This window comes from Rhodococcus sp. T2V (assembly GCF_029269925.1).
Taxonomy (GTDB): domain Bacteria; phylum Actinomycetota; class Actinomycetes; order Mycobacteriales; family Mycobacteriaceae; genus Rhodococcus_F; species Rhodococcus_F koreensis.
Genome location: NZ_JARJBD010000028.1, coordinates 57,672 through 113,833, shown reverse-complemented (window position 1 = coordinate 113,833; position 56,162 = coordinate 57,672). Strand labels below are relative to the sequence as shown.

Annotated in this window: 50 protein-coding genes and 4 pseudogenes (1 of these 54 only partly in view); 19 read left to right on the top strand and 35 right to left on the bottom strand. The window is 65.5% G+C overall.

What is annotated here, in order from left to right; translation table 11 throughout:
• Window positions 1–307 (bottom strand): annotated as a pseudogene (locus P3H15_RS23675) (pyruvate dehydrogenase); the annotation flags it as partial.
• 221 nt (window positions 308–528) lie between these two features.
• Here P3H15_RS23675 and P3H15_RS23670 point away from each other — a divergent pair.
• Window positions 529–1,611 carry a M48 family metallopeptidase gene (locus P3H15_RS23670; RefSeq protein ID WP_276139459.1) on the top strand — a complete coding sequence of 361 codons (1,083 nt, stop codon included), beginning with the start codon at window positions 529–531 and terminating at the stop codon, window positions 1,609–1,611.
• Between the two features lie 3 nt (window positions 1,612–1,614).
• On the opposite strand, the pseudogene P3H15_RS23665 reads toward P3H15_RS23670, so the two are convergent.
• Window positions 1,615–3,988, bottom strand: a pseudogene (locus tag P3H15_RS23665) (arylsulfatase).
• A gap of 266 nt (window positions 3,989–4,254) precedes the next feature.
• On the opposite strand from P3H15_RS23665, the gene P3H15_RS23660 reads away from it, so the two are divergent.
• Window positions 4,255–5,400, top strand: coding sequence for an aromatic acid exporter family protein (locus P3H15_RS23660; RefSeq protein WP_276139458.1), 1,146 nt, complete (start codon window positions 4,255–4,257; stop codon window positions 5,398–5,400).
• A 10-nt stretch (window positions 5,401–5,410) separates the two neighbouring features.
• Here P3H15_RS23660 and P3H15_RS23655 read toward each other — a convergent pair whose 3' ends face one another.
• A complete protein-coding gene (locus P3H15_RS23655; RefSeq protein WP_276139457.1) occupies window positions 5,411–5,806 on the bottom strand; it encodes a VOC family protein in 396 nt (131 codons plus the stop codon).
• 38 nt (window positions 5,807–5,844) lie between these two features.
• Here P3H15_RS23655 and P3H15_RS23650 point away from each other — a divergent pair, with 38 nt between their 5' ends.
• Complete coding sequence (locus tag P3H15_RS23650; protein WP_276139456.1) at window positions 5,845–6,684, top strand: nucleotidyltransferase domain-containing protein; 840 nt, start codon at window positions 5,845–5,847, stop codon at window positions 6,682–6,684.
• A 12-nt stretch (window positions 6,685–6,696) separates the two neighbouring features.
• Here P3H15_RS23650 and P3H15_RS23645 read toward each other — a convergent pair whose 3' ends face one another.
• The 5 genes from P3H15_RS23645 to pdhA all read right to left on the bottom strand — a co-directional run bounded on the left by P3H15_RS23645 (window position 6,697) and on the right by pdhA (window position 11,996).
• On the bottom strand, window positions 6,697–7,131 hold the full coding sequence (locus tag P3H15_RS23645) for a VOC family protein (protein WP_276139455.1): 435 nt from the start codon (window positions 7,129–7,131) through the stop codon (window positions 6,697–6,699).
• Between the two features lie 94 nt (window positions 7,132–7,225).
• Entirely contained in the window at window positions 7,226–8,599 is a 1,374-nt protein-coding gene (gene lpdA, locus P3H15_RS23640) for a dihydrolipoyl dehydrogenase (protein WP_276139454.1), read from the bottom strand.
• Window positions 8,599–9,855, bottom strand: coding sequence for a dihydrolipoamide acetyltransferase family protein (locus tag P3H15_RS23635; protein ID WP_276139453.1), 1,257 nt, complete (start codon window positions 9,853–9,855; stop codon window positions 8,599–8,601). The genes lpdA and P3H15_RS23635 overlap by 1 nt, the downstream gene beginning before the upstream one ends.
• Window positions 9,852–10,856, bottom strand: a complete 1,005-nt coding sequence (locus P3H15_RS23630; RefSeq protein ID WP_276139452.1) for an alpha-ketoacid dehydrogenase subunit beta — start codon at window positions 10,854–10,856, stop codon at window positions 9,852–9,854. Before P3H15_RS23630 ends, P3H15_RS23635 begins: the two co-directional genes overlap by 4 nt.
• Window positions 10,857–10,859: 3 nt before the next feature.
• A complete protein-coding gene (gene pdhA / locus P3H15_RS23625) occupies window positions 10,860–11,996 on the bottom strand; it encodes a pyruvate dehydrogenase (acetyl-transferring) E1 component subunit alpha (protein ID WP_276139451.1) in 1,137 nt (378 codons plus the stop codon).
• Window positions 11,997–12,131: 135 nt separating this feature from the next.
• Here pdhA and P3H15_RS23620 point away from each other — a divergent pair, with 135 nt between their 5' ends.
• Window positions 12,132–12,608, top strand: coding sequence for an Lrp/AsnC family transcriptional regulator (locus P3H15_RS23620; protein WP_087556093.1), 477 nt, complete (start codon window positions 12,132–12,134; stop codon window positions 12,606–12,608).
• 21 nt (window positions 12,609–12,629) lie between these two features.
• Window positions 12,630–13,298, top strand: a complete 669-nt coding sequence (locus P3H15_RS23615) for an AIM24 family protein (protein ID WP_276139450.1) — start codon at window positions 12,630–12,632, stop codon at window positions 13,296–13,298.
• 21 nt (window positions 13,299–13,319) lie between these two features.
• On the opposite strand, the gene P3H15_RS23610 is transcribed toward P3H15_RS23615, so the two are convergent.
• The 6 genes from P3H15_RS23610 to P3H15_RS23585 all read right to left on the bottom strand — a co-directional run bounded on the left by P3H15_RS23610 (window position 13,320) and on the right by P3H15_RS23585 (window position 19,578).
• Complete coding sequence (locus P3H15_RS23610; protein ID WP_276139449.1) at window positions 13,320–14,768, bottom strand: PepSY domain-containing protein; 1,449 nt, start codon at window positions 14,766–14,768, stop codon at window positions 13,320–13,322.
• A 218-nt stretch (window positions 14,769–14,986) separates the two neighbouring features.
• On the bottom strand, window positions 14,987–15,517 hold the full coding sequence (locus tag P3H15_RS23605; protein WP_276139448.1) for a hypothetical protein: 531 nt from the start codon (window positions 15,515–15,517) through the stop codon (window positions 14,987–14,989).
• Between the two features lie 55 nt (window positions 15,518–15,572).
• Entirely contained in the window at window positions 15,573–16,586 is a 1,014-nt protein-coding gene (locus P3H15_RS23600; RefSeq protein ID WP_276139447.1) for a hemolysin family protein, read from the bottom strand.
• Complete coding sequence (locus tag P3H15_RS23595; protein WP_276139446.1) at window positions 16,579–17,946, bottom strand: hemolysin family protein; 1,368 nt, start codon at window positions 17,944–17,946, stop codon at window positions 16,579–16,581. The genes P3H15_RS23600 and P3H15_RS23595 overlap by 8 nt, the downstream gene beginning before the upstream one ends.
• A gap of 167 nt (window positions 17,947–18,113) precedes the next feature.
• Window positions 18,114–19,088: a histone-like nucleoid-structuring protein Lsr2 gene (locus P3H15_RS23590; RefSeq protein ID WP_276139445.1), complete on the bottom strand. Its 975-nt coding sequence runs from the start codon at window positions 19,086–19,088 to the stop codon at window positions 18,114–18,116.
• Between the two features lie 49 nt (window positions 19,089–19,137).
• Window positions 19,138–19,578, bottom strand: a complete 441-nt coding sequence (locus tag P3H15_RS23585) for an Lrp/AsnC family transcriptional regulator (RefSeq protein ID WP_276139444.1) — start codon at window positions 19,576–19,578, stop codon at window positions 19,138–19,140.
• A 77-nt stretch (window positions 19,579–19,655) separates the two neighbouring features.
• On the opposite strand from P3H15_RS23585, the gene P3H15_RS23580 reads away from it, so the two are divergent.
• From P3H15_RS23580 to P3H15_RS23545, 8 genes and pseudogenes are all read left to right on the top strand, one after another.
• On the top strand, window positions 19,656–20,399 hold the full coding sequence (locus P3H15_RS23580; RefSeq protein ID WP_276139443.1) for an AzlC family ABC transporter permease: 744 nt from the start codon (window positions 19,656–19,658) through the stop codon (window positions 20,397–20,399).
• Entirely contained in the window at window positions 20,392–20,721 is a 330-nt protein-coding gene (locus tag P3H15_RS23575; RefSeq protein WP_276139442.1) for a branched-chain amino acid transporter permease, read from the top strand. Before P3H15_RS23580 ends, P3H15_RS23575 begins: the two co-directional genes overlap by 8 nt.
• 88 nt (window positions 20,722–20,809) lie before the next feature.
• Window positions 20,810–21,055 carry a hypothetical protein gene (locus P3H15_RS23570; protein ID WP_095861655.1) on the top strand — a complete coding sequence of 82 codons (246 nt, stop codon included), beginning with the start codon at window positions 20,810–20,812 and terminating at the stop codon, window positions 21,053–21,055.
• A 229-nt stretch (window positions 21,056–21,284) separates the two neighbouring features.
• Complete coding sequence (locus P3H15_RS23565; protein ID WP_276139441.1) at window positions 21,285–21,578, top strand: putative quinol monooxygenase; 294 nt, start codon at window positions 21,285–21,287, stop codon at window positions 21,576–21,578.
• 40 nt (window positions 21,579–21,618) lie between these two features.
• Window positions 21,619–21,887, top strand: a pseudogene (locus tag P3H15_RS23560) (NAD(P)/FAD-dependent oxidoreductase); the annotation flags it as partial.
• Between the two features lie 448 nt (window positions 21,888–22,335).
• Window positions 22,336–23,181 (top strand): DUF4097 family beta strand repeat-containing protein, encoded by an 846-nt coding sequence (locus tag P3H15_RS23555; RefSeq protein WP_276139440.1) that lies wholly within the window; start codon window positions 22,336–22,338, stop codon window positions 23,179–23,181.
• Between the two features lie 74 nt (window positions 23,182–23,255).
• The gene (locus tag P3H15_RS23550; RefSeq protein WP_276139439.1) at window positions 23,256–24,485 is read left to right on the top strand and encodes a cytochrome P450; all 1,230 of its coding nucleotides are present in this window, start codon (window positions 23,256–23,258) and stop codon (window positions 24,483–24,485) included.
• Window positions 24,486–24,523: 38 nt separating this feature from the next.
• A pseudogene (locus tag P3H15_RS23545) lies at window positions 24,524–25,144 on the top strand (class I SAM-dependent methyltransferase); the annotation flags it as partial.
• 225 nt (window positions 25,145–25,369) lie between these two features.
• On the opposite strand, the gene P3H15_RS23540 reads toward P3H15_RS23545, so the two are convergent.
• Window positions 25,370–27,700 carry a LuxR C-terminal-related transcriptional regulator gene (locus P3H15_RS23540; protein WP_346348799.1) on the bottom strand — a complete coding sequence of 777 codons (2,331 nt, stop codon included), beginning with the start codon at window positions 27,698–27,700 and terminating at the stop codon, window positions 25,370–25,372.
• An 844-nt stretch (window positions 27,701–28,544) separates the two neighbouring features.
• Between P3H15_RS23540 and P3H15_RS23530 the strand changes: the two genes are divergently transcribed.
• Window positions 28,545–29,360 (top strand): FadR/GntR family transcriptional regulator, encoded by an 816-nt coding sequence (locus P3H15_RS23530; RefSeq protein ID WP_276139438.1) that lies wholly within the window; start codon window positions 28,545–28,547, stop codon window positions 29,358–29,360.
• Window positions 29,361–29,508: 148 nt separating this feature from the next.
• Here the strand turns inward: P3H15_RS23530 and P3H15_RS23525 are convergent, their stop codons facing one another.
• From P3H15_RS23525 to P3H15_RS23505, 5 genes are all read right to left on the bottom strand, one after another.
• Window positions 29,509–31,002: an MDR family MFS transporter gene (locus P3H15_RS23525; RefSeq protein WP_276139437.1), complete on the bottom strand. Its 1,494-nt coding sequence runs from the start codon at window positions 31,000–31,002 to the stop codon at window positions 29,509–29,511.
• 308 nt (window positions 31,003–31,310) lie between these two features.
• Complete coding sequence (locus tag P3H15_RS23520; protein WP_276139436.1) at window positions 31,311–34,820, bottom strand: serine/threonine-protein kinase; 3,510 nt, start codon at window positions 34,818–34,820, stop codon at window positions 31,311–31,313.
• Window positions 34,821–35,208: 388 nt separating this feature from the next.
• Complete coding sequence (locus tag P3H15_RS23515; RefSeq protein WP_276139435.1) at window positions 35,209–36,009, bottom strand: SDR family NAD(P)-dependent oxidoreductase; 801 nt, start codon at window positions 36,007–36,009, stop codon at window positions 35,209–35,211.
• 127 nt (window positions 36,010–36,136) lie between these two features.
• Window positions 36,137–36,970: an oxidoreductase gene (locus P3H15_RS23510; protein WP_276139434.1), complete on the bottom strand. Its 834-nt coding sequence runs from the start codon at window positions 36,968–36,970 to the stop codon at window positions 36,137–36,139.
• Between the two features lie 360 nt (window positions 36,971–37,330).
• Window positions 37,331–38,131 carry an SDR family NAD(P)-dependent oxidoreductase gene (locus P3H15_RS23505; RefSeq protein ID WP_276139433.1) on the bottom strand — a complete coding sequence of 267 codons (801 nt, stop codon included), beginning with the start codon at window positions 38,129–38,131 and terminating at the stop codon, window positions 37,331–37,333.
• Window positions 38,132–38,239: 108 nt separating this feature from the next.
• Between P3H15_RS23505 and P3H15_RS23500 the strand changes: the two genes are divergently transcribed.
• The 3 genes from P3H15_RS23500 to P3H15_RS23490 all read left to right on the top strand — a co-directional run bounded on the left by P3H15_RS23500 (window position 38,240) and on the right by P3H15_RS23490 (window position 41,027).
• Complete coding sequence (locus P3H15_RS23500; RefSeq protein WP_276139432.1) at window positions 38,240–38,851, top strand: TetR/AcrR family transcriptional regulator; 612 nt, start codon at window positions 38,240–38,242, stop codon at window positions 38,849–38,851.
• Window positions 38,852–39,006: 155 nt separating this feature from the next.
• Window positions 39,007–39,624 carry a MarR family transcriptional regulator gene (locus P3H15_RS23495; protein WP_346348798.1) on the top strand — a complete coding sequence of 206 codons (618 nt, stop codon included), beginning with the start codon at window positions 39,007–39,009 and terminating at the stop codon, window positions 39,622–39,624.
• Between the two features lie 32 nt (window positions 39,625–39,656).
• On the top strand, window positions 39,657–41,027 hold the full coding sequence (locus P3H15_RS23490) for an MFS transporter (RefSeq protein WP_276139431.1): 1,371 nt from the start codon (window positions 39,657–39,659) through the stop codon (window positions 41,025–41,027).
• A gap of 63 nt (window positions 41,028–41,090) precedes the next feature.
• Here P3H15_RS23490 and P3H15_RS23485 read toward each other — a convergent pair whose 3' ends face one another.
• The 6 genes from P3H15_RS23485 to P3H15_RS23460 form a co-directional block, all read right to left on the bottom strand.
• Window positions 41,091–42,023 (bottom strand): SDR family NAD(P)-dependent oxidoreductase, encoded by a 933-nt coding sequence (locus P3H15_RS23485; RefSeq protein ID WP_276139430.1) that lies wholly within the window; start codon window positions 42,021–42,023, stop codon window positions 41,091–41,093.
• A gap of 13 nt (window positions 42,024–42,036) precedes the next feature.
• Window positions 42,037–43,086: a TIGR03619 family F420-dependent LLM class oxidoreductase gene (locus P3H15_RS23480; RefSeq protein ID WP_276139429.1), complete on the bottom strand. Its 1,050-nt coding sequence runs from the start codon at window positions 43,084–43,086 to the stop codon at window positions 42,037–42,039.
• Complete coding sequence (locus tag P3H15_RS23475) at window positions 43,086–43,838, bottom strand: 3,4-dihydroxy-2-butanone-4-phosphate synthase (RefSeq protein ID WP_276139428.1); 753 nt, start codon at window positions 43,836–43,838, stop codon at window positions 43,086–43,088. The genes P3H15_RS23480 and P3H15_RS23475 overlap by 1 nt, the downstream gene beginning before the upstream one ends.
• Window positions 43,835–44,347 (bottom strand): flavin reductase family protein, encoded by a 513-nt coding sequence (locus tag P3H15_RS23470; protein WP_276139427.1) that lies wholly within the window; start codon window positions 44,345–44,347, stop codon window positions 43,835–43,837. The genes P3H15_RS23475 and P3H15_RS23470 overlap by 4 nt, the downstream gene beginning before the upstream one ends.
• A 32-nt stretch (window positions 44,348–44,379) precedes the next feature.
• On the bottom strand, window positions 44,380–45,510 hold the full coding sequence (locus tag P3H15_RS23465) for an LLM class flavin-dependent oxidoreductase (RefSeq protein ID WP_276139426.1): 1,131 nt from the start codon (window positions 45,508–45,510) through the stop codon (window positions 44,380–44,382).
• 206 nt (window positions 45,511–45,716) lie between these two features.
• Window positions 45,717–46,670, bottom strand: a complete 954-nt coding sequence (locus P3H15_RS23460) for a PDR/VanB family oxidoreductase (protein ID WP_276139425.1) — start codon at window positions 46,668–46,670, stop codon at window positions 45,717–45,719.
• Window positions 46,671–47,050: 380 nt separating this feature from the next.
• On the opposite strand from P3H15_RS23460, the gene P3H15_RS23455 reads away from it, so the two are divergent.
• Complete coding sequence (locus P3H15_RS23455) at window positions 47,051–47,863, top strand: FadR/GntR family transcriptional regulator (RefSeq protein ID WP_276139424.1); 813 nt, start codon at window positions 47,051–47,053, stop codon at window positions 47,861–47,863.
• Window positions 47,853–49,148 carry an MFS transporter gene (locus tag P3H15_RS23450; RefSeq protein ID WP_276139423.1) on the top strand — a complete coding sequence of 432 codons (1,296 nt, stop codon included), beginning with the start codon at window positions 47,853–47,855 and terminating at the stop codon, window positions 49,146–49,148. The genes P3H15_RS23455 and P3H15_RS23450 overlap by 11 nt, the downstream gene beginning before the upstream one ends.
• A 65-nt stretch (window positions 49,149–49,213) precedes the next feature.
• Here P3H15_RS23450 and P3H15_RS23445 read toward each other — a convergent pair whose 3' ends face one another.
• The 9 genes from P3H15_RS23445 to P3H15_RS23405 form a co-directional block, all read right to left on the bottom strand.
• Complete coding sequence (locus tag P3H15_RS23445) at window positions 49,214–50,359, bottom strand: helix-turn-helix domain-containing protein (RefSeq protein ID WP_276139422.1); 1,146 nt, start codon at window positions 50,357–50,359, stop codon at window positions 49,214–49,216.
• A gap of 191 nt (window positions 50,360–50,550) precedes the next feature.
• Window positions 50,551–50,829: a hypothetical protein gene (locus P3H15_RS23440; protein WP_276139421.1), complete on the bottom strand. Its 279-nt coding sequence runs from the start codon at window positions 50,827–50,829 to the stop codon at window positions 50,551–50,553.
• Between the two features lie 106 nt (window positions 50,830–50,935).
• Window positions 50,936–51,964, bottom strand: coding sequence for an amidohydrolase family protein (locus P3H15_RS23435; RefSeq protein WP_095861635.1), 1,029 nt, complete (start codon window positions 51,962–51,964; stop codon window positions 50,936–50,938).
• On the bottom strand, window positions 51,961–52,965 hold the full coding sequence (locus tag P3H15_RS23430) for a Gfo/Idh/MocA family protein (RefSeq protein ID WP_276139420.1): 1,005 nt from the start codon (window positions 52,963–52,965) through the stop codon (window positions 51,961–51,963). The genes P3H15_RS23435 and P3H15_RS23430 overlap by 4 nt, the downstream gene beginning before the upstream one ends.
• A gap of 5 nt (window positions 52,966–52,970) precedes the next feature.
• Complete coding sequence (locus P3H15_RS23425) at window positions 52,971–53,573, bottom strand: RraA family protein (protein ID WP_276139419.1); 603 nt, start codon at window positions 53,571–53,573, stop codon at window positions 52,971–52,973.
• Window positions 53,570–54,265 carry an RraA family protein gene (locus P3H15_RS23420; RefSeq protein ID WP_276139418.1) on the bottom strand — a complete coding sequence of 232 codons (696 nt, stop codon included), beginning with the start codon at window positions 54,263–54,265 and terminating at the stop codon, window positions 53,570–53,572. The genes P3H15_RS23425 and P3H15_RS23420 overlap by 4 nt, the downstream gene beginning before the upstream one ends.
• Window positions 54,255–54,929, bottom strand: a complete 675-nt coding sequence (locus P3H15_RS23415) for an RraA family protein (protein ID WP_276139417.1) — start codon at window positions 54,927–54,929, stop codon at window positions 54,255–54,257. Before P3H15_RS23415 ends, P3H15_RS23420 begins: the two co-directional genes overlap by 11 nt.
• Window positions 54,911–55,882: a hypothetical protein gene (locus tag P3H15_RS23410; protein ID WP_276139416.1), complete on the bottom strand. Its 972-nt coding sequence runs from the start codon at window positions 55,880–55,882 to the stop codon at window positions 54,911–54,913. The genes P3H15_RS23415 and P3H15_RS23410 overlap by 19 nt, the downstream gene beginning before the upstream one ends.
• Window positions 55,883–55,917: 35 nt before the next feature.
• Window positions 55,918–56,162 carry the end of a class II aldolase/adducin family protein gene (locus P3H15_RS23405; protein WP_276139415.1) on the bottom strand. The gene runs 523 nt beyond the window's last position, so only the last 245 of its 768 coding nucleotides appear in the window; the start codon falls outside the window, past its right edge — the gene reads right to left on this strand; its stop codon occupies window positions 55,918–55,920.

Here is a 56,162-nt window from a genome sequence, read left to right as displayed (position 1 = left end):
CCATCGACGCACACGACGCCTGATGCCCACCCACCTTCAACCCCGTCGGATTCGGCCGAACCCGGTTGGCGTGATGGATCATCGACGTCGCCAACCACAACACCCGATGCTCGATCTCCACGAGTGCTTCCGGAGTGATCAAGCGCGGGGCGAGTTGGTTCGTGTGGGCATCGATCGTGCGGGCGTCGTTCATTGTGTCGTCCTTGCCTGTGAGTTCCGGGCACCGAATCCGATCCTCCTCGGCCCAGTTCGTGAGCGAGGCGGATCGGCGGTGACGGGCAGGCGGACCTGTGGGAACCGGCCTCACCGCATCTTCGAGGTCTCGTGTGCAGATCTCTCACAACAGTCGACCATCGGAACGCACTTTGAGCAATACCAGTGACCAAACTCGAGCATTCTGCGCATTCACGGAGCGAACGCCGCAGTCGACGGTTGCCAAAATGCCCAGCACGACCGCCACCGCTACCGCCCGGCGCTACCCTGACCGGAAGGGCTGTTCACAGCGCACACCACTCAGGGGGATCGATTTTGACCACCACACCAGACCGCGTTCGCACGGCGTTCCCGGACATCAGTTCGCGTGCGTGGGAGCACCCCGCGGACCGGGCGGCGCTCGTCACCCTGCGCACGCTGAAGGGGTTCGACACCGTCTTTCGGACCATCTCGGGTCTGCTGCAGGAGCGTCAGCACCGGCTGATGTACCTGGCCACATCGGTGCGCGTCGACGAACGGCAGTTCAGCGATCTCCACGACCTCCGCAGCGATTGCGTGCGGATCCTGGGTGCCGACGAGACCCCTGAGCTGTTCGTGCTGCAGACCCCGGTGGTGAATGCCTTCACCATCGGCATGGACCGGCCGTTCATCGTGGTCACCACCGGGTTGCTCGACGTGATGAACTACGAAGAGCAGCGGTTCGTCATCGGTCACGAACTCGGGCACGCGCTGTCCGGGCACGCGGTGTATCGCACGATCCTCATGCACCTGATGCGGCTGGCCGGGACCATCGGCTGGATGCCCATTGGCGGGTGGGCGCTGCGCGCGATCATCGCCGCGCTCATGGAATGGCAGCGTAAGTCCGAACTGTCCGGCGACCGTGCCGGATTGCTGTGCGGGCAGGACGTCCACACCGCCCTCCACGTGCAACTGAAGCTGGCCGGCGGTTCCCGGGTGAGTGAGATCGACACCGACGCCTTCCTGGCCCAGGCCGCGGAGTACGACGCGAGCGGGGACCTCCGCGACGGCGTCCTCAAGCTCCTCAACATCGAACTGCTCGCCCACCCGTTCTCGGTGTTGCGGGCCGCCGAGTTGAAGAAATGGGTCGACAGCGGCGCCTACGCGGCAATCCTGCGCGGGGAGTACCCGCGCCGGCACGAGGACGACGACGCCAAGATCAGCGAAGAGTTCCGCAAGGCCGCGAAAACGTACAAGCAGAATTTCGACGCCTCCAACGACCCGCTGATCCGCATGCTCCGCGAGATCGGCAGCGGACTGGGCACCACCGTCGACGCCGTCGGCACTGGTGTCGGCGACGTCGCGGCGGACATCAAGGAACGCTTCACCCACTGGCGCCGGAACTCCGACGGCAAGAGGGATTCCGACGGCGACAGCTGACCGTCAGTCGGCCATCGCCTCCGCCAGCTCCTCGACCTCCTGGATGACCGGTTCGGGTACCCGCACCGGTCCGGGGGTGTAGGTGACCGACCGCAGTCGGCCGGTGAACCGGAACGTCCCGCGCCGTTCCCGCAGATCCCACACCACCGGTCCACGGGCGTCGACGCCCACCGAGATCCCGGTCCACGGAGCCATGCCCACGAGCTGGAACTGGTCGTCGAGGGTGGCGACGTCGGTGGTGACGCCGGCCGCGTCGGTGAGCGCGACGGTGAAGTTCCACCGGACGGATTCGGTGGCCTCGGCCCGCACCTGCACAGCCACCACACCCTCACCCAGGGGCGCCGACGTGTGCGCGACGCGGCCGTAACTGTTGACCGCGAACACGATTCGACCGCCCTCGACGTAGAGCACGTAACCGCCGTGCGGATCGCCGTGCGCAACGAGCACTCCCTCCTCGCCTGCGGCGATCTCGTGGGTGGCGACGTCGATGGTGAAGTCGCGGTACTGGATCAGCACGCTGGACCGGTAGCGTTCCAGCGTGGGCGTGCCCGCGAGGATCTTCACCGGTTCCGCGAGCCGGCGCTCGTCGGGCCGGCGCTGCACGGCCTTGCGGTCGTTGAGGATCGGGAACACGGTGTTGTGCCAGGCCGCGCGATCCCACGCCTCGGCGAGTTCCTGCACCTTCTCGGGGAAGAGGTGGGCGACGTCCGCGGTCTCGGCGGGGTCGGATTCGACGTCGAACAGTTGCCACTGCGGATCGTCGACCCGGGTCGGATCCGTGTGCAGCGACAGCAGTTTCCAGCCGTCCCGATAGAACCCGCGGTGACCGCCGAACTCGGCGTACTGCTCCGTGTGCGGAGTGGGCTGCGTGGCGTCCCGCAGGACGTCGGCGATGCTGACGCCGTCCCGCTCCTGCGCGGGAAGCCCGTTCCGATGGGTCGGCGTCTCGAGTCCGGCGAGGTCCAGGAGGGTCGGGGTGATGTCGGTGACGTAGGAGTAGTGCTTGCGCAGCCCGGTGTCGCCCTCGTCGCGCCGGAGCCCGGCGGGCCAGGACAGCAGGAACGGCACCCCGAACACCGCCGGCGAACGTCTGCCCCTTGTAGAACCGGAACGGCGTGTTGGATGCCTGACCCCAGCCGCGCGGGTAGTGGACGCCGATCTTCTCCGAGCCGATCAGTTCCTCGTCGTGCGGGACGTCGCGCACCCAGTCGGACGGCACCGGTCCGTGCACGAATTGACTGAAGTACGAACGGGTTCCCGCCGCACCACCCTCGGCGGTGCCGCCGTTGTCGGAGGTGAACACGATGATGGTGTTGTCGGTTTCGCCGAGTTCGTCGAGGGTGTCGAGGACCCGGCCCACGCTCTGGTCGATGCTGTCGACCATGGCGGCGTAGACCTCCTGGTACCGGGCGAACCGCAACTGCTCCGCTTCGGTGAGCTCGTCCCACGGCGGGGCGTCGTAGCCGGGTTCGGTGTTTCGCTCGGCGATCGGCGTTCCGGGAGGGAAGAAGCCGGCCTCGATCTGCGCGTCGAACCGGTTGCGTCGCAGGGTGTCCCAGCCCTCGGTGTAGCGGCCGCGGTACTTCGCGAGGTCTTCGGGCTTGGCCTGGTGCGGCCCGTGCATGGCGATGTGCGAGAAGTACAGGAAGAACGGCTTGTCGGCGTCGTGGGCGCGCAGGCTCTTGATGCGGGCGACGGCCTTGTCGGTGATGTCGTCGGTGACGTAGTAGTCCGGCGGGTACTCCTCGACGTCGACCACCGAATTGTCGGCGATCAACTCGTTCGGATAGTAGAAGGAATTCAGCCCTTCGAGGGAGCCGTAGTAGCTGTCGAATCCGCGCTGCAGCGGCCAGGAGTCGCGGGTGCGCCCCGGTGCGAGGTTGGTGTCGCGCGCGAGATGCCACTTCCCCACCGCGTGGGTGGCGTACCCGTTCGCGCGGAGGATCTCGGCGAGGCTGAGCGCGTCGTCGGCCAGTTCCATCCGCAGCCCGGGGAAGCCGGGATCGAAGTTCGCGACGCTGCCGTATCCGGCGCGGTGCGGGTTCAGCCCGGTGAGCAGCGCAGCGCGGGCCGGTGAGCAGACCGAGGTGGTGTGATAGTTGGACAGCCGGTAGCCACTGTCGGCAAGCCGGTCGAGGTTGGGGGTGTCGATCTCGGAACCGAACGGCCCGATATCGGAGTAGCCCATGTCGTCGATGAGGATCACCACGATGTTCGGCGCTCCGGCCGGGGCCTTCGTCTCCGGCTTCCACCACGGCGTCGACTCCGCGCTCGTCCGCCCGATGTGTCCGCCGAATCCGTCGTACCCTCGCGCGCCCGACGGGATCTGCTGCCGACCGTCGACACCGCTGGTTCCGTTACTTCCCACTTCGGGCACGCGCGCAATCCCTTCACTCACGGAGAAAGGATTTCCCCGCACATGTGGGGGAATCGTACGGATGCTCACGACCTCGGCGAGTGGTTTGAATCACGAAGATTCCAAACCACGTTCACCAGCTGTGACCTGCATCGCCCGAAACCGGTGGCAGAACGTGATCTGCGCAATGAAAGGGGCCACTTTTACACGCGCGTAAGAATTTCAGGACAGGATTTGCGGTGAACGTGCTCCTGCCCGCGTGTGATCGTCCAGAAAGCTGTACCACTGTGCTCCAGCTCATCTCGATACTCGGCCTTCTCCGACGTGCCGGCTCCACCGCATGGCCGTCGCTGCGCACCGCGTTGCTTCGCTTCGCGGGGTACCTGGTGCCGATTGCGCAGACGGCGGTCACCGCCGGGGCGGCGTGGTGGGTGTCGGTCGAGGTGGCCGGTCACGAGCAGCCGTTGCTGGCCCCGCTGGCAGCGGTCGTGTGCCTTTCCGTCGCGCGCGGCGCCCGCAGTCGCCGCGCCGGTGAACTCATCGCCGGTGTCACCATCGGAACGATCGTGTCGGACGTCGTCGTGCGGTACATCGGCAACGGCCCGTGGCAGATCTGCCTCGTGGTGGCGGTGGCCATGTCTCTGGCGGTGCTGCTCGACGGTGGCTCGGTGATCGTGCTGCAGTCGGGTTCGTCGGCGGCGTTGGTCGCGGCGATGGCGTCTGCGACCGCCGCGCACCCGTTCGACCGGGTCGTCGATGCGTTGATCGGGGGCGCACTGAGTCTGGTGGCGTTGTCCGTGTTGCCCACCGACCCCGTCCGGCGGACGCGCCGGTGCGCCGCCGCGGTGCTGGACAGCGTGTCCGCTGCCCTCCGGCAGACGTCGAAGGGACTTGCCGCCGGGGATGTCTCCGCACTGGAGGACGCTCTCGCACTTGCCCGTTCGACGCAATCGACCATCGACAGCATGCGCGTCGAACTCCGCTCCGGATCCGAGGTGGCACGGATTTCACCGATTCACTGGCGGGGACGTCGGCGTATCGGCCGGCTCGCGTCGATCGCGGACCCGATCGACAATGCCGCACGCAACACCCGGGTTCTGGTGCGGCGGGCCCTGATCGCCACGTACGACGGCGAGCGGGTGGACCCGCAGTTGGCGGACGCCGTCGCCGAACTGGCGCACCTCGCCGATCGGATGCGGCTGATGATTCTCGCGACTCCCGCGACGAAGCCCAACGAAATCCAGCTCAGCGACGAACTCGAACGGTTCGCGCGCTCACTGCCGCAGCAGGAAATCTCGGCCGGGTTCTCCTCAGCGGTCGTGTCCGCGCAGGTGCGATCGATCGTCATCGACTTCTTCGAGGTGTGCGGCATCCCGCGCGCCGTCTGCCGTCCGATGCTGCCCCGCCCCGCCCAGTACGCGGGAGCCGCGTAGCCGGTCGACCTCAGGACAGCTCGAGCCGGCACTCCTCCGGCGCGCGGGAGTTGTCGATGACGCAGAACCGGTTTCCCTCGGTGTCCGCCAGCACGACGAAGTCCGAGTCCTCCGGGTAGCGATCCCACGGCACCCGCTGCGCGCCGAGACCGACGAGTCGTTCGATCTCGGCGGCCTGATCTCCGCCGTCGCGGGCGTGCAGGTCGAGGTGCAGCCGTGGCTCGGGTTCCGCGTCGTGTTCACTCTGCTGGATCGCGAGCACCGGTCGGCCGTCGGGCAGCGTCAGGTTGGTGAAGCTGTTGTCGCCGACCGGCGGGAGCGCGGTCAGTCCAAGTGCCTCGGTCCAGAACCTGACTGCGCGGTCTATGTCGCGTGCCCCGATCACGGTCGTTCCCAAGATGAGCATGATCCGAACTTATCCGCTGCGCCGGGTAGCGGTGGACGATGTGGGGTGTGGAATTTCAGGATGCGGTGTTGCGGCCCCTCGCCGAGCGGTTGTGCCGCATCGACGGCGTCGTCGGAGTCACCCTCGGCGGCAGCCGCGCCCGCGGCACGCACACGGCGGAGTCCGACTACGACCTGGGCGTCTACTACCGCGGGGCGCTCGACACCGACGGGCTGACCGCGCTCGCGCGGGAGTGGGCGGGCGCCGGGGCGTCGGCGACCCGCACCGGGGAATGGGGTCCGTGGGTCGACGGCGGGGCGTGGCTGTCGTACGACGGCCGGGCGGTGGACTGGCTGTACCGCGACCTCGACCGGGTGGCCGCGGTCTGGCGGGACGCGCAACAGGGGGTGTACGGGTTCCACGCTCAGACCGGTCACCCGTTCGGATTCGCGGACTTCGCGTACGTGGGCGAACTCGCGTCGGCGGTGATCCTCGCCGATCCATCCCGACAGCTCGGCGAGTTCCGCACCGACATGCTGCACTATCCGGACGCACTGCGTGACACGTTGGTACGGCGCGGGCTGTGGGAGGCGGAGTTCGTCACTGTGCTGGCCCGCAAGGCAATCCCGCGCGCCGACACGGCGTACGTGGCGGGGTGCCTGTTTCGCGCGGTGTGCCTGTGCGCCCACGCCCTGCACGCGCACGCCCGGCGCTGGCTCATCAGCGAGAAGGGCGCGATTGCCGCCGCCGGCGCCCTGCCGAACGCACCGGCCGACTTCAGCCTTCGCGCTCACGCCGTCCTCGGCCGGCTCGGCACGACACCCGACGAGTTGACCGCCGCTCTCACGCTGGCCGAACGGCTCGTCGCGGACACTCGCGACGCCTGCCCGCTCACCTGAGCATGCGCATCCTCAGCCCTCCTCCCCGAACCGCCCGCGGGCCTCGACCGGAATCAGCGGCTTCTCCGCCCGTGCCCTGATCTGCTGGACCGCCCACGTGTTGCCGTCGGGATCGGCAAAACCGAAGAACGTTCCCCCGTCACGCTCGTCGAACACGGTGATCTCACTGACCTCGACACCCCGGTCGAGCAGTTCCTGCCGGGCCGCAGTCGCGTCGGCGACCACCAGTTGCAATCCCCGCATCGACCCCGGTGCCATCTCCGTGTGCGACGGGAGGTCGCCGATCACGATCGAACACCCCGAACCGGGAGGCGTCAGCTGCACGACGTGCATGTGCTCGTTGGTGGTGTCGTGATCGAGGTGGAAACCGAGTTTGTCGCGGTAGAACGCGACGGACCGATCGATGTCACCGACGGGCAGAACGACCACTTCGAGAGTCCAGTCCATGATGCGAATTCCTCCGGATAGTTGGGCAGCAAGATTGCTCCGCATCAGATACTGGCACCGTTCCGCATCGCGTGGTGGCGCAACGACGCAGAACTCAGCCGTGCGTGTGCAGCGGTTTCCCCGACAGCGCGAGCATCGCTTCGCCCAGCGCCTCGTTCTGCGTGGGGTGCGCGTGGACGAACGGCGCGACGTCGGCGGGCAGGGCCTCCCAGGCGACGGTCAGCTGGGCCTCGCCGATCAGCTCGCCGACGCGGTCGCCGACCATGTGCACACCCACCACCGGGCCGGTGTCTCCGGCCCGTACGACCTTGATCCCGCCGGACGTTCGCAGGATCTGGCTCTTGCCGTTGCCGGCGAGGTCGTACACCACGGACGTCGCGTCGCCGTGCCGTTCACGGGCGGCGTCCTCGGTGAGGCCGACGGACGCGACCTCCGGATGCGAGTACGTCACCCGCGGAACGAGATCCTCGGCCACCGGAACCGGATCGAGGCCGGCGATCTCCTCGGCGACGAAGATTCCCTGCTGGAAACCGCGGTGCGCCAGCTGAAGTCCGGCCACGATGTCCCCGACGGCATACACGCCGTCGACGGAGGTACGCAGCCGGTCGTCGGTGACGACGAACCCGCGGTCGAGGGTGATGCCGTGTTCGGCGAATCCGCAGTCGCCGGTGCGCGGTCCCCGCCCCACCGCCACCAGCAGGATGTCCGCCTCGAGGGTGTCGCCGTCCGCGAGTTCCACGAGGACGCCGTCGGCGGTCTCCTTCGCCGCGGCGACCGTGACGCCGGTGCGGGTGGCGATCCCGCGTTTGCGGAACGCGCGTTCGAGTTGCTTCGAGCACCACGGATCCTCCGCCGCGACCAGGCGCGGCAACGCCTCGACGATGGTCACGTCCGCACCGAACGATGCCCAGACACTGGCGAACTCGACACCGATCACGCCACCCCCGAGAACGATGGCCTTCTCCGGGACGAACCCGAGGTTCAGGGCCGTGTCGCTGGTGACGATGCGCTCACCGAGCTCGATGGACGGAACGGTCCGGGTGTAGGAGCCGGTGGCGAGCACCACGGACGTTCCCGTGTAGCGGGTGCCGGCCACCTCGATCGTCCTGTCTCCGACATACTGTCCGTGACCGGTCACGACGGTGATCTTGTGGTGGGCGACCAGGCCTCGGAGCCCCTTGTGCAACCGATCGATCGTGCCGTTCTTGTACCGGTGCACCGCGTCGATGTCGATGCCGTCGAACGTCGTTCGCACGCCGAACTCCGCACCGGTCCGCGCGGCATCGGCGATCTCGGCGGAGTGCAGCAGCGCCTTGGTCGGGATGCAACCCCGGTGCAGGCAGGTTCCGCCGATCTCGTCCGCCTCGATCAGCGTGACCGACAGCCCGAGTTGCGCAGCCCGGAAGGCGCAGGCGTAGCCGCCGGAACCACCACCGAGGATCAGGACGTCACTGTGTGCATCAGCCATCAGAGCCTCCCCAGCACGGTGATCGGGTTCTCGATGAAGTCGGCGAACGATCTGAGGAATCCGCCGGCGACGCCGCCGTCGCACACCCGGTGATCGAAACTCAGCGACACCTGCATCACCTTCCGGACGGCCAACTGCCCGTCCACGACCCACGGTTTGTCGAGGATACGACCGATGCCGAGGATCGCGGCCTCGGGATGATTGATGATCGGGGTCGAACCGTCCACACCGAACACGCCGTAGTTGTTGAGGGTGAACGTGCCCCCGGTCAGCCGCGACGGCTGGAGCGTCCCCGCACGGGCCAGCGCCGTGGTGTCCCGCAGTTGCCGGGCGAGGTCGACGGTCGTGAGCGAATCGGCCCGCTCGATCACCGGGACGACCAGCCCGCGTGGGGTTTGCGCCGCAATACCCAGGTGCACATGGCCGTAGCGGACGATCTCGCCCCGTTCGGTGTCGACCGCCGAGTTCAGTTCCGGGTACCGCGCGAGCGCCGCGAGCGCCAGGCGCGCGAGCAGGGCCATCAGACCGACCTTGTCGTCTTCGGGCAGTGCGGCGTTGATCGTGCGGCGGGCCTGCACGAGTTCGGTGGCGTCCACATCCACCCACGTCGTCGCGTCCGGAATTTCGCGGCGGCTCGTGGACAGTTTGTCGGCGACCGCTTTGCGCAGGCCCTTGATCGGAATCCGCTGCACGTCGGCCGTCTCGGGAGTGGTGGCGAGTGCCCGCTCGACGTCGGCGCGGTTGATCACACCACCGGGACCACTGCCCGGCAGCCGCGACAAGTCGAGGTCGTTCTGCCGCGCGAGGTTACGGACGACCGGTGAGATGACCCGCGTCGCAAAAGCCTTGGGGGCCTGCGTGACTTCGCGGTTCGCGGCGACACGACGCCGGCGCCGACCGGTGTCCTCACTGGTGCCGTACCCGATCAGGACGTTGCCGGAGCCGAGCCCCCGGGTCGCTCCGCAGGCTCCGCCCCCGGCCCGCTCTTCCTCGCGGTACTGCTCGTGCGCGGCGGGGGTCCCGCTGACAGTGATCAGCGGCGTGCCCACCTTCAACGTCGAGCCTTCGTCGCCGTGCAGGGAGATCACCGTGCCCTCGAAGGGAATCGGCACCTCGACCGCGGCCTTGGCGGTCTCGACCTCGACGACCACCTGGTCGATGGTGACGGTGTCGCCGACCCGGACTCGCCATTCGGCGATGTCGGCCTCGGTGAGTCCCTCGCCGAGGTCAGGGAGCAGAAAGACCTGGCCGCTCATGCTGTCACCGCCCACCGGGTGTCGGCGGAATCGTTCCACTGCAACCGGTCGACGCTGTCGAGGACGCGGTCGACGTTCGGCAGGTGCAGGCGTTCGAGTTTCGGCGCCGGGTACGGGATGTCGAATCCGCTGACCCGCAGCACCGGGGCATGCAGATGATGGAAGCAGCGTTCCTGGACGCGGGCGGCGATCTCGGCGCCGACACCGGCGAAACCCTGCGCCTCCTGAATGACGATGCACCGGCCGGTCTTCCGGACCGACGCCATGACCGTCTCGTCGTCGAACGGCACGATCGACCGCAGGTCGATCACCTCGAGGTCGTGACCCTCCGCCGCGGCGGCCTCGGCGGAGTCGAGCGCGACGGTCACCGACGGACCGTAGGCGACGAGGGTTGCGTCCCGTCCGGCGCGCAGGACGGCTGCCTGCCCGATCGGCGCACCCACCGTCAGGTCGACGTCGGCGCGGGAGAAGTACAGCCGTTTCGGCTCGAGGAAGATCACCGGATCCGGGTCGTCGATCGCCGCCCGCAGGAGGGTGTAGGCGTCCTCGACGGTGGACGGGGCCACCACCTTCAGCCCCGGGGTGTGGGCGTAGTAGCCCTCGCTGGAATCGCAGTGGTGCTCGACGCCGCCGATGCCGCCGGCGAACGGGATCCGGATGACGATCGGCACCGACAGCGCGCCCTTGGTGCGGTTCCGGATCTTCGCGACGTGGGAGACGATCTGCTCGAACGCCGGGTACGCGAACGCGTCGAACTGCATCTCGACGACGGGCTTGAACCCGGCCATGGCCATACCGATGGCGAATCCGATGATTCCGGATTCGGCGAGCGGGGTGTCGAAGCAGCGGTCGTCGCCGAAGTCGCGGGTCAGTCCGTCGGTGACCCGGAAGACGCCACCGAGCGTGCCGACGTCCTCACCGAAGACGACGACGTTCTCGTCCGCGGCGAGCGCGTCGCGCAGTGCGGTGTTCAGGGCCTGAGCCATGGTGAGGGTGGGCATGATTCAGTGCTCCTCGGATTCGGCGGCCAGTTCGGCCTGCACCTGGGCCTGCTGTTCGCGCAACTGTGGGGTGGGTTCGGCGAAGACGTGCCGGAACAGATCGAGCGGGTCGCGGGGACGGTCGACGTTCATCCCGGCGCGCAGGGCCGCGGCGGCGGTGTCGGCCTCGGCGGTCAGGGCGTCGACGGCCGCGTCGTCGAGCAGGTTCTGGCCGCGCAGGTACTTCTCGAGCCGGGTCAGCGGGTCGCGTCCGAGCCACTGCTCCACCTCGGACGAATCGCGGTAGCGGGTGGCGTCGTCGGCGTTGGTGTGCGCGTCGATCCGGTAGGTGTGGGCCTCGACGATCACCGGTCCGTTGCCGGCCCGGACGAAGTTCGCTGCCTCGTCCATCACGGCGAGCATGGCGACCGCGTCGTTGCCGTCGACCTGCTCGCTGCCGATTCCGTAGCCGACGCCCTTGTGCGCCAACGTCGGTGCCGCGCTCTGCCGGGCGAGCGGCACACTGATCGCGAATCCGTTGTTCTGCACCAGGAACACCACCGGGGCCTGGAACACGGCGGCGAAGTTGAGGGCCTCGTGGAAGTCGCCCTCGCTGGTCGCGCCGTCTCCGCAGAATGCCAGCGCGATCGTGTTTCGGCCCCTGCGGTGTTCGCCGTACGCCACTCCGGTGGCGTGCAGCAACTGGGTGGCCAGCGGGGTGCACTGGGGGGCACTGCGATGGCGGGCCGGGTCGTAGCCGCAGTGCCAGTCGCCGGCGAGCATGCTGAGGATCTCGACCGGGTCGATGCCGCGGGCGGCGAGCGCCACCGAGTCGCGGTAGGTGGGGAACATCCAGTCGGTCGGCCGCAGGCTCATCGCCGCCGCGATCTGGCAGGCCTCCTGACCACGCGAGGACGGATACACCGCGAGCCGGCCCTGCTTGGTCAGGGCCGTCGCCTGCTGATCGAAGCGCCTGCCCAGCACCATGTTCCGGTGCATCTCCACCAGACGGTCGTCGCCCGGCCTCGGGTACCGGGCCTCGCTCTCGGTGAGCGCGCCCGCCGAATCCAGATACTGCACCGCACTGTCGGCGGGAAGGAACTTCCGATACGGCCTCGCCAGGGGCGACTCTACGAGCGTCACGTCTACCTCCAGATGCATTGTGTTCGTCAATGCTCGCAACTCAACGACCTATCGACAACGACTGGGCGGAATCAGAGACAAATGGCTTAGAATCGGCCTGTCGGGGGCAGAATGTCTCACCGGAGTGTGAGCGACCGCAGCAGGGATGGACAGATGGCCGAGGGCACAGCGGACACGTACGAACTCGACGCGATCGACCGACGCATCATCAAGGAACTCGTCGCCGACAGCCGCATCTCGATGCGAGCGCTGGCGGAGAAGGCGCACATCTCCCGCGCCCACGCGTACGTCCGCATCGAACGGTTGCAGGAAGCCGGGATCATCGAGGGTTTCACCACCCGCATCTCGCACTCCAAGGCGGGGCTGGGCTCCTCCGCGTTCATCGCCCTGTCGATCAGGCAGGACTCGTGGCGGGGAATCTCCACCCAACTGCGGACACTGCCGTTCGTCGAGCACTTCTCACTACTGGGCGGCGATTTCGACGTTCTCGTCCTCGTCCGCGCACCGGACAACAGCGCACTGCGTCACGTCGTCCTCGAACGGTTGCAGAGCCTCGAAGGTGTGCAGGCGACCAAGACGTGGCTGATCTTCGAGGAAGCCAGCGGGCCCGGACCGGAGTGGGTTCGTTGACGCGGCGGATACGATCGCAGCATGCGCAGCGACCTGATGAAGAACGCGGAACGCAATGGAGAACCGGGCACCTTCGTGCTCCAGAATCCCCGAATGCTCAAGGTGGACTTGACCGGAACCGGCGGCCACTTCTTCGCCCGGCAGGGAGCGATGGTCGCGTACCAGGGTGACGTCGACTTCTCGTACGAGGGCAGCGGCGGCGTCGGGAAGTTCTTCAAGAAGGCGCTCACCGGTGAGGGCATGTCGCTGATGAAGGTGTCCGGCAGCGGTGACGTGTTCCTCGCCCGCGACGCCGACGAGATCTTCCTGCTCGAACTCGAGGACGAGTCGGTGACCGTCAACGGTTCCAACGTCCTCGCGTTCGACAGTTCGCTGAGCTGGGACATCCACCGCGTCGAGGGCGCGTCGATGCTCAGCGGAGGACTGTTCAACACTACGTTCACCGGGCGCGGCGTTCTCGCCGTCACCGTGTACGGCACCCCCGTCGTCCTGAACGTCGACACCCCCACCTACGTCGACATGCAGAGCGCGGTGCTGTGGTCGACCGGCCTGCACTCGACCATCCGGAAGACGGCGAAGATGGCCGCCGCGATCGGCCGCGGATCCGGTGAGGCGTACCAGCTGTGCCTCACCGGAAACGGCGTCGTCGTCGTGCAGGCGTCGGAGGGGCACCCGGTTCCCAAGGCGTGACCGCGCGGGTGCCCCTCTCGATCACCCGGCCCGGGTACGGCCGAGGGCGCCGACCGCGACGTCGACGAACAGGAACGCGACGAGGCTCAGTCCCAGCAGCGGAACGAACCAGCCGACGAGGACGACGCAGGCGACTCCGGCCACGGCTGCGACCGGGTGGATGCGACGCCACGTGCCGCGCGCCGGCGGCCTGCCCACCGCCCTGGCGGTGCCACGGGTGGGCCTGCGCCGCCACCAGAGGACGTAGCCGCGGACGATCACGGCGAGCAACGCCACCGCGAGAGCGGCCAGGATCAGCTGGTTGAGCAGACCGAACAGCAAGCCCATGTGCAGGGCGATACCCCAGGACGTCAGCTTCGCGGCGAGCGGCCAGTCGGCGAATCGCGACACGTCCGTCACCGTGCCCGTGGCCCCGTCGACGGCGATCGAATCGGTCGAGAACTGCCACGGTTCCCGGGTCTGGGTGACCGTGAACGCGGTGCCCGCGGCCGCGGGAACGGTCGCCTCGACGGCACCGGTGACACCGCTGCGGCGGGCCACGTCGAGGACGGTGTCGAGTTCGCCCACATTCGTATCGAGGATCCCCGGATCCGACGCCGGGGTGTGCCCCGCCCCATGCCCGTCGTGACCGCCCGATGCAGCGCCGCCGGAGTTCGGCGCCGAGTCCAGTTTCTTGTCGATCTTGGGGGTGGTCCAGCTCAGGGCGGAGCGGAGTTCGCCGACGTTCTCGCCCGCGTACCGCGACCAGGTCAGACCGGTGGCCGAGAGGAACACCAGACCGACCGCGATCCAGATCCCGACCACTCCGTGCCAGCTCAGGGTGCGATTGCGTCCGCGACTCGACCGGTCGAGCGTCCACAGCCGGGCGGCGTCCGCGTTCCGGGCCCGGGTCGTGCGGTACCGCTGCACCCACAGGTACACGCCGCCGAGCGCGATGACCCACAGCCACGACGCGGCGAGCTCACTGTAGATACGTCCGGGCTCCCCGAGGTGCAGGTGCCGGTGCAACTGCGAAATCCAGGTCCGCATCGGTAGCGCCCCACTGCTGCCGTACACCGCCAGTTCGCCCTTCGACTGCGCGGTGGCGGGATCGACGAAGACCGCGAGTCGTTCGGATTCGCCCAGCCCGGGGTCGGTGAACATCACCTGCGTCGTGTCGCCCGGTTCGGTCGCCGGGCGCACCGCCACGACGGCGAGGTCCGGGCGGACCTGCTGCGCGGCCCGCACCTGTTCGGACATCGGCAGGTCGGGGCCGGTCGAGTCGACATGCAGGTAGTCGCGGTAGACCAGCTGCTCGACGGACGGCGCGAGGGCGTAGAGGCCGCCGCTGACGGCGGCGATGATCAGGAACGGTGCCACCAGAATCCCCGCGTAGAAGTGCAGGCGCAAGATCAGTGGCCGGAGACTGCGCGGCGGTGAGGTCGGGGCGGGCGCGACGGGTTTGTCGCGTTCGAGTTCGGGAATGGACATGACGGTCTCGATTCGAGTTCGGGTGAGTCGGGCAGCCCGCGCCGTCGAGGCCGCGCACGTCGGGGTGCGCCGGGCAACTCGAGGTCGGGGATGTTCCGACTCGGGAAGGGATCGGCACCGGGACTCGCCGGGAGTCTTCTGGTGCCGTGTGAGAACACGCCCGACCGGCGAGCGACACGTCTTTTCCGTGTGCGCCGGGAGGGCGGTGAGAGGTTCGACTAGACGAGTGCGGGTGGCCCGCGGGTACCGGCGCCCGCGGCGACCAGCAGCCACAACGACAGCTTCGCGCGGTAGACCGGGGTCGCCGACCAGGTGCCGGTATCGACCTGCAACGGGGCCAGGACGGCGAGAACGATGCGCGACAGCGCCGCCAGGGCCCGCAGACAGGCACGTTCCGCCGATCGGACCAGCACCGCGGCCACCGCAATGGCGGCGAGGTGCGCGGCGATCATCGGAGTGGACAGTCCCAGGCCGTGCGCATGATCGGCCGCCAACGCCAGCGTGGTGTGGCCGATCAGCTGGCCCGCTGCGAGCACCGACAGCACGAACAACCACTCGCGGCTGGCCACGCGGATGGCTGCGACCGACGCGCCGACCGCGGCGCACGCCGCCAGAAGCAGCACCACCGCGCCATCGCTTGGGGGCATTCCGCCGCCGGCGATACCGTGCGCGGCGATGCTGACCGCGCCGGACACTGAACCCACGACGGAGCCGCGCACCCGCGCGACCACATCCAACCGTGAATTCACCCCGCGAGGGTACCGCTCCCGCGATCCCGGCACCGGCCGCGGTATGCGAAACGGGTCAGGCGGACGCCCCCGCCGCCGGACGCAGACGCGCGAGGACGTCCGTCAACGTGACGACACCGATCAGGTGCCCGTCGTCGGTGACGATCGCGAGATGGCTGCGGGTCTCGCGCATCGTGTGCAACGCCTCGTACACGGCGGCGTCCGCGTCGAGGGTCAGCACGGGGCGCATCAGGTCGGCGGCCGTCACCGTGGTGCCTGCCCGCAGGCTGTCCCGCGCGTGCACCACGCCCGTGATCCCGTCGTCGTCGCGCACGAGTAGCCGGAGGTGGCCGCTTCGATCCGCGGCCGCCTTGATCGCCGCCGCGGTCGCGTCCGGGGCGACGCTGCTCGGGGAGGTGTTCGGCCGCACCATGTCCCGCACGGTGAGCGATTGGAGTTCCAAGGCACTGGTCAGCTGGCCGTGGTACCGCTCGTCGAGCGTGCCGACGGTCGCGGAGTGCTCGACGAGGTGACGCAGCGCGTCGGGATCCTGACCCGCCCCGACTTGGTCGACCGGTTCCACGCCGAACAGTCGCAGGCACCGGTTCGCCATCCGGTTCAGCACCAGCAGCAGCGGGCGGGTGGCCCACATGAACCCGCGCATCGGGATCGCCAGCAGGGTCGCCGATTTCTCCGGGTGCGCGATCGCCCACGACTTCGGTGCCATCTCGCCGACGACGAGGTGCAGGAACGTGACGATGATCAGGGCGAGGACGAATCCGAGGACGTCCGCCAGCCACAGCGGGGCACCCCACCCCTCGAACGCCGGGGTGAGCCAGTGATGCACGGCCGGCTTCGTGACGGCACCGAGTGCGAGGGTGCACACGGTGATGCCCAGCTGGGATCCGGCCAGCAACACCGACAGCTCGGATGCGCTGCGCAGGGCGGCCCGCGCCGCCCGACTGGTGGGGGCGGCGTCCTCGAGCCGGTGGCGGCGGGCGGCGATCAGTGCGAACTCGATCGCCACGAAGAACGCGCTGGCCGAAATCAACCCGACGGTGACCACCAGGACGACCCAGGGATTACTCATCGGTCGTGTCACTTTCCAGGATGCGGAGCCTCACGAACAGCGAGGACGGAACGTGCTTGTCGACCGCCCGCACCTCGGCGTCGAGGCTTCGGACGGGTGGGTCGGCGTCGGCGATCAGGTCGGCCGGATCCGGGTTCAATCGGATCGCGACGACATCCCCGACGGCGGGGAGACCACCGAACTCCGCGATGACGGCGCCGGCGAGCGTCTCGAAGTCACCGGACGGGAGGTCGTGTCCGAGAACGCGCTCCACCTCGTCGATGTGCAGGTCGCCGGGCATCGTCCAGCCCTCGGACTCGGAGCCCGTCACCGAGGCGTCGCCGTCGGGATCGTGTTCGTCGGCGATCTCACCGACGAGTTCCTCCGCGAGATCCTCGATCGTGATGACGCCGGCGAAACCGCCGTACTCGTCGACGACGAGGGCCATCTCGTCCCGGGCGGCCGTCAACTGTTCCAGCACGTCGGGCAGCGGCAGCGACGTCGGCACGACGACGGCCGCGCGCGCCCGGGACGCGGCCACCCCGTCGGGTTGTTCGCCGAGCAGGTCGTGGAGGTGGATGACGCCGCGCAGGTCGTCGGAGGAGGTCCCGACGACGGGATAGCGGGTGTGTCCGGCGCCCATCTTCCCGAGCACGCTGCCCAGGGGTTCGTCGGACCGGACGGTGTCGACGTGGGCGCGGGGAATCATGGCATGCCCGGCGGTGCGGGTGGGGAAGTCCAGGATCCGGTCGAGCAGGGTCGACAATTCCCGCGGCAGCTCACCGGCGTCGCGGGACTCGGCGACGATGTGCTCGAGGTCCCGCGCGGTCGCCGAGTGCTCGACGTCGTGGACCGGCTCGATCCGCAGCGCGCGCAGCAGCAGGTTCGACGACTGGTCGAACAACCAGATCAACCAGCCGAAAAGTTTCAGGTAGACGGTGGTCGACAACGCGAGCCATCGCGCCACCGGCTCGGGACGGGCGATCGCCAGGTTCTTCGGGAACAGTTCACCGAACAGCATCTGGACGAAGGTGGAGAACACGACGGCGAGGACGGCACCGACACCGACCCCGACCGCGGTCGGGATGCCGACGCCGCCGAGGAGTTCGCCGAGACCGCGCCCGATCAGGGGTTCGGCGACGTAACCGACGAGCAGACCGGTGACCGTGATGCCCAACTGGGCGCCGGAAAGCATGAACGAGGTGCGGCGCGTGACGGCCAGTGCGCGTGCGGCGCCCGTGTCTCCCGCCTCCGCCCTGGCCTTGAGCCGCGAGCGGTCGACCGACATGTACGCGAATTCCTGCGCGACGAAATAGCCGGTCACGGCGGTGATCAGTAATACGACGACGACGCCGAAGCCGATGCTCAGGACGGTCACCACGGTGTCACCCGCGTCCTGCGTCCGGGACTGCGGTGATCACTCTGGGGCGGGCTGGGTCTTCGGGGGCGCGAAGCGCTGGTCATGGCTCTCTCTGTAATCGGAGTACGAGCCACCCATAGTAAAGGACTCTTTACCTTTTCGGACGGTGGGTGCGCAGGGTCACGCTTTCACTGCGGATGAGCCGCCGAGAACGCGCGCATCACCGCTGCCGGGATCCGTCCCTTCTCCGACACCTCGATCCCCTGAGCCCGAGCCCAGTCGCGGACGACCGCGGGGCGCTGCACGTCGACTTTCGCGGGCGCCACGGGCGGCGCCGTCGCGAACGTCGTTTCGAGATCGCTGGTCGCCCGAGCCGATTCCCACTCGTGCAGGCAGGCGCCCAGCCAGCGATAGGTCCACTCCTGGCCCAGTTGCCGCGTCTCGCAGAACGTCACCGGCAGCGCCGGAAACCGGGCCTGCAATTCGGCCAGCGCCTCGGCGACCCTGGCGCCGCTGACGTGTTCGAGTTTGAACAACCGGCTGTACCGGTCCTCGACCACCACGGCGGCCCGAGGCAGTGCGCTCAACTCGGCCGCCGCGTATGTCATCCGCCCGGACAGCAGGCTCGCCGCAAGATCCTCGAGCGTCTTGCGTTCCACCACCGCCACGATCTCGTCGCCGACCTCGACCGCGTAGTCTCCCGCGGACAGCCGTCGGCGAACCGTGGTCGCCTGCTGCTTCCCGAACGTGTACGGATACTTTTCGGCAGTGTCGACGACGATGTCGAGCACCCGGCCGTGGGCCCGCGCCGTCGGCACCGTGACCGCGGGCCGCGCCTGCTTCGCGGTGCGCGGCGACTGCCAGAAGATCATCTCCCGGCCCCGCGCACGGGTCATCACCAACTGGGAGCGGTTCTCCCGGGCACGGGTGAGCACCAGGTCGATCGCGGGGCCTCGCCGGGTGCACGAACGAACCTCGAGCCGCTCCAGGATCTCGGCGTCGGCGGGCCACCCGTCGGCCCGGTGGCAGTAGACCTTGGATTCGCGGGGCCAGGGCTGCTTCGCCTTGACGACGATGCCGCCCGGTCCCAGCGGCACCCGCACCAGATAGGGAAGCGTCGAGCCGGCTTCCGGATTCCGCGCGATCAGCAGGTCGTCGGGCATATCGCCAGAATAGGGGACCAGACGCGAGGCACACCCGATTCGCGGCCGGTCAGTCGGCGCTCTTGATGGTTTTCATCGTGATCAGCGACGTCACCCGCGACACCGCCGGGAGTCCGCTGAGCTTCGTGGCCATGAAGTTCTCGTACGTCGCGAGGTCGCGGACCGCGACCCGGATGAAATAGTCGGGGATCCCGAACAGCCTCCGGCATTCGATCACCTCGTCGAAGGCGGCGACCCGGGACTCGAACTGCTCGATGGTCGCCTGGTCGTTCACGCCGATCTCGGCGGTGACGATCACCTGGAATCCCCGATCCAGCGCCTCCTGGCTGACGATGGCGCGGTAGCCGGTGATGACGCCGTCCGCCTCGAGTTTCTTGACCCTGCGCAGACACGGGGAGGGAGTCAGACCCACGAGATCCGCCAATTCGGTGTTGGTCAGACTGGAGTCGTTGCGCAGGTGGTCGAGAATTGCGAGATCGATGTCATCCATCGCACTATTATTGCGCACAGGGCCGATTACGGGCATTCTCTCGCAATCGTGCACCTGGATCCTTGCTATAGATTTGCGTGGTGATCGATCCAGCCCCCTTCTCCGCGACCGCAGTCGTCGACCCCGACCACCGGCACACTCCCGAATGGCGTCGAGCCCTGCAGGCGTCCCTCCCCGTCGGGATCGGACTGGTTCCGCTGGGGATCGCACTCGGAGTGCTCGTGGTCCAGCAGGGACTCAACCCCTGGTGGGCGATGGTCTTCACCTCGCTGATCTACGCCGGTTCCCTCGAATTCATCGCGGTCGGCATGGTCGCCACCCTGACGCCCCTCCCGTACATCGCGCTGACCGCGCTGCTGGTGAACTTCCGGCACGTGTTCTACGCCTTGAGCTTTCCCCTCGACAGGGTCACGGGCCGGCTCGCCCGGTTCTACAGCATGTTCGCACTGACCGACGAGGCGTACGCCATGTCGGTCACCGGCGACCGGAGGTCGACGACCGGTCGGGTCATGGTGTACTCGCAGCTGTACCTCCACGCGTACTGGATCGGCGGGGCGATCCTCGGAGCGACTGCAGCGCAGTGGATCCCGGAGAACATCGTCGGACTCGACTTCGCGCTGACCGCACTGTTCGTCGTGCTGTCCATCGAGGCGATCCGGGCCCAGAGCGGTTTCGCGGTTCCCACGATCGCCTGTGTGTGCGCTCTGACCGCGCGACTCGTCGACGCAGAACACATGCTGCCGATCGCGATGGGCGTATTCGTGAGCCTGCTCGTCGTCCGATACTTCGTCACGCGCAGAAAGGTGCCTGCCGATGCCTGACCCCGGTTACATCCTCGCGGCCGTCGCGATCATGGCGGTGGTCACGTTCGCCCTGCGGGCGGTCCCGTTCGCGATCGTCATGCCGTTGCGGTCGTCCGCGCTCGTCGGCTACCTGGGTGTTTACATGCCCGCCGGGATCATGCTGATCCTGGTGGCGTACTCGCTGAAGAACGTCTCCGTCACCGCGCCGTCGCACGGGATCCCCGAACTGATCGCGGTGGGGGTCACGGCCGCGGTACACCTGTGGCGCAAGAACGCGGTGCTCTCGATCGTCGTCGGGACCGGGCTGTACGTCGTCCTGATGAACTGGGCATTCGCCTGAGCCCGGCCCGCCTCACGTTCTACGATGCAACCACACGGGTAGGCAGGAACCACAAGACAGTCGGCCGTTTCTCGGGAAGGACGCACTGATGAGTGAACAAGAAGTTGGTTCGGTGACGGGTCTACGGGACAAGGACTACAACCTGATCTGGTTCGTCGAAGCGTCACTGAGCAACGCGCTGCGTCTCGAGGGCTACATCTCCGACGCCGACATGGACGGCGACGCCGAGTTGGCCGACTTCTTCCGCCGCGCCCAGGCCGTGAGCCGGAAGGGCGGCGATCTGGGCAAGGCGATGCTCGCCGCCCGTCTCGGGAAGGACAAGAAGGAACAGTAAGGTCCCCGCAAACGAAAACCGCCGGCACCCGAAGGTGCCGGCGGCTTCTGCGACGGTGCCGTCATATCGCCTCTCGGCAAGTGGTCGCTCTCGGCGACGAATTTAATGTGGTACCCGGGGTATGTCCGACACCGTCGACGGGTTCAACAGTACCGTCCTCGGAGATATTCCGCGATATCCGCGCCACCGGAATCACCCCGACTCCGGTACCCGAACCGGGAGCGAACTTATGGTCATCGTCGCCGGACACATCACCGTCGAACCGGAGCAGCGCGAGTCCTACCTCGCAGGCTGCGTGAGCGTCGTCGAACAGGCGCGCAGCGCGGCCGGCTGCCTCGACTTCGCCATCTCGGCCGACCTGATCGACCCCGGCCGCATCAACATCTTCGAGCGCTGGGAGTCGCAGGCGGCGGTCGACGCCTTCCGCAGCGGCGGCCCCAGCGACGAGCAGGGCGCGGCGATGCTCACGGCGTCGGTCGCCGAGTACGACGTCGCCGACGAGCGGGCGTTGTTCGGCGAATGATCGCGCATGATCGCGATCCGGCAGTCGTCGCGGCGTAGACCTGGCACGACGGCAGGGTGACCGATTCCGATCGGTCCTCGTCCTCGGCTCGGGGTTCGCCGGTTTGTGGCCGCGCTGGGAGCCGCACGGCGGCTCGACGAACTCGGCGCAGCCGGCACCGTCGATGTCACGGTGATCAGCGCGAAGCCCTTCCACGACATCCCGGTCCGCAACTACGAGGCGGACCTCAGCGCGTGCCGCATCCCGCTGAGCGACCTGCTCGACCCCGTCGGCGTCGGGCACATCGCCGCCGAGGTGACGGCGATCGACACCGCAGCGCGCACCGTCACCGCCTCGGGCGACGGGGCACGCAGCGGTACGACCGCCCAGCGCGTCTATCCCCCGTTGAACCGCGACCGCGACGCGCTCCTGGCCGCCGCCGCGCCGACGCTACAGGCACGACCCGATCCCAGACAGTGACCGTCCGGGTCTTCCGAGAAGTGTCGCCGCAGTCATCGCCGATCGACGCGGCAGATTCCTGACCATCAGTTTTCCGTCGACAGCCACTTCATGGTGCCGCAATACGCCCGTTGTGAGCCAAACAGGGCTTGTATTGGTGCCACCTTGGTGCCATAGTGATGCCATGCACTTGATCTCGTACGTGCGACATCGCGACCGCACCACCGGCTGAGCCGATCGAGGATGCGGCCCTGCATCCCGCTACACCACGTCCCCGACCTGCGGGACGTGCCACCTACCCACGACGAAGGGGACAACCATGCCCAATTTCGCTACACCCGAACCGATTTCCGTCACGCTCGGCCTCGGCGTCGGCAATGTGTGGATCACCGCGAGCGACCGGACCGACACCGTCGTCGACGTGCATCCGAGCGACGACTCCGACGAGTCGGACGTCCAGGCCGCTCAGCAGGTCCGCATCGACTACGCGGACGGCGTTCTTCAGGTCACGGGACCGAAGGCGCGCGCCCTCGACTTCTCTCGCAAGACCCGGTCGGTGAACGTGTCGATCGAATTACCCAGCGGTTCACGGGTATCCGGTTCGGTGCAGGTGGGAAACCTCAGCGGCACGGGCCGGCTCGGGGAGTGCACGTTCAAGACCTCCGCCGGGAACGTCCGACTCGAGCGCACCGGTTCCCTGCGCGTGAACACCGCGGCCGGTGACGTCACCGCGGACGGCGTCGCGGGCAACGCCGAGATCCGCACCGGCTCCGGGAAGGTACGCATCGGCGAAACCGCGGGCACCGTGGTCGTGAAGAACTCCAACGGCGACACCACGATCGCCGCGGTCACCGGGGACGTCCGGGTGCGCTCGGCGAACGGCGCCATCTCCGTCGACCGGGCCGGCGCGAGTGTCGAGGCGAAGACGGCCAACGGCAGCATTCGCATCGCCGAGGTCGCCCACGGCTCGGTCGAGGTCGGGACCGCGATGGGCGACCTGGAGATCGGCATCGCCGAAGGCACCGCCGCACGGCTGGACGTGAAGTCCAAGTTCGGGCGGGTACACAACGCGCTGGACGACATCACCCGGCCCGCGGCGTCCGACAAGACGGCCGAGGTGCGTGCGCACACCGCGTTCGGCGGCATCACGATCCGCCGGTCCTGATCCATTTCCGACCCCGGAGAACAGGAGAACCCATGACCGTCAGGCACACTCACCCGGCACGAGAAGGACATCCGATGAGCCGAACCGTTCCCGTCCCCCACGGCCTCCCCATGGATCGCGATGCAGGGCCGTTCGACCCGCCCAGCGCAATCACCCGGTTGCGCGACGCTCGACCCGTCAGTCCCCTGATCTTCCCCGACGGTCACGAGGGCTGGCTCGTCACCGGCTACGACGCGGCCCGCCGGCTTCTGGCCGACACCCGGTTCAGCTCGCGCCCGGACATCGGCATTCTGCACGTGCCGTACGAGACGCCCGGCATGCCCGCCGCCACCGAGCCGTCCCCTCAGGTCCCGGGGCTGTTCATCGCGATGGACCCGCCGGACCACACCCGGTTGCGGCGCAAGCTCACCGGGGCCTTCACCGTGCGACGCATGAAGCAGCTCGAGGAGCACATCGTCGACGTCGTGGAGCGGCACCTGGACGAGATGGCGCGCCTGGCCCCGCCGGTCGACCTGGTCAAGGAGTTCGCACTGCCGGTGCCTTCGTTGGTGATCTGCGAACTGCTCGGCGTCCCCTACGCGGACCGGGAGACTTTCCAGGTCAACACGGCCAAGTTCCTGGTCAAGGACCAGGCGCTCGACGAGAAGATGGCCGCGTACGGCGCGCTGACCACATACCTGGCCGAGCTGGTCGCGCTCAAACGTGCCACACCCGGCGAGGACATCCTGTCCGACCTGGCCCGCGACGACGACCTCACCGTCGAGGAGCTGATCGGCGTCGCGTTCCTGCTGCTGCTCGCGGGCCACGAGACGACCGCCAACATGCTGGCACTGGGCGCCTTCGCGTTCCTGGAGCACCCCGAGCAGATGGCCGAACTCCGTGCCGACCCGGACCTGATGCCCGATGCCGTCGAGGAACTCATGCGCTACCTGGCCGTCGCCGACATCTTCTACCGCTACGCCACGGAGGACATCGAACTCGGCGGCGAAACTATCGGCAAGGGATCGACCGTCGTCGTCTCCCTGCTGGCCGCCAACCGCGACCCCCAGCGTTTCGACAACCCCGACACCCTCGACATCCACCGCAAGGCCCGCGGTCACCTGGCCTTCGGCCACGGCATCCACCTGTGCCTGGGCCAGCAACTGGCCCGCCTCGAGATGCGCGCCGGCTTCGAGGGACTGCTGCGCCGCTTCCCGAATCTCGAACTCGCCGTCCCGGCGGGCGAGGTGAAGCTCAAGTCCGACATGAACATCTATGGCGTGCACGAACTTCCGGTGTGCCTTCGGCCCGTGAGTACTTATTAACGTCGGGCGGTTAATAAGTACTCACGGGCGGTCACGCACCGGGACGCGCCCTCGACGTCGGCTGCGGTGACGGCGCCGACGTGCTCTGGCTCGCCCGCCAGGGATGGGCCGTCACCGCGCTGGACGTTTCGCGCATCGCCCTCGACCGGGCCCGGGCCCACGCGGACAGGGAAGATGTGGACATCACCTGGGTGCTGAGCGGATTGCTCGATGCCGAGTTACCCGCCGGTGGTTTCGACCTGGTCTCAGCCCAGTACCCGGCCCTGCGCAGAGCCGCCGACCGTGCCGCCGAACGCGCGCTGATCTCCGCCGTCGCGCCGGGCGGCACCCTGCTGGTCGTGCACCACGACATCCGCAACGCAGCCGCGGCACGCGAACACGGCTTCGAACCCGATGAGTGGGTCGCACCCGGTGACGTGGCAGCGCTACTCGATGACAGCTGGCACACCGACGTCAACGCGGTGCGGGAACGCTCGATCAGCGGCGGCGCGGGAGCACACCACACCCACGACGTGATCCTGCGCGCCCACCGGCTACCGCCCCACCGCAGCCCTTCCATCAGGGATCGGACAGCCAGCGGGCGCTCACACAATCGCACCCGCTACTGGGACCACCGACAGGCGCGGTGGCCAAAGAATCACACCAACCAGCCCCGAGACCAAAGGCCGCGGCCCACACCACGTCCTCCTGCTCCACCGCGGTCAGTTTCTGATCCGGCACCCGCAGACTCCGCGCGCGCAGGCCATCGTCAAGTCGTCGCTGAATGCGGGACCTGGTGCGCAGGTTCGACGTCAGTGGTGCGGTACGGAGGCCTGAGGCGAACGCGTACGACTCCCGACCTGTCTCGTTGCTACGCGTGACGCTGCGAGAACGCCCGGGAAGAACTAGAAGTTCTGTTCGTCATGTGTTTGCTCGACCATCCACGCCGCGATCTGTGCCCTGGAGGTGAATCCGAGTTTTGCAAGGACATGCTCGACATGCCCTTGTGCTGTGCGTTGGGATATCACGAGTTTCGTGGCGATTGCTCTGTTTGTGAGTCCCTGTGCGACGAGAGTGGCTACTTCCAGCTCCCGTTTGGTCAGAGTCGTCGAATCTGAGGTTGAAGCTGGCGACGCTGTCGGGAACTGCTCGTCGAGCGCATATGCAAGGGCTTCCTCGTAGCCGAAAGCCTCCCCTTGCGCGTAGGCCGATTGGAATGCCCGGTCACCGAGCGCTCGACGTATGCGGCGTTCGCACTCCTCGTGGTAAAGGAGAAGATTCGGAACGATGGCGGTGCGGCCGCCGACCTTCTTCCCGAGGGACTCGGCGCTTCCCAACAGAATGGCGGCGCGTTGTGCCCTTTGATCACCCGCAGCGATCCAAGCCAGCGCTTCCAAGCACCATGCAGAGGTAAGTGGGTCATCCACGACTCGCGTGAGTTGCAGGCCTTGTTCGAGCAGTGTGGTGGCGCGAACAGGGTCACCTTGCTGCGCAACCAGCATTCCAAGGATCCACAGTGCATATGACCGGTACACAGATTCGCCGCGAGGCTCGGCGAGTGAAAGCACCTCCTCGTGACAGGCGACCGCTCGTTCAATGTCCCCGTTCAGTCCGCAGGCCAGTCCGAGTCCGAGCAGATCGCCAATCACTCTGTGAACATTGCCGCCCTTGCGGAAGAAGTTGACAGCGGACTCGAAACAGGCGACGGCATGAGTGAGGTCCCCAGCGTACAGCGACAGGCGCCCTTCGTCGGAGGTGACGAGCGCACCCATCTCGTCACCGCCGATCTTGGTTGCGACGACGCGCGCCTCTTCGATGCGAGCCGCAGCTGCGCGGAGGTCCCCCTGCACTCCGGCTAACATGCTGTCGGCGCAGAGCGCTTTGACTCGTCCGGCACTTGGTTGGCCGCCCTGACTGGCGAGGGCGAGGTCAAGCCAATGTCTTCCCTCACCCAAAGGACTACGCAAACGCCAGAACGGATAGAGGGCAGCGGCGATCTCCACGCCAGACTCCGACTCAATAGGATCTGTCATTGAAAATTCAAGTGCCTCACGAAGATTCGTCTGTTCTCGCTGCAATCGCGTTATCTGCTCCACTTGCGACGGGCTTATCCATTCCACCTCCGCCCGCAGCGCCATCTTTTTGTACCAGTCGCGGTGGCGACGTCTAAGCTGCGAATCCTCCCCCGCCTCCTGCAACTTCTCACGTCCGTACTCGCGCAACGTCTCTAGAAGCCGGTACCGCACGACCTTGCCGGGCTCCTCACGGATGAGAATTGATTTGTCGACGAGCGAAACTACGTGATCGAGAAATTGTTCGGAATTCAATTCGTCTGCGCAGATTTCCTCCGCCGCATCGAGTTCGAAGCCTCCTGCAAACACTGACAATCGGGCCCACAGTTGTCGTTCACGAGTGGTGCACAGTTCGAAGCTCCAGTCCATGGAAAGGCGTAGAGTCTGCTGACGGCCTGGCGCAACCCTGCTGCCACCTGTTAGCAATTTGAATCGGTCCGTGAGACGCTGCAAGATCTGTGTTACCGACATCGCTCTGAGCCGCGCAGCCGCCAGCTCGATGGGTAGCGGGAGGCCTTCCAAGCGGGAGCATATTTGGGCGACCGCCATCTGGTTTTCCTCAGTTAGCTCGAAACCCGGGAGTGCGGCTGCAGCCCGCTCAGCGAAGAGGGTCACGGATTCGTATCGCGGAAGACTTCGTAAGGAAACTGAACGGTACCGATCCGGTACCGCCAGCGGGGGAACTCTCATTGTGGATTCGCCGCCGATACCGAGCGGTTCCCGGCTCGTGGCCAGGATACGCAGATCCGAACAGGATGTGAGCAGTGTTTCGACGGACTTCGCGACCTCGTCAACGAGGTGCTCACAATTGTCCAGGACTAACAGAAGTTGTCGGTCCCTGAGATACTCGACCAGCATTGTCAACGTCGGGCGAAATGATTGTTCTCTGAGTCCTAGACCGGTAGCGATGGTGTCCGGTACGAGAACGGGGTCTCGCAGGTCGCCGAGTCCTACCAGCCAGACTCCGTCACGGAATGCGCGCTTCGCCTCCGCCGCAACCCGCAAAGCCAACCTTGTTTTTCCGACTCCTCCAACTCCTGTCAGTGTCAACAGGCGAGAGGAGGACAGCAACCGTCTTGCCTCTGCTACTTCATGGCGACGACCGACGAAACTAGTCAGTTCTAGGGGCAAGTTTCCTATATTGCTCCGAACGCCGGCTGCCATCCCATCGTCACTCTCGTCGAGATTATTCACACAACGGTACCCGTTGGCGCCGTCACCTGGCATGGGTTGTCGGACTGTGCCCGCCGGAATTACAGTCCCTGATTGACTCGGCTGGAAATCTCCGTCCTGCGCATCGGATTGTCCCCACCGGTGCCGGTTGGATCTCGTGTGAGTCGGCCCGCATGCATCATTGGTCGGTAATGCGCGACCTCGTGTGGCGCGTCGACCACGTTCGTCCTGGGATTCGCTCTGAATCTAGGACCATCCCAAACCGTCCTTGCGCCGGCGCGTAGCGGGCGTACATGCTTGTTTCCCTCCGGGGTGGTACGGCTCAGCCGCCTTGACGAAGACATCCAGATCATGGGTCAGCCCTGAAACAACAGCAGCGCGAAATTGCCGGCAAGCACGCCAGGTCGACGAAATTGCCGTTCGCCCACTTTCGTTGCTGGAAAGCAATACTCCGTCGCGGATCGCCGGTAGTGGAGTAGGTGGCTGCCGATCATGAGGACTCGCTTTCAAAGTCGGTCGATCCTGGGCGATGACTGCCAGACCATGGATAAAGTTCGACGCGATCGTTCGTACGGCCAACTACGACGTCGTGATCAGCACCACCGCGAAGGCCCTAGTGGAGCTGTGCCGCATCCGTCAGGGAGCGTCTCCACCCCGTAGGTTGCGACCTCCCCGCAACCTGCCTGAAGGTACCCGCACGCTCCGCGGTTCGTAGGGGGCGATGGATGGGGACAGCACCCTGGACCGCTACCGAACACACGAGGGGCCTGCGGTACCATTAATACTATGATTGGACAGGCAGGTGGCATCGTTGTGCACGCCCGGAGGCGACGCCATGCCCGCTAACGCCGACGATTCACGGGCCACGCCTGTCCGTAAAGCTGTCCACGAAGACCGAGCCCCTCGTCGGCGAACCAAGAGCCGACGATCCCACAAGGCTGCCGTTGAAATCGCCCAGCTCATCGTCGATGACATTACCGATGATCGACTGGCGCCGGGAACACGGTTGCAGAGCGAACGAGACATGGTCGCCCGCTTCGAGGTAGGCCGCGGAACGCTACGTGAGTCGCTGCGATTCCTGGAGATGAGCGGGGTTCTGACAATGAAAGCTGGGCCCCAAGGCGGCCCCTTTGTTGCGGATCCTGATGCCCACGATCTCGCCGGCTCCCTCGGACTGTTCCTGCAGCTTCGAGCCGTGCCCTTCAGCCAGATCATCGCAGCCCGCGAGATTCTCGAGCCGGAGCTGGCAGGGCGGGCCGCCGTAGGCGCGTCTGAGGAAATCCGAGAGCTCATCGCGGACTCCATAGCTGGGATGGAAGCCTTCCTCGACAACGACGAGAACTTTCGCGCGGAAAACGACCGGTTCCACGCTGCGATCGCTACCGCAGCGGGGAATGATCTCTTCACCCTCCTTATCGTGTCGCTTCACCAGATCACCGATGGCATGCCGTTGGGTGTCAGCTACTCGATCGAGAATCGCGCCGCCGTGCTCAAGGCACACGTCACTATCGCTGACGCGATCCGGGCTGGCGACCCAGAAGGCGCCCGGTGGGCGATGCGCCGGCACATGCGCGAGTTTCATGAGTTCGTAAAACGGCGGTACCCGGAGGCCTACGAGCGGCCCGTGAAGTGGCGTGACGTTGCGCAGTAGAACGCGGGCCTCGTTGCCGCATCGCGAACTGGCGTGATCCGTGTGTTCGCGTGAATTCTCGGTGTTGTAGACGAACGACGAGGGCCAAATTGACGCCTGAGCTGCTGCATCCTCGCGAGACTGCGGTCGATCGCAGGCAAGCCGCGGACTACCCCTTCCGCGAATACGGCCTCGCGCGGTTTCGTTTCACCTCCGCGCGGCGGGGTACCGCGCTGCGTCTCGTCGCGAGGAAGAGGGTGAGAACGAAACCGAGGACAAGCAGCGGGACGGTCGCGAGGAAGGTGCCGGCGACGGTGTCCGAGAACGCTTCCAGCACTGGAATCTTCACCGCGGGCGATAGAGATGCGATGGTGTCGGTCTTGGTGGGATCGAACTCGGCCGGCAGGGCCGAATGGTTCAGCGCAGTGGTCAGTCGCGGGTTGAATGCGTGGTTGAACGCGGCCCCGAACGCTGCGACACCGAAAGCTGCTCCCATCGAGCGAGAGTATGTGACCATGGCGCTGGCCGCGCCCAGGTCGGCGGGGTCGACGGCGTTTTGGACGGCAGCCATGATGACCATCGGCACCATTCCGATGCCGATACCGACCACAGCGAAGTAGAGGCCTAGTACCCAAGCGCTGGTGTGGGCGCTGAGGGTGGCCAGCAGAAGCAGTCCGACAATGTTCAGTGCCATGCCCGCAACGAGGCAGAGTTGCCACTTACCGGTACGTCCGGTCCATCGGCCGGCGAGCGCTTGGCTGATGACGAGGCCGAGGACAAGCGGGAGCATATGTACGCCCGAGAGTGTTGCGGAAACGCCGTGCACTACCTGCAGATAGGTGGGCAGGTAGACCAGCACACAAAACATCGCGAAATTGGCGATGAAGCCGACGAGTGCGGCAATGGATACCGTTATGGTCGTCAACATGGGCAGCGGCAATACCGGTTCGGGTGCCCGGCGTTCGGCCGGAAGGAGGACGAGGAGCAAGACCACGGCCGCCGCCGCAAGGGCAATGGTGCGGGGGGAGATCCAGCCCCACTGATCACCAAAGGAGACGATCAGCACGAGGCAGACCGACAGGGCCGCGAGAATCGTCGCTCCGAGGTAGTCGATGGGACCAGTCCGGCGCTTGGCGCCCGCGGGTAGGTTCCGCGAAGCGAGTAGCAAACCGACCAGGCCGATGGGGAGGTTGATCAAAAAGGCCCAGCGCCAGGAGAGTTGGTCGGTGAATACGCCTCCCAATACAGGACCGAGAATGCTGGCTACGCCGTAGACGCCACCGAACATACCTTGGTATCGGCTCCGGTCCTCCGGACCGGCCACATCCCCCACCAGTGCAAACGTGAGGACCAGCATTCCGCCGCCGCCCAAGCCCTGTAGGGAGCGTGCCGCTACGAGCTGAATCATGTCCTGGGCCAGTCCGCACAATCCGGATGCGACGAGGAACATGGCCATGGCAACCAGATAAAGGCGTCTGCGGCCGAACATGTCGCCGAGCTTTCCCCACAGCGGTGTCGATGCCGTTGTCGCGAGGAGGTAGGAGGCGCTGACCCAGGCGATGCACGCGAACCCGCCCACGTCGGAGGCGATCGCAGGCAGCGCGGTTGAGACGATCGTCTGATCGAGGGCTGCAAGCAAAACGGCCATTATCAGCGCGCTCAAGGCAAGACCTGCCGATGGCACTGTTCCGGCGTGCTTGGCAGAGTTCTGTGCGGGTTCCGTGGACGGAGTAGGCATGACTACCTCGGATCTGCAATGGAGGGCTCAGGGGCAGTTGTCTGACCAAGTCCGCCCCCGGAGCGGCGCAGGCGTCCCCCAAACGTTTCTAACTAACTGGTTGTTTGTCAGATTAGCATCTTTTCAACCAACCGGTTAGTTATTAAATGTGATCGTTCGCACACAGCCCGTCCACGATCACCAACCGACCACGGAGAAATGCTGGAGCCTCGGACACACCGTGTTGGCGTGGATCAACGCGGGTCTTGCGTTCGCTCCGTCGAGCCGGAAGCCTGGTTGCGTTCCGGTGCGGGATGTTCGGAGCTGACCGAGACGTCATCGAGGAAGGTGGACGGCACCGGTTCCCAATTGCTCTGCCAGTGGCCGTTTTCGACGTCTTGTCTCAGCTCACGGACGAGTGGGGGGACGTGTGGTCCACCGTCGAGCAGGTACTGCCTCAGGCCGATGCGGGCACATTTCGCCATGACTCCTGTGAGGAGGTGTTTGGCTTGCTCGGTGCGTCCGGCAGCGGCGAAGGCCTCCACGAGGAGTCGCTGCGCGTCAAGTGCAGCGCGTGGCCGGCCTCGCCCCTCGAGCGTCTGCACCCATTGGCCGGCCCACTCGCAGGCGAGTGCGACCGTCTGCGGTGTCGCGTTGGGCTCGAAAAGGAGGAGCTGGATCGCGGTTGCTTCCTCGAGCTGGACGGTGGTTTCGTCGAGGCTGTCGACGGGAGTTCGGCGATGGGAATAGGGCGTAGCTACGATGCCGTCGAGTCGTTCTCCGGTCATTGGATGGAGGAGGATTCGTTCGTAGTCCATCCGCGCCTGTAGTCGTGGGAGTCCTCGGGTGATGGCGATGCGTGTGCCTTCGTCGAGGTACCGTTTCGCGGATTCGTTGTCGTTGCGCAAGGCCTTGATCCGTGCCCCGGTGGCATAGCGGGCCAGCATGAAATCCACGACCCCGCCTTGGTCACGGATTTCGTTGCTCTCATAAAGCAGCTGTTCCGCTTCGGTGATGTGACCTTGTTCGTAGAGCAGTTCGGCGAGGAGCGCGCTGGCAAGTCGCGCAGCACGGGATTGGGTTCCGCCCAGGGTGGCACCCAAACGGAGCGCTTCGCGAAACTCGGCCTCTGCTTCGGCGAGGGCGAGTCTTTCACGGTGCGCGAGACCAGCGAAGCAATGCCCGAACATCACGCTGAAGGGGCCCGTAGTGCGATCGTGGTACGGACGCGCCCAGACTTGACGATCGATCGCGGTGTCGAATCGGAACTGATGGATGTCGACAAAAGTCGCGATGTCGGCGGCGGCGGAGACGACCCATGGCGGCAGCCTCCCTGGATCCCTCAGGCATCGGGACATCAGGTCGTCGACGCCGCCTATGCGATCCGATTCGATCGCGATGTGTCCTTGGACGACGTCAGCTTCTGAGCGCAATTCGGCGGTGTCGTGGTCGGTGCCCTGGTTCGTCTCGAGCAACCGGTAGACGCGGGCGAGTGCTGCGCGTGCACGGTGCGGCTGGACCATGGTGCACTCGGCCCACGCGGTGGTCAGTTGCAGTCGGGGACTGTGCTCGACCAACCCTGGGGGCAGTTTGGCGATCAACGCCAAAAAGCTCGCCATCTGGGCGTGTTCGAGCATGGACATGCCGTCGCGTTCGAGCAGGCGGACGGCTGTGGTTTGTTTTCCGGCCGCCAATGCATGATCAACCGCCTCACTGAGTAGCCCCCGGGTGCCGAACCATTCGGCGGCGATTTCATGCAGGGTGACGACGCGTTCGGGTTGATCTCTTTCGAGCCTTTTCTGGAGAAATTCCGCGAACATGTGATGGTATCGGAACCACTGTCCTTCATCGTCGAGCCTGTGCAGGAAAAGGTCTCGTTCCTCGATGTCTTCGAGTATGGCTTGGCCTCGGTGGGATCGGGTCAGGACGGATGCCAGTGAGCCGCTGATCCGCTCGGTGACCGAGGTCGCCATCAGGTAGTCGAGCGTCTGCGGTTCGAGGGTGTCGAGCACGTTGTCCGCGAGGAACTCTCCGATGGAGTGATGCCGGCCGGACAGGTGTCCGATCAGCTCGCCGGGATCGGTGGTCTTGCGCAGCGAGAGCAAGGCCAATTGGAGTGCGGCCGCCCACCCTTCGGTGTTCGCCGATAGTTCGGTGATCGCCGTATCAGGGAGTTTCAAGCCTGATTCGGCGAGAAAGGCTCTCGATTCGTCAGGGCTGAAACGCAATTGGCTGGCATCTATCTCGGTCAATTCATCGAGCACACGCATACGGCTGAGTGGAAGCCCCATCTGGGTTCGGGTGGTCACGATGATCTGCAGGTGGTGGCAACCGTTGTCGATCAGGAAGGCCAGGGCGGCGACGGTGTCCGGGTTCGTGACTCTGTGCCAATCATCGATGACCAGGGCGATAGCCCCTTCAGCCTGGTGAATCTCGTTGATCAAGGATGTGAGAATGTAATGTTCCGCCTGGTCGCCGTGCTCTTCCAGGGTTAAACCCATCTCCCGGGCGAGGGCCGGCCGCACTCGCCGTATTGCCTCGATGAGATGAGACAGGAACCACACCACATTGTTGTCATCGCGGTTGACGGTCAGCCATGCGACAGCCACGCCGTCGTCGGCCAGATTCTCGCTCCATTGGGAGGCGAGAGTGCTCTTGCCGAATCCTGTGGGTGCATGAATGACGGTCAGTCGCCGCGGTTGGCCGGCGCGCAGGGTGTCGATGAGTCGGGTGCGTGGGACCAACTCGTGAGGAGTGTTGGGCGGGCGGAACCGGGTTGCCGGGGTAGGTGGAGTCAGCTGGGCGACGCGCGCTGCCCGGTCGCCGTGTTCGGCAGGTATCTCTTCGGGTGTGCGGAGATGAGTCGGCAGAGCCATTTCGTCGACGGGGAGGTGGTGGTGGGCCTGGATTTCCCGTAGTTCGTTTCCGAAGGTCGATGCCGTCGGGGGGCGTTGATCAGGATCGCCCGCCATCGCGTGTTCGATGGCACTGCTTACGTCGTCGGGTATCCCTCCCCCGCGCAGGTCGGGTACGGGTTGGGTGGTGATTCGCAGGAATTGGGCGACGAGTTGTTCGCCGCTACGCCGTTCGAAAGCAGCATGGCCGGTGATGGCGCAGAAGAGGGTCGCGCCGAGGCTGTACAGATCCGAGACCGGGGAGGGTGGTTGCCCGTGCAGCACCTCGGGGGCGGTGAAGGCTGGCGACCCGGTGATGGTGCCGGCCGCGGTCTGGAATCCACCGCTGATCCGCGCGATGCCGAAATCGGTCAGCTGTGGTTCGTTGTAGTCGGTGAGCAGAACATTCCCTGGTTTGACGTCACGGTGCAGTACACCGAGGCGGTGTGCCGTTTCGAGCGCCCCGGCGAGCTTGACACCCAGGCGCAGCGCCTGGGCCCATCCGAGGGGGCCGCCGCGGCGGATTCGGGTGTCCAAGGAGCCGAGCGCCCGGTACTGCATGACCAGATAGGGGCGATCACTCGCTGTCGTCCCGACCTCGTGGATATCGACGATGTGAGGGTGACCGGACAGTTGGCCCATGGCGAGCTGTTCACGGACGAACCGTTCGCGATCCGCGACGCAGAAGTCAGCGGTCAGTACCTTGACGGCGACGGTGCGGTTGAGGGCCGACTGCTGGCAGCGGTACACGATGCCGAATCCCCCGCGCCCGATTTCCGTGGCGTCGGTGAGTCCGACCGCAGCAAGTTCAGCGACGATGCCAGGGATCGGGTCACGCTGTGTCGTCGCCAGTGGTTCTGAGCCAGCCATCGTCGTCCTCGGCGCGAACGTGAACCGTGCACATCCGTGTAGCCATGTCGTCACCTCTCGCCAGTTTTCTCAGCATAGTTCCGATAAGTTCCGGTTCCGATGGGTCCGCGCTGTGATGCCATCGCCGCCGGCCGAGAAAGATCAGACCCCACGGCGGGGTTGAGCCGTACGAGTCTCGCTTTACCCGCACGGCGCGTCGCCTACGGCAAACACTCACCCGGCCTCGACAGCGCTGGTGTCAGCGGCCTGGAATGCGCGAGTTTCGTTGCGGCCGTGGTTTGCACTGCTGTTCTCTCGGCGGCGAGGGGGCCACGGTGCTTCCCCCTGGCCGCGACTCGACCCGGTGATGAGCAGGCCTACCCGTCAGACCGTTGATTCGTCCGGGTCCCTAGAAGGCACCCTTGATGAGGCCACCGTCGACGCGGATCGTGGCGCCGCTGACGTACTCTGCGTAGTCGCTGCAGAGGTAGGCCACTGCACCGGCGATCTCGTCGGGGTAACCAAAACGACCCCGATCGTTGGGGATGAGCGAGTTGACCGCGTTGGGTTCGATTTCTTCCCACGTCTGCCCCCAGCCGCGAGCAGGCGCAATGCTGGTCACCAATTCCTGTGTTGCCTCCACCAGGATCGCGCCGGGCGAGACGATGTTCGACGTGACCCTGGTGTCCTCGAGTTCGCGTGCGAGTGAGACCGCCAGGTTGTGTCGTGCTGCGAGCGTCGCGTTGTACTGCGGGTGCGTGTTCATCGGCTGCAGGGCAAGACCACCGCCAATCGTGATGACGCGTCCCCAGTTCTGTTCACGCATCTTCGGCACGAGACGCTGGATCATCCGCACACCGGAAATCACATTGGTGTTGTAGGTGAACGCCCACTCGTCCGGTGTCGCGTCCGCCCACGACAGGTGTCGGTAGAAGCCTGCATTGTTGACCAGGATATCGATCGGACCGCCGGCGAGAGCCGTCTGTGCGACCGCGTCCGCACCAGGGTCGGTGGCGAGGTCCCCGAGCGCTACCACGGCAGCGCCGCCGGCGTCACGAATTGTGTCGGCGACCCTATTGCTGCGGGCCTCGTCACGGCCGTGAACGATGACGGTGGCGCCCTCTGCCGCCAGAAGCTTGGCGGTCGCCTCTCCTAAGCCGGCGCTCGAGCCGGTGACCAGGGCGCGCTTTCCGGTGAGATTCAGTTCCATGTTTCCTCCTGTTGAGTGGGTCGTAATCGGTGCGCCGACCAGGGAGATTGCGCTCAGGGTGTGGTCCTCGGAGTTTCGGTGCTCGTCGCCGGAGATGGGTGCAATGATGCACAAGTAGGGGTGACGGCTACGGACCAGTGGGAAAGTCTGCTGCCCGGCTCAATGCTGCCCACTTGTCGGCCTCTGCGGCGCGTTCGACGGACGATTTGTGTGCCATCTCGACGGCGCCGGCTCCGAGCAACAGCCTTCTCGGGGGATCGTCGGATTCGACAACATCGATGATCACTTTCGCTGCTCGTGCTGGATCGCCGGGTTGGGTTCCATCGTTCTCGCGTCGGTAACTGTTGACCGCGCCAACGGTGTGCTCGTAATCGGCTCCGACAGAGGGTAATTGCATCGACGACCCCTGCCAGTCGGTGCGAAACGCTCCTGGTTCGACGATGAGCACCTTGACACCGAATGGCTGCACTTCGTTGGCCAGTACCTCGGAGAATCCTTCCACGGCAAACTTCGCCGATTGGTACGCGCCCAGACCGGGAGTTCCACCAACACGTCCGCCGACGGAGGAGAACTGCACGAAGAAACCTCCGCGTTGCTTCCGTAGGACCGGAAGGGCTGCGCGGGTCACATTGACCACACCGAAGAAGTTGGTTTCGAGCTGGTTCCGAAAATCCGTGTCATCCATCTCCTCTATCGGAGCACTGTTGGCGTATCCCGCGTTGTTGACCACCACATCGAGCGCGCCGAACTCGACGACAGCGAATTGGACGGCAGCGCGCGCCGCCGTGGCGTCGGTGACGTCGAGCTGGAAGATCCGCCCACGGTCGTTGTCACCGACAAAGGTCAGATCGGCCGGGCGGCGCGCTGTTGCGACTAGGTTGTCCCCTCGATCGAGGACAGCCTTTGCGAGGTCGCGGCCGAATCCGCGTGAAGCTCCGGTGATAAGCCAAGTCTTCGCCATCGTTCTCTCCTCCACCTATAGCAACTGACTAGTTGGTTATGCCTTTCCATCACACACCCGCCTACCAGGCGGGCCACTCCCGACTGCCCGTCGACCCTCGCCGACAGCTGGTCGGCAGAGAAAACCGGCGCGACTGCCGGGCCGCAGAACGAGAGGTGGATACGGTCCGATGTCCGGGAAAGAAGTGTTCGACCGGACATCGGACCGGGATCGTGATCGCCCGCCGCGGGAACGCGACAGGGCGGAGCGGGAAGCACTCGCCTGCGCCCGGTTGAAACCCGAGTGCCGATATGGAGACTCGGACAGGAACACCGTGTCTTTCCGATTGGCGTACATGACGCGCCCGCACAACACGACGAATCAGAACGCCGATCGGATCGTGCCACCGTCGACGCGGATCGTGGCACCGCTGATGTATTCGGCGTAGTCGCTGCAGAGGTAGGCGACCGCCGCGGCAATCTCGTCGGGGCGACCGAAGCGGCCGACGTCGTTCGGCACCCATTCGCTCGCCGCGGCGCGTTCGATCTCGTCCCATGATCCGCCCCATCCGTGTGCGGGTGCGATGCTGGTGACGAGCTCCTGCACCGTGTCCACAAGGATGGCCCCGGGTGCCACTGTGTTTGAGGTGACTCCCGTGCCCTCAAGGTCGCGCGCCAGAGATACGGCCAGGTTGTGCCGGGCTGCGAGGGTGGCGTTGTAGTGGGGTTGCACGGCCATCGGCTGGAGGCCGAGACCACCGCCGATCTGGACCACCCGACCCCACCCCCGTTCACGCATGCCGGGAACGAGCCTCTGGATCATTCGGACCCCCGATATCACGTTGACGTTGTAGGTCTGCGCCCAGATCGCCGCGGCGGCCTCCGCCCAGCCGACCTGGTCATAGGCACCGGCGTTATTGACAAGGATGTCGATCGGTCCGTCGGCGAGAGCGGCGGCGGCGACCGCGTCAGCTCCGTCGTCGGTAGCAAGATCTCCGACCGCGACACTCGCCACGCCGTCAGCGGAGCGAATTTCCTCCGCAACCGCCTGCGCGCGAAATTCGTTGCGTCCGTGCACCACGACGCTAGCGCCTTCGGCGGCGAGCAACTTCGCGGTGGCCTCTCCCAGACCCGTACTTGATCCGGTGACCAAAGCGCGTTTACCAGTGAGTTTCAGTTCCATTTTCGATGGTCTTCCTTGAGGCAGCGCCTGAACGGCCCGATATCTACAACCGTATACTTAGCCGAACCGAATGTCTACATCCGTATACTTCAGCGGTAGACTGCTCGTATGAGCCACGACGGGGCGGACCTCGCCCGGAGCAGCACCCCACCCAAGCGAGTACGCAACGCCGCCGCTACCCGGGAGGCGATTCTGCGCTCGGCGGTTATCGCTTTCACGCGGCACGGATACGACGGCGTGGGCGTGCGTGAGATCGCGCAGTCGGCCGGAGTCACTGCGATGTTGGTCAACCGTTATTTCGGCTCGAAGGAACAGCTCTTCACCGAGGCGGTCGATACCGCTTTCGCCCCACGAACAGTGTTGTCGGACAACCCAGCAACGCTTGCCGGTGATGTAGCCGCACGCCTGGTCGAGCGCACGGCACCAGAATCCGAACATCTCGACCCCTTTCTGCTGATGCTTCGCTCCGCCTCGAACCCCCGGGCGGCAGAGATCGTGCGGGCAGGGGTGGAAAGGCACGCCGGACGGTACTTGAGCGAATTACTCGAGGGTCCGGATGCGGACGAACGCGCGATGCTGGCTCATTCGGTCATTGCGGGGTTCTGGCTCATGCGAAAGATGCTGGGCAGCACCGCACTCGTTACCGCCGATCCGGACGAACTAACCCGCCGACTCGAAGCGCTGCTGGTGATCGCCCTCTCCCCTTCCAGCGAGAAGTGACCAGATCGTCGTTCAACCACCGCCGACGTCCACTCGAGATTGGCCGGCCGAGGCATCCCCTTCTCACCGGACATCTTCGCGTCAGCAATTCGCGGGCCCACGATGTCGACGCATCGGGCCCGTCACACCAGTAGCTTCCCAGCGGCAGCAGTGTCATGTCCAAATTTCGTTGCACCACAGCCTATTCGGTCGATCTTGGATCCGTGCAGCCTCGGGACGAACTGGACCGATGTGATAAATCTGTCTCTAAATCTGTTCAGATTAACTGTATAGTTTTGCTTATGACATCCGGTTCGGGCCACTCGTCGGCGGCCGTTGATCTCGATCTAGCCATCCAGCGACTACGCGGTCGCATTCGGTCAGAGTCGGGGCTCGACAAATCTCCGTGGAGTCGGAGCCAGCTATCTGCCCTGGACCGGATTGTGCACGGCCCGCCGAGTACCGCGAGTGATCTCGCCGCGGCGGAGTCGATGCGTCCACAATCGATGGCCGCGGTACTGGGCCCGATGGAGCAGGAGGGCCTCGTGGTCCGGCACCGGGACCCCGAGGACGGCCGCCGCATGCTGATCGCCGCTACCAAAACGGGCCGCGAAGTGCTGCAGTCGGTACTCGAACTGCGCAATGCGTGGTTGACCGCCGCCGTTGATCATGTGTTACGTCCGGAAGAGTACGACGCACTTCCGGTGCTGGTCGATATCCTCAACCGGCTCGCCGACTGTGAAGTCCCACCGGTCGCTCGCCGCGCCGGCCGCTCCAGGGTAGCCCTCCTGTGAGCCCGGCCGTCCATACCCAGCGGCGCACACCCATGCAGGCTGAGACGCCGAGTTGGCGTCTGATCACTCCGTTGCTGTTGGGCTCGGCGTTGAACCCGATCAACAGTTCGGTCATCGCGACCACCCTCGTGGCGGTGGGACACGCTTTCGGCGTCGGGTCGGCTGCTACGGCGAGTTTGGTTGCGGCGCTCTACCTTGCGAGCGCAATCGGCCAACCCGCCATGGGCAAACTCGCCGAAGTGTTCGGACCGCGACGAGTGTTTCTCGGCGGGCTCGTACTCGTGGCGCTGGGCGGGCTGCTCGGTACGGTCGCAGTGAATATGCCGATGCTCGTTGCCGCCCGCGTGGTGCTCGGAGTCGGGACCTCCGCCGGATACCCCACGGCGATGATGATCATCCGGGCCTGGTCGCAGGAACGACCCGCCGGCCGGACAGGAGGCGCCCTCGGGGCCCTGGCTATCGCAGGTCAGGTGACCGCGGCGGTGGGACTGCCGCTGGGAGGACTTCTTATTGCCATCGGCGGCTGGCGGGTGACGTATCTGATGAACCTGCCGTTGGCGATCATCGGGTTGATCTTGGCCCTCGTGTGGGTTCCGCGGGATCCGAGAACGGGGAGGGCGCGATGGTCGTCGGTCGTTCGGGATCTCGATCCGGGCGGGTTGATCCTGTTCGCCGGAACGATCGCCAGCTTGCTGTACGTACTGGGCAACCTCGAGCACCCGAACTGGGTTGTCGCCAGCTTGTGTGGTGTATTGCTCATCTGCTTCGTCCTGTGGGAACTGTGGGTAGGCAAGCCATTCATCGACGTCCGGTTGATCGCACGTAACCGCGCCCTGACCGGTACATACGTTCGGGTGGCGGTGACGTTCTTGTTGAACTACACGATCTTGTTCGGACTGACCCAGTGGCTTGTGGAAAGCCGGGCGCTTTCGGCGGGACAGACCGGACTCGTGATGCTGCCGATGTCGGTGATCGCGATCGTGATCTCGATGCCATTCGCCCGGCGGAACCTGATCAGGTCGTCACTCGTAGTGACGGCGGTCGCGGCGATCGTGGGTACGACGAGTCTACTGGCCTTCACTGCGAATACACCGATGTGGGTACTGGTCGTCGTTCCCACGATCTTCGGCATCATGTCTGGACTGGGCATGATCGGCAATCAGGCCGCACTGTACCGTCAGGCCCCGGCCGAGAATGTCGGAGTGGCCGCCGGCCTGATGCGCACATTCATGTATCTCGGTGCGATCTTGTCGTCCGGTTTGATCAGTGTCTCGTTCGGTGACAACGCCACCGATGCGGGATTGCATTCGATTGTCGTCGCCCTGATCGCACTCGCACTCGTGCTTGCGGTGCTCACCGCGACGGGCCTACGTCGTCTAGGCAGCTTCTCCCCTCCGAGCTAGCTGACCAAATCCGATGGGCGGTACCGCGTTTGCGGTACCGCCCATCAGGGTTGTTTCAGGCGATCACTGAATGTGCGGAGCCTTCGAGCCGGCAGACAGGACGCTGCGGGGCAGCAGGTCCACGAGGTCGTCATACGGCCACGGGCCCGTGTTCTCGTCACGGAAGATCGTCCGTGTCTCGACCGGATGGGTGTACAGACCGACCTTGCCGCCGCCGGTACGGAAAACGCAGCCGGTGACCTCCGACGCGGCCTCGGATGCGAGGTAGAGGACGATGGGAGTGGTCAGTTCCGGATCGGTGCGCGCCTCTTTCGCTTTGGCTCGCTTGGCGCTCATCACTCCCTGCTGGATGAGGGCGGCGTCCCGCTCGCTCGCATCCTGTGTCATACGAGTGGCCGCGAACGGTGCGATGGCGTTGACTGTGATCTTGTCGTGCTGAAGTTCCCAGGCCAGGTCGTAGGTGAGGCTGGTGACACCGCCCTTGGAGGCGGCGTAATGTGCGTTTCCCAGCGGTGCCGCCCACTGGTTCGACGTGGTGTTGATGATGCGCCCGTACCCGGATCGTCGCAGGACGGGAATAGCATGGCGGCAGATGGCGAACGTGCCCTTGAGGTTGACCGCGATGGTCGCGTCGAAGTCCTCTTCGGTGATGTCTTCGATCATCTGTTGCCGAACGATGCCGGCGTTGTTCACCACGATGTCGAGCCTGCCGAACTGATCAACCGCGGTATCGACCACCCGGCCCGCACCGGCCCAGTCGGCGACCGATTCGTAACTGGCGACCGCCTCGCCACCGGTGCTGCGGATCGTGTCAACCACTTCATCGGCGGGTCCGTGTGTGGACCCGACGCCGTCACTGTCTACGCCGACGTCATTGACGACTACTTTGGCCCCCGCCGCTGCCAGAGCCAGTGCTTCACTTCTCCCGACGCCGCGGCCCGCGCCGGTCACGATTGCCACTCGTCCGACGAGCGGTCCGTCTGTACTCACAATCATCCTGCTTTCGTTGTTACGGTGCCGGTACTCCGGCTGGGTGGTCGATGAATTCGGCGGCGAACCACGCCATCGCGTCTTCGAGCGCTTCGAGGCTCCGGCTGGGAAGATCGATGAGGAACTCGGTGGCGCCGGCCTCGCGCCAGCGCGCCATCTGTTCGATGCACTTCTCGGTGGCTTCACGACCGGGTTCGACGCTCGGGGCTGACGGTTGTCCTCGGGGCGCGCGGCCTCCGAGCGGAGCCAAGGGAACGATGATTCGGAATCCCAGTGGCAACTGTTCTTCGCGCGCAGCAGCTAGTCGCGCCACCGTCGCGGTGACCTGGTCGGGTGTGAGGGCCCACGGTGTCCAGGCATCGCCGAAGCGCACCGCACGGCGCAGACCGACGAGGCGATCGCCGCCGATCCATACGGGCGGGCGGGGTCTCTGCACGGGTCTGGGAAGACACACCAGGTCATCGATGTCGACGAATTGGCTGTGTTGGGTCGTGGGGTCGCCATCCCACAACGCGAGGACTGCTCTGAGATAGTCATCGGCGATGTCACCACGATGCTCGAACGGGACGCGAGCGGCGTGGGATTCGTACTCTCGCCGACCTACCCCGAAGCCCGCGATGATCCTGCCGCGGGAGAGGACGTCGAGTGTCGCGAAGGCCTTGGCGGTGATCAGTGGGCTACGTAGGGGAATCTGGTAGACGTGCGTGGCGAATCGGATGCGGCTGGTCAGCGCTGCGAGGTAGCCAGCGGTGCTGATCGGATCGAAGAAGCGTGGACTCCCGTAAAGGGCCGACTCCGCGGCGGCGATGGCGGCATGGTCCCCCACTGTCACGTAGCTGTAGCCCAGCGATTCGGCCTTGGTCACTATTCTGGCCAGGTCTTCGGGGTGCGCCGTATTTTCCCATGGCTGGAGGTTGATTGGCTGCACGATCGGTGTGAAGAAGCCGAAGCTCGCGGTCAGGGCTTCGCCCAGCCGAGCAGGGTAGGACCGGTCGCCAGGCCGAGATGCTGTTCCCCCGAGGTCGCCAGCGGTCATGCCGCGGGTGGGATCGGTGCTGGGGCTCGACATCACGAGAGGATCGGCACCACGGCCGCGATGTGGGAGGACTGCATGTGGCTGCTTGAAGGACTGCCTCCGATGGCTTGTGCCGGGTCCTCGCCGACATGGTGTTTGTTCATCCTGTTACGTCCATTCCTCGCTTGCGCGTGTTGCGGGGCAGTATTCGATATCCACACCGCCGGGACACCTACCGAGCGCGCAAACACCTCGGCTTCGTCTGCAGCCATGATCGTGGTCGGATCCTGCACGGACACGATCTCGCTGTAGACAGAGGCGGCGGTCAGCCCCGCCGCCTCCACGAGTGCGAGAGCTTGACGGGCGACCTTCGCCTCACCGTCGCCGTCCCGCGGTCCCGCTACCACCGGCAGCAGGTGACCCGGTCGTGTGAAATCGTCGGGCTGCGCGTTCGCGTCCGCGATCAGACGTGCGGTGCAGGCTCGATCGTGCGCGGAAATTCCTGTGCCTACACCGTATCTCGCGTTGACTGACACTGTGAAGCCACCCTGACCTGACTGGCGGAAGCTATTGTGCATGGGTGGCAGACCCAGCCGGTCCGCGACGTCCGCTGAGATCGCTACTCGCAGATACCCGGTGCCGTGTCGAACAGCGAACGCCATCAGGTCGGTGGTGGCGTATGCCGCGCCGAAGACCAGCAGTCCCTCGTTTCGGAGGGCGTCGAGAGCGACGACCGCTCCACCGCAGGCCAGCCAAGTCGCCGGATCATCAATCGGGCGCTGGTCAGCAATCCGGAGCCGGGTCATCGGCCCGGCGTTCCGCTGATGGCGGCATGCGTGCCGAAGGTGCGTTGGTGGTATGTCAGTGGGGCACCCTCGCCGAGCCCGACCGCATGGACCAAGCCTGTGACGATCACATGGTCACCGCCGTCGAGAAGCCCAGCCGTTGTGCACCGAAAGAAGGTGTTCGACGCTAGCCGCGGAACACCGTCGTGCCAGTGCCATTCGGTGGAGGTGAAGTCTCCTTTACCCTTTCTGGCGAACTTCTTTCCGGCATCCTCGGCATCGGTCGACAAAATGTTCACGCCGAACACGCCGGACTCCCGCACCACCGAGAGAAAGCCGGATCCTCGGTCGAGAGCGATCAGGATCATCGGCGGAGCCAAGGACAGTGAGCAGAAGGCGCTGACCGTGGTCCCGTACGGTTGACCTCTGGAGTCACGGGCAGTGACCACCGCAACGGGGGTGCAGATGTTGCCCATCGCTTCCCGGAAGATGTCTTCGTCGACCAGTTCCTCGACGGTAGTAGTGCTCATCTCGATCTCCCTATCGCCACTCATGGAGCACGTTATCCGCGCAGACCCGCCTCGACCAGGAGCGGATACGTTTCGTTCCGGAATCGGGTCATGTCTTCGATGTATCGAGGGAAGGACATCAATACACCGTCCAATCCGCAGTCGGTCAGCTTGCCGAGTGTGTCCACGACCTGTTCGTTGGTACCGATAATCGGGAAGCCGGCCCAGCCCCCGATGAACTGACGCTTGATCTTCTCGAGAGCCTGCGGTGGGATGGATTGCGAATTCAAACCCAATGTGGACACCAGTTTTTCGGCCGCCTCCCAGTCGCCCTTCACGTCGACGTAGTAGTTGTGAAATGCGTGCGCAGCCTTTTCTGTTTCGCCTTGGACCACGTACGAGTTGGTCCACACCATGATCTCGCGGCCGTACTCCTCACGTGCCAGCCGCTTGAACGCGGCGACCTCTTCGGCCATCTCCTCCATGTCGTATTTGGGTGCGATGAAGACGACGTCGCAATACTTGGCGCCGAAGTGACGCCCCACAGCCGAACCGCCGGCGTTCATGACAACCGGGTGCGGCTTCTGTACGGGATGGGGCGCGATCGACGCATCGACCACACGGAAGTACTTGCCGTCGAAGTTGACCGGCTCCTCACTGGTCCACAGGGCTTTGACGATCTCGAACCATTCGGCAGCCAGGTCATATCGACTGTCGTGCTCGAGCAGCGGGGCCCCGAACATCTCGATCTCAGGCGTGTTCCACCCGGTGACGATATTCAGCGCGAAACGGCCATTGGTGATGTGATCGATCGTGGCGGCCTGTTTCGCCGCCATCACCGGATGGATGGTGGAGACGTGCGAGGTGGCAAAGACACCGGTGCGTTCGGTGACGGTACCTACACCCGCAGCCCAGGTGAAGCATTCGAAACCGGCACCGTTGAAGTTGGACGGACCACCGAACCCGCGCCACCTCCCGACCGGCACGACGGCCTCGAAATTCATACCATCGGCCAGCTTCGCTAGTTCGATGGTGTTGGGCCACTCGGCTTGCAGCACCCCGTCGATGGTCGAGATGGCGCAGCCGCCCTGGAGGTTCGTCGAGAACGTGCCCAACCGCAGCTTGCGGTCGCTGTAGACGGGGTTGCCGGCTTCCCGGAGGGAGTCCGCACGGGTTGTGGTCATGATTTCGTCCTTCGTCGGCGACCGTTGCCGGTCGAGAGATGGTGAGGTGAAACGCGTCCGGCGGCACGGCCGGGATGCTGACGAATCGTCTCGGCCGAGACGTGGTGGGCCGAGGTGGTCGTCTGCAGCGCACAGCTACGGGCACACACTCACTACGTCAACATCACCTTTTTCCATATGTGGTGGCACAACGTTTTACAAGCCGTTCATAGATCGAGGACGAGTTCATCCGATGCGCAGCTGCCGACGCAGATGATCATCGCCTCCCCTTCGGCACGCTCCTGCTCGGTCAGCACCGTGTCTCGGTGAACAGGCACACCACCGCACACCTTGGTGATGCACGTTCCGCAGAATCCCTCCTCGCAGGAGTACGGAACCTCGGGTCGGACAGCCTGAACGGCTTGGAGCAGCGTCGTTCCGTCCTCGACTTCCACGGTGCGATCGCTGCGCGCCAGCCGGACCCGGAAGGGGCGATCATGCCGGGTCGCGTCGACGTCCTCATCGCTTCCGGAGGCCGGAGCCCCGAACAGCTCGAAGTGAACGGACACGTCCGGCCTGATCTCGGCCGCAAGGGCACGAAGCGCATCGAGCAGAGCCGTCGGTCCGCAGCTGTACACCGCGCCACCGACGCCGACGCCTTCGAGGATCGCCCGCAGGGGAAGCAGTCCCGAATCGACCTCGGGGACCACGTGGACCGTCGAATCCGCCCGAGCACCGAGCGCGGTCAGGTCTCGGGTGAACGCCATGGTCTCCGAAGACCTGCCGCCATAATGAAGGGACCAGGGCACCTGCCCGCCGGCAACCTCCCGCACCATGCTCAGTATCGGCGTCACGCCGATGCCTCCGGCGATGAAGACGTACGACTCGGCAGGCTCGAGCGGAAAATGATTCCGAGGCCCCCGGATCCACAGCTTCTGCCCCACCATGACCGAGTCGTGGATCTCGGCAGATCCACCTCGGCCGCTATCGTCGCGGAGCACCGCGATGGTGTATCGACTGCGGTCCGACGGGTCGCCGCACAGCGAGTACTGGCGAATTAGCCCCGAAGGTAGCGTGACCTCGATGTGCGCGCCTGGCGCCCATTCCGGCAGATCCGATCCGTCGTCGCGAACCAACTGCAGGGAAATGACTTTCTCGGCTTCCCAACGAATCTGAATCACTTTGGCCAAGTTGAGCTCAGCCGTCGCAGCGCCTGCCATAAGCACCTGGACCTCCTGGTCGAACGTGGTGACGAGCCGCCGTATGCCGGAGGTAACGAATGGCGTCACCTGTGGTTGGCATCACGTTGGTCTCATGAATAGCCTAATAATGGGATACGAAGGGGTCAATCGCCAAAGCGACGGGATAAGTGCTGGTCGGCACCGCAGCTTGGCGCGGAGTCGACTCGCAGGACGCAAGGGGGACAACGTCGCAGTTCACGGCATTTATCGCCAGGTGCACCAGCCGTTGTATGCACCGGGAGAGGGGCAGCCCGGGCCGTGAACCGCTCGCCCGCTCCGGAGGTAACTAGCATAATGATAGGACCGTGTTGGAGAATGGAGTGGCCATTATCACCGAAGTGAACGACCACGGACTGGATAGTCGCCCCGAAGCGGATCGGCAGCCACGGAGGCGACCGACGACACGGCGCGCGTACAAGGCTGCCCTGTCCATCGCTCAGCACATCGTCGACGACATCACCACCGGCAGGTTGCGCCCGGGTACCCGACTCGACCGCGAGCGCGAAATGTTGGTTCGCTTCAACGTGGGACGCGGTACGCTGCGCGAGGCGCTGCGCTTCCTGGAGATGAGTGGCGTGATCATGGTCAAGGCCGGACCACAGGGCGGTCCCATCGTCGCGGAACCGGATGCCCACGACCTCGCCGGCATGCTCGGGTTGTTCTTCCAGCTTCGGTCCATGCCGTTCAGCGCACTGGTCGACGCACGCGAGTTGCTCGAGCCCGAACTGGCGGGTCGAGCAGCGGAATTCGCAACCGAGGATGTCGTACAGGAAATCGTCGATTCGGTGCGGGGCATGGAAGCGTTCCTTGCCGACGAGGAGAATTTCATCGCCGAGAACGACCGATTCCACGACATCGTCGCCGCTGCGGCCGACAACGAGATGTTCGCGTTGTTGGTCTCGTCGCTGCACGCGATCACCGACGGGATGCCCCTCGGCATCAGCTACCCCATCGAGCGCCGAGAAGCGGTGTTGCGTGCGCACTCGGCCGTGGCCGACGCGATTGGTACGCACGACGCGGAGGGTGCCCGCTGGGCAATGCGCCAGCACATCAAAGAGTTCCACAAGTACGTCAGGACTCATTTTCCCGACATCTACCGGCAACCCGTGAGGTGGCGCGACATTGCCGACTGACACCCTACGAACGGGTGCCCGGCGCCCTTTCACGTCACTGCGGGTACGCAACTTCCGACTGTTCTTCCTGGGCCAACTCGTCTCCGCTACCGGACAGTGGATGCAGACCCTCGCACTGGCCCTGTTCGTCCTCGACGAATCCGGCAGCGGTGTCGCGCTCGGCATGGTGACCTTACTGATGTATCTGCCGCTGCTGGTGGTGGCTCCCTGGATCGGTGCAGCGCTCGAGCGGTTGCCGCTCCGCAATGTATTGCTCGTGTCCCAGGCGGTACAAGCGACACTGGCGGCGATCCTGTGGTCGATGTCCGCGATCGGCACTCTGACAGTTCCGTTGGCGTTGACCGTGGCTGCCTGCTTCGGGCTCGTACAGCCAGTAGACAACCCTGCCCGGCGAAGCTTCGTGTTCGAGATGGTTGGCCGCGAACGAGTGGCAAATGCAGTTGCGCTCAATTCGACGCTGATGACGGCGTCGCGGCTGGTCGGCCCGGCGATCGCGGGGCTGCTGGCCTCCACGGTGGGTTTATCCTGGTGCTTTCTCGCCAACGCACTCTCCTACCTCGTAATTCTCGGCGCACTTTCCCTGATGCGAACCCGGGACCTGCACACCGAGCGAACCGTCGCCGGGGCGCAAACAACCGAGACGTCGTCACACGCGTCCGTGCTGGACGGGTTTCGCTACGCCCTACGCGACTCCCGGATTCGGTGGCCGCTGGTACTGACGGCGGTGGTCTCACTGCTGTTGCAGAACTATCCCGTTCTGCTTCCCCTGCTCGCACACGAACGCATGAGCACGGGAGCGTCCTCGGCCGGTTTGTTGTTCAGCGCACTGAGCGCGGGCAGCCTGCTCTCCGCATTGACGGTGGCGACCTTGGCGCCGACGGGGACGCGGGTGGTGGCAGTGTCCGCGCTCTGTTACGGAATCGTGGTCGCTGCTACATCTTTCACCTCAGGTATGGTCGTCCTGGGAATGCTCTTGGTCTTGCTCGGGGCTGCGGATCAGGTCTTCTCCTCAACGGCTAACGCGACATTGCAAATTCAGTCGGATCCGCGCTACCGGGTGAGGGTGATGTCGCTGTTTTCCGCCTTCTTCATCGGAATGCAAGGGGTCAGTGGCGTCCTTGTAGGAGCCCTCGCCGACCTTTTCGGACCGACCGCGGCCATGACGATCGGCGGCGTCGGGGCGATCGTGGCGGCCGCGATCGTTTTGGGGGTCAACCGGCGGCGCAGAGCGCCGCAGGACCGCGAAAACAATGGGGCTCGAAGGACCAAACCAGCATCGCCGTAGTCGATCCGGTTTGCCACTCGGGTGGACTCCGAGTCGAACTCCTCGCCGCCGTGAGCCACCTGGCGTTACACGTCATCGGTCCGTCCTCGTCTTTCCCCGCCGTCCGGGGACGTTTCGACATCGAAGACATCACGTCCCAGCCGGTGCAACGCAAGGGCAAGGGCCAAGCGGGTCCGCCCCTGAGCAGTTCGGAATGAGTAGCCGAGTTCTTTCTCCAGACGATCGCAGTGAGCCTGCACGGTCGAATGATGTAGTCCCAGCTCGTGTGCGGCCGCCCGCACCGTCGTATTCAGCTCCATTGCCTCGAGTACCCTGCGAGCGATGGTCGAGGACGCGGTCGCTGTGCCGATCGCAATCGCATCGGGATGTGGCACAGGGCTCGCGTCGTGCGCTCGCACCAGAAGCGAGAGGGCACCGAGCTCCCGATAAGTCACCGTCTCACCGGCACGCGAAAGCCGGAGTGCGACAAGTGCCTGGTCAAAAGAGTCGGCGAGTCGCTCGACGGTGACGGTCTCACCGATCCCGCAGGTTCCGGTGACTGGCTGCGGACAGTCCGCTCCCGCGACGATCGCGCGAACACCTCCGAACCGGGTGCCGACCACCGCATCGATGTGCGTCACCCCGATCGGCGGCGGATCGGTGGAGATGACCGGCATTACGATGAGATAGATTTTCGAGCCGGCCTCCAAGCCGAGGCGGCGGGCGATCGCCAACTTGGTTCCCAGAGCCGCTTCGCGGTCGAGGAGCGCTTCGAGTGCACCAGCGTGGTCGGGGACTGTGCCCATGGTGCGGTCGATCGTGATTTGAATCGAAGAGGCCAGCCGATCGAGGACGGTCTCGTCGTTGATTTTGGTCTCGGTGTTCCGCTCCACCCACACCACTCCCCCGTCCAGGTCGCCCAATGGGCGCCGTGTCCACAACGCCAGTTCTTCGGCACTGGGCATCTGCATGATCGGGGTGCCGCGTGAATCCACGCGTCGCACCAACCGATGTGCGGGATACACCGCACCCACAGCGCAGCCCGTGAGATTCGCCGCCGCGCGCATGAGCGCCGAAATGCCGACCCGTCTCCGGATCAGTCCATCGAATTGCGTGATGATGCGTAATGTCTCGTTGACGTCAGTGTCGATACCATCAACCCGGCCGAGCAACTCACGCATCCGGCCGACTTCCGCGCGTGGCTCCTCGGTGTCGGCCTTATCGCCGCTCATACGATCCCGCCGTCGACCGTCCTGGTCGGTTCCGCCCGCCGGCGGGACGACGTGCGGGAAAGGGGCTCGGCGCCGTGTGGGTTTGGGTTGTCGGTAATGAACATCCGCGCTACCTCCAGCGATAGTGATCTATGCCACTCTATTCGCCACTCGGCGGGGTGTCGCCCGCCACAGGTGCGCAAATTGCCCGTTCATTCCCGCCGTCCGGCGGCCTTGTACTGGCGGTCGTCGAGGCGGGCGAGACGTACGGCCAAGGCGACGATCCGCGACCGATCCGGGTAGCGGACGAAGCTGGAACCCAGAGCACGAAGGAGGCGGAAGCCGAAGGTGACACGGTCGACGCCGAAACGCACCCAGATCTCTTCCGCGGGGATGTCGCCGAAGGACACCCACTTCGCAGCGAGTTCGATCATCTCGGTGATGTGGTCCGGACGGGACTCGATCCTTCTCTTGCCACGATTCTTGCTCACGTTCCGCCACCTCCGTGGTTGTAGGGCGAGGACGACCAGTGACAACAAGTGCGCCGTCGTGGCGGCCTGGTCAGGCCGCCACGACGGCGGTCAGTGCTGACTGCCTTCAGCGAGCAGCACCGACAGCGGCATCCAATGCCGGAAGGGAGTAGAGCGAGAGAGCGTTGCCGTAGAAGATGGCGTCCTTCTCGGCCGTGTCGAGAAAGTCAAAGCCCTCGATGACCGGCTTCAGATCGTCGAGGTCGCGCCCGGTCGTGGGATCCGGAGCACTACCGCTTCCCGGCTTTTCGGTACCGAACAAACACCGGTCCGCCCCTACTGTCCGGACCAGCAGTTCCAGCGCCAGCGGCGCATGCAACACGGTGTCGAACCAGAGACGCCGCAAACTTTCGTCGAACGACTCCTGCAGCACCTGGCCGGTCCGCAACTTGGGGTGCAGACGAGCCGCCCGCCAGCGCCCGATCTGGTAGGGGACCGAGCCGCCACCGTGTGAGACGACAATCTTCAACGTCGGGAAGCGTAGGAACACCTCCGAATTGAGCAGGGAGAGCACAGCGATGCTTTCCTCGGTGATGAAATGCTCGCTGTACGATTCACGACCGTTCTGGCAGCTCGCGGAGTGGATGAGTGCCGGCACATCGAGTTCGACCATCTTTTCGTACAGCGGGTACCACCACGGATCGCCCAGCGGGGGCACGTAGCCGCTTCCCTCGGACGGGTCCGGGTTGAGCAGGCAGCCGACCATCCCCAGATCTTTGATCGCCTTTTCCAGTTCACCCGCCCACTTCTCGGGTGTTTCCCCGTATGCCTGAGGCAGTCCGGCGACGCCGGCGAGGCGGCCGGGGAACTGCTGGACCTGGCGAGCGATCGCCTCGTTCACCTCCGCCGTCCACCAGTGCACGACCTTGGACGGGGTCGCCGAATGCGATGCCTGGAATGGACGCGGCGAGATGAGTTGGACGTCGGTGCCGACGCTGTCCATCACCGCCAGCGTGCGGTCGCCGTACTCCTCGAGCTGCGCATCGGTAACACCGGACCCGTTGCGGCCCTGGCCTCCTCGGGAGGATAGCAACGCGGCCTGGTACGCGTACAGCTCCGGCGGCGCGTTCAAATGGGCGTGGGAGTCGATGATCATGACTTCTCCTGATAGAGCGATTGGTGGACGAAAACAATGGAATAGGTCGCCGCTGCTTCATAAATGGCCAGACACGCGGCAAGGGTTCCCAGCCCCCACTCCCCGTCATGGATCGGGAGCCGGCCGTCGAGCGTCTGGTCCATCTCGACAAGCGCCTGATCCCAGACCGAGGTTGCGGGGTCGACAGGGAGGTCGGTCAGTTGTCCGTCGGCGTACAGATGCAAACCACCGGGGTGGACTCGAACGCCACCACCGGTAAAAGTGGCGAACAGCTCGTCCGCCTCGGGTACAGCTCCGGAACCGTCGTAGTAGGCGTTGGCCTCTACTCCGTTTGCGAAACTCATCTGCGCCGAGAATCCCTGTTCGGCGCCTCCCACGCCGCCGTGGAGAGCTCCGGAAACCGCGCGCACCTCTCCACCGCAGATCAGTCGCACAATGTCGATCTGATGGGCCCCTTGCCGAAGCAGCAGACCGTTGCCCACTGCTGCATCGAGGTCGTGCGCCGTACGGGTTCGGCGGCGATGCCAATCGGTAAACGAGGTCGCCTGCACCGACAGCAGATCACCGAGCCGACGGTCGGTCACGATCTGCCGCAGCACCCGATAGCGGGGGTCGTAGCTCAGGGTGGGGCCCACGAGCAGGCTCACCCCGGCACGGCGTGCGCAATCCACAGCCTCACGTGCGTCAGCGGCGGAGGTCGCCAATGGTTTCTCGCAGATGATGTGCACACCGGCCGCGGCCGCGGCGGAGACGGCGCCCAGGTGGTGCGCTGTCGGCGCCGCGACGTACACCACGTCCACTGTTCCGGAGGCGACCAGTTCGGTGGCATCGATGAAGGCAGGGCAGCCCCATTCGGCCGACACTCGGTTTCGAACATCCGGATCGGGGTCCGCGAGGCCGGTGAGCACGAACCGGTTGCTGCGTAGGACAGCGCGGGACATCAACTCACCGGCAACGCCGGCACCGACGATCCCGAGTCTGCGAGGAGCGTGGAAACGCATGTCGGTCAGCTCAGCCCGTAGATGTCGAGTGTGGTCTCGCCGGAGGCGATCCGGGTTCGGATCTGCTCCTCGGACCGTTCCCGCTGCAGTGCCCGCTCGACGACCGCCTTGACCTGGCCGGCATCGATGGCAACCACACCGTCGGCGTCACCGACGATGATGTCGCCCGGGTGCACCGTCGTCGAGCCGAGCTGGATCGAGACGTCGAAGCCGCCCGACGTGGCATCTTTGCCGGTTCCGCGCACGCACAGTCCCCGGGCGAACACCGGGAACCCGATGGATTTGAGGTCGGTCGAGTCACGGACCGAACCGTCGATCACCAAGCCGGCAATACCACGTTCGGCCGCGGCATGGGCCAGGATGTCGCCCCAGTAGCCGTACTCGATGTCGGTGTCGGCAGCAGCGACGAGTACGTCCCCCGGCTCGGCCGCATAGAGTGCGCGGTGGAGCCAGATGTTGTGCCCCGGTGTGAGGTCGACAGTGAAGGCGCGGCCGCAGATCCGCCATGCCGGATCGAGCGGTCGGATCCGCGGGGGCAGCGGGGTGGCGCCGGACTCGTGGAGTGAGGCGGCACCGAGTTCCCGCAGAGCCGGAGACAGAGTGGTCATCGCGTTTCCTCGTCGGCGGTTTGCAGCTGGTGATAGCCCGCCTGCGCGCGGGCGTGGTCGAGACGCGCTCCGCCGGCGACTGCAAGGCGGATGCGTTCTTCGGCATTCTCGATGGCCTCGGCGACGGTGAGGACACGCTCGACCTCGGCCTTCGCCAAAACGACCACACCGTCGGCGTCTGCGACGACGAGGTCACCGGGGTGCACGATGACGTTTCCGAGGGCGACCGGTACCCCGGTTGCCGCCAGCCGCACCCGGTCCTTGCCGGTCTGCATGTTCCGGCCTCTGGTGAAGACCGGGTACTTCAGTGCCAGGCTCGGTGCGACGTCGCGGCAGACACCGTCGATGACCGTTCCGGCGATTCCGCGGGAGGAGGCGACGTAGGTCATGATGTCTCCCCAGACGGTGCAGTCGAGCCGGCCTTCGTTGTTGAGCACGACGACCTCGCCGGGGGCGACGTCATCGATGAAGTCGCCGACAGTGCCACCATTCTCGTCGACCGGTTCGTACTGTCCGGTGAACGCCGGCCCGCAGAGCCGGAAGCTCGGGTCGAACGGCTGGATGCCTGGGACGGCACCCGGCAACCCGAGCTTGTCCAACGCATCCGACAGGGTCGAGGTGCTGATGGCACCGACCCGGGTGAGCAGTGTGACGTCGGGCAGGGTCGAAGTGGTTGTTTCGTCAGCCGGCATTGAGCATCTCCTCGTAGTTGCGTCCCATGACCTGTGATGGCAGCAGGCCTCGCCTCAGGTCCTCGGTCATGAGGCGTTCCTTGGCCACCAGCCGTTCGGCCGTAGTGAGGACCCTGTCGATCTCCGAGGCGCCGACAAAGGTGACGCCGCTGCCGTCGGCGATGACGTAGTCGCCATCGGTGACGGTGACGCCGTGGATCTGTACGGGGTCACCGACGCTGTCCTCGACGAAGCGTCCACGCGCGGTGAACGGCACGGTGGTGAGCGCGGACACTGGCAGTCTCAGTTCGCGGATCTCGTCTACGTCGCGGCAGGCGCCGTCGACGATGACCCCGCCGACGCCTTTGATGACGGCGGCTTGGGCGAGCAGCCCGCCCCACGAGCCGGCGGTGGGTGTGCCTCCGTGCTCTTGCTGGACGACGATGACCTCGCCGGCGTTGGCCCGCTCGATCGCCGCGGTACCTAGATGCCGACTACTCGTTCGTCCGTCGGCGGGGATCGTGCGCATTGTGACGACTCGGCCCGCCGTGCGGCTGCCCTCCCAGACCGGGCGTAACCCTGCGACACCACCGGTCAGCCCGAGCGTGTCGAGGGCATCGGACACTACGCATGCGTCGAGGTCGAGTAGGCGGTCGCGGTAGCTGTTCACAGTGATCTCGTCCACGTCAAAAATCCCATGCCGCAGCCGGATCCAACTGTAGACCGGTAGGCGGGGATGTAGTCGACGACCTTGGCGGTCGCGTCCTCGAGTGCTGCACCGACGACGATCCAGTTACGGATCTCCGAGCTTCCCTCGGTCAGGCCGGCGACCGGGATCTGCGCCAGTGCCTCGTGGTCGTGGCGTTCGAGGGCGCTGAGAAGACCCCGGTCGAGGTCCTCGTCGATGATGGGGTGTGTGAGTCCACCGGATGCGATGAGAGCGACGCGCAGGTCGGAGTCCCAGCTTTCGATGGCGGCGCGGAGTCCCTGCCCAAGTTCGACGCAACGCCGCGGTGTGGGCTGGTTCGGGGGATAGTAGGTGTTGAGCATGATCGGGGCCAGCGGCAGGCGGGGCAGTCCCTCGAAGAGCCGGCGGTAGATGAAGGTGAAGGCGTGTCCGAGGCTGCGGCCGGTGGGCTGCTCGCTGAACTGGGCGATGTCGAAGCCATTTTCGACGAGGTGCTCGACGAGATGCTGGCCCAATTCGGGAACGGTGCGGTAGGTCTCGTCCTGATCGGCGTGGTAGTACTCGTACGCCGATTCCATGGTTTTCGGATAGACCTCCATTCCCGGGGGACGATCGTCGAGGGACTCGCCTCGGAAGATCGCGACCGCGGGCATGATGTCGTCGAGGAAGAGTTCGCGCTGATCGTCACCGATGACCAGGAGAACATCGGGTTTCATCTCGAGCAGTTCATCGCGCGTGCGCTCGAGCGCTTCCTGGCATGCTTTGTGGCGGGCCTCCATCTGCCGAATCTCGATCTCCCGAGCGAGTTCCTCGGGTGTGCGTGGTGACGACGGAAGATTGAGTTCCTTCAGGTGCGGCTGCTCGAGGTCACCGTGTGCGCGCCACCCGCCGGGTTCGATTGATAGCTGCGGGCTGTGTGACACTCCCGCGCCGCCGACAATGTACGCCATGTGTATTCCCTTCCAATCTTGTTGATTTGTCCGGCTTACAGCCGGACACTCACGTCGGCGGCGGATCCGAGCGAGTGACGGTAGTAGTCCCATGTCCACTCCGCGTAGGTCAGAGCGGCTTTACGGCTGTTGACGAAGCCGGAAACGTCTTCGGCGTCGGCTTGGGTCAGCACGGCAGGTTCGGCGCCGGGTATCGCGTAGGTCGAGAGCGTCAGGTCGGCGAGGGTTTCGAGCTTGATCGCCCGCACTGTGGCTTCCTGCAGTGTCGCTCCGACTGCGA

What these genes read in the sequence shown, in the direction of transcription:
- P3H15_RS23505 (WP_276139433.1), bottom strand. Translation starts at nt 38,131, where the DNA reads ATGGAACTGAAACTCACTGGTAAACGCGCTTTGGTCACCGGATCAAGT.
- P3H15_RS23475 (WP_276139428.1), bottom strand. Translation starts at nt 43,838, where the DNA reads ATGACCCGGCTCCGGATTGCTGACCAGCGCCCGATTGATGATCCGGCG.
- P3H15_RS23650 (WP_276139456.1), top strand. Translation starts at nt 5,845, where the DNA reads ATGTGGGGTGTGGAATTTCAGGATGCGGTGTTGCGGCCCCTCGCCGAG.
- P3H15_RS23465 (WP_276139426.1), bottom strand. Translation starts at nt 45,510, where the DNA reads ATGACCACAACCCGTGCGGACTCCCTCCGGGAAGCCGGCAACCCCGTC.
- P3H15_RS23480 (WP_276139429.1), bottom strand. Translation starts at nt 43,086, where the DNA reads ATGTCGAGCCCCAGCACCGATCCCACCCGCGGCATGACCGCTGGCGAC.
- P3H15_RS23520 (WP_276139436.1), bottom strand. Translation starts at nt 34,820, where the DNA reads ATGGCTGGCTCAGAACCACTGGCGACGACACAGCGTGACCCGATCCCT.
- pdhA (WP_276139451.1), bottom strand. Translation starts at nt 11,996, where the DNA reads ATGCATCTGGAGGTAGACGTGACGCTCGTAGAGTCGCCCCTGGCGAGG.
- P3H15_RS23570 (WP_095861655.1), top strand. Translation starts at nt 20,810, where the DNA reads ATGAGTGAACAAGAAGTTGGTTCGGTGACGGGTCTACGGGACAAGGAC.
- P3H15_RS23500 (WP_276139432.1), top strand. Translation starts at nt 38,240, where the DNA reads ATGAGCCACGACGGGGCGGACCTCGCCCGGAGCAGCACCCCACCCAAG.
- P3H15_RS23590 (WP_276139445.1), bottom strand. Translation starts at nt 19,088, where the DNA reads ATGCCCGACGACCTGCTGATCGCGCGGAATCCGGAAGCCGGCTCGACG.
- P3H15_RS23495 (WP_346348798.1), top strand. Translation starts at nt 39,007, where the DNA reads ATGTCCAAATTTCGTTGCACCACAGCCTATTCGGTCGATCTTGGATCC.
- P3H15_RS23490 (WP_276139431.1), top strand. Translation starts at nt 39,657, where the DNA reads ATGCAGGCTGAGACGCCGAGTTGGCGTCTGATCACTCCGTTGCTGTTG.
- P3H15_RS23410 (WP_276139416.1), bottom strand. Translation starts at nt 55,882, where the DNA reads ATGGCGTACATTGTCGGCGGCGCGGGAGTGTCACACAGCCCGCAGCTA.
- P3H15_RS23515 (WP_276139435.1), bottom strand. Translation starts at nt 36,009, where the DNA reads ATGGAACTGAATCTCACCGGAAAGCGCGCCCTGGTCACCGGCTCGAGC.
- P3H15_RS23575 (WP_276139442.1), top strand. Translation starts at nt 20,392, where the DNA reads ATGCCTGACCCCGGTTACATCCTCGCGGCCGTCGCGATCATGGCGGTG.
- P3H15_RS23635 (WP_276139453.1), bottom strand. Translation starts at nt 9,855, where the DNA reads ATGAGCGGCCAGGTCTTTCTGCTCCCTGACCTCGGCGAGGGACTCACC.
- P3H15_RS23510 (WP_276139434.1), bottom strand. Translation starts at nt 36,970, where the DNA reads ATGGCGAAGACTTGGCTTATCACCGGAGCTTCACGCGGATTCGGCCGC.
- lpdA (WP_276139454.1), bottom strand. Translation starts at nt 8,599, where the DNA reads ATGGCTGATGCACACAGTGACGTCCTGATCCTCGGTGGTGGTTCCGGC.
- P3H15_RS23585 (WP_276139444.1), bottom strand. Translation starts at nt 19,578, where the DNA reads ATGGATGACATCGATCTCGCAATTCTCGACCACCTGCGCAACGACTCC.
- P3H15_RS23470 (WP_276139427.1), bottom strand. Translation starts at nt 44,347, where the DNA reads ATGAGCACTACTACCGTCGAGGAACTGGTCGACGAAGACATCTTCCGG.
- P3H15_RS23420 (WP_276139418.1), bottom strand. Translation starts at nt 54,265, where the DNA reads ATGCCGGCTGACGAAACAACCACTTCGACCCTGCCCGACGTCACACTG.
- P3H15_RS23655 (WP_276139457.1), bottom strand. Translation starts at nt 5,806, where the DNA reads ATGCTCATCTTGGGAACGACCGTGATCGGGGCACGCGACATAGACCGC.
- P3H15_RS23550 (WP_276139439.1), top strand. Translation starts at nt 23,256, where the DNA reads ATGAGCCGAACCGTTCCCGTCCCCCACGGCCTCCCCATGGATCGCGAT.
- P3H15_RS23600 (WP_276139447.1), bottom strand. Translation starts at nt 16,586, where the DNA reads ATGAGTAATCCCTGGGTCGTCCTGGTGGTCACCGTCGGGTTGATTTCG.
- P3H15_RS23445 (WP_276139422.1), bottom strand. Translation starts at nt 50,359, where the DNA reads ATGAGCGGCGATAAGGCCGACACCGAGGAGCCACGCGCGGAAGTCGGC.
- P3H15_RS23630 (WP_276139452.1), bottom strand. Translation starts at nt 10,856, where the DNA reads ATGCCCACCCTCACCATGGCTCAGGCCCTGAACACCGCACTGCGCGAC.
- P3H15_RS23610 (WP_276139449.1), bottom strand. Translation starts at nt 14,768, where the DNA reads ATGTCCATTCCCGAACTCGAACGCGACAAACCCGTCGCGCCCGCCCCG.
- P3H15_RS23555 (WP_276139440.1), top strand. Translation starts at nt 22,336, where the DNA reads ATGCCCAATTTCGCTACACCCGAACCGATTTCCGTCACGCTCGGCCTC.
- P3H15_RS23485 (WP_276139430.1), bottom strand. Translation starts at nt 42,023, where the DNA reads ATGATTGTGAGTACAGACGGACCGCTCGTCGGACGAGTGGCAATCGTG.
- P3H15_RS23620 (WP_087556093.1), top strand. Translation starts at nt 12,132, where the DNA reads ATGGCCGAGGGCACAGCGGACACGTACGAACTCGACGCGATCGACCGA.
- P3H15_RS23530 (WP_276139438.1), top strand. Translation starts at nt 28,545, where the DNA reads ATGCCCGCTAACGCCGACGATTCACGGGCCACGCCTGTCCGTAAAGCT.
- P3H15_RS23540 (WP_346348799.1), bottom strand. Translation starts at nt 27,700, where the DNA reads ATGGCAGCCGGCGTTCGGAGCAATATAGGAAACTTGCCCCTAGAACTG.
- P3H15_RS23435 (WP_095861635.1), bottom strand. Translation starts at nt 51,964, where the DNA reads ATGATCATCGACTCCCACGCCCATTTGAACGCGCCGCCGGAGCTGTAC.
- P3H15_RS23425 (WP_276139419.1), bottom strand. Translation starts at nt 53,573, where the DNA reads ATGACCACTCTGTCTCCGGCTCTGCGGGAACTCGGTGCCGCCTCACTC.
- P3H15_RS23565 (WP_276139441.1), top strand. Translation starts at nt 21,285, where the DNA reads ATGGTCATCGTCGCCGGACACATCACCGTCGAACCGGAGCAGCGCGAG.
- P3H15_RS23645 (WP_276139455.1), bottom strand. Translation starts at nt 7,131, where the DNA reads ATGGACTGGACTCTCGAAGTGGTCGTTCTGCCCGTCGGTGACATCGAT.
- P3H15_RS23615 (WP_276139450.1), top strand. Translation starts at nt 12,630, where the DNA reads ATGCGCAGCGACCTGATGAAGAACGCGGAACGCAATGGAGAACCGGGC.
- P3H15_RS23430 (WP_276139420.1), bottom strand. Translation starts at nt 52,965, where the DNA reads ATGCGTTTCCACGCTCCTCGCAGACTCGGGATCGTCGGTGCCGGCGTT.